This is a genomic window from Staphylococcus intermedius NCTC 11048 (assembly GCF_002902385.1).
GTDB lineage: Bacteria > Bacillota > Bacilli > Staphylococcales > Staphylococcaceae > Staphylococcus > Staphylococcus intermedius.
Genome location: NZ_PPQH01000001.1, coordinates 1 through 57,671, shown reverse-complemented (window position 1 = coordinate 57,671; position 57,671 = coordinate 1). Strand labels below are relative to the sequence as shown.

55 protein-coding genes and 2 pseudogenes (1 of these 57 running past the window's edge) are annotated in these 57,671 nt (G+C 38.0%); 40 read left to right on the top strand and 17 right to left on the bottom strand.

The window, feature by feature from the left end:
- On the bottom strand, positions 1-759 hold the 5' portion of the coding sequence (gene gltS, locus CD138_RS00295) for a sodium/glutamate symporter (protein ID WP_019169590.1). It extends 453 nt beyond the left edge of the window; the window shows 759 of its 1,212 coding nt (coding positions 1-759); its start codon is at positions 757-759; its stop codon lies off the left edge, out of view.
- Between the two features lie 217 nt (positions 760-976).
- Positions 977-1,801: an AraC family transcriptional regulator gene (locus tag CD138_RS00290; protein WP_019169591.1), complete on the bottom strand. Its 825-nt coding sequence runs from the start codon at positions 1,799-1,801 to the stop codon at positions 977-979.
- A 134-nt stretch (positions 1,802-1,935) separates the two neighbouring features.
- On the opposite strand from CD138_RS00290, the gene CD138_RS00285 reads away from it, so the two are divergent.
- From CD138_RS00285 to CD138_RS00265, 5 genes are all read left to right on the top strand, one after another.
- Positions 1,936-2,733: a glycoside hydrolase family 2 protein gene (locus tag CD138_RS00285; protein WP_019169592.1), complete on the top strand. Its 798-nt coding sequence runs from the start codon at positions 1,936-1,938 to the stop codon at positions 2,731-2,733.
- A 189-nt stretch (positions 2,734-2,922) separates the two neighbouring features.
- Entirely contained in the window at positions 2,923-3,243 is a 321-nt protein-coding gene (locus CD138_RS00280; RefSeq protein WP_019169593.1) for a PadR family transcriptional regulator, read from the top strand.
- Positions 3,240-3,797: an HAAS signaling domain-containing protein gene (locus CD138_RS00275; RefSeq protein WP_019169594.1), complete on the top strand. Its 558-nt coding sequence runs from the start codon at positions 3,240-3,242 to the stop codon at positions 3,795-3,797. The genes CD138_RS00280 and CD138_RS00275 overlap by 4 nt, the downstream gene beginning before the upstream one ends.
- Entirely contained in the window at positions 3,794-4,606 is an 813-nt protein-coding gene (locus CD138_RS00270) for a DUF4097 family beta strand repeat-containing protein (RefSeq protein WP_019169595.1), read from the top strand. The genes CD138_RS00275 and CD138_RS00270 overlap by 4 nt, the downstream gene beginning before the upstream one ends.
- A 174-nt stretch (positions 4,607-4,780) precedes the next feature.
- Positions 4,781-6,115 carry a Na+/H+ antiporter NhaC family protein gene (locus CD138_RS00265; protein WP_019169596.1) on the top strand — a complete coding sequence of 445 codons (1,335 nt, stop codon included), beginning with the start codon at positions 4,781-4,783 and terminating at the stop codon, positions 6,113-6,115.
- A 585-nt stretch (positions 6,116-6,700) separates the two neighbouring features.
- Here CD138_RS00265 and CD138_RS00255 read toward each other — a convergent pair.
- A complete protein-coding gene (locus tag CD138_RS00255) occupies positions 6,701-7,309 on the bottom strand; it encodes a DNA-3-methyladenine glycosylase (protein WP_019169598.1) in 609 nt (202 codons plus the stop codon).
- Positions 7,310-7,493: 184 nt separating this feature from the next.
- On the opposite strand from CD138_RS00255, the gene CD138_RS00250 reads away from it, so the two are divergent.
- The 6 genes and pseudogenes from CD138_RS00250 to CD138_RS00225 all read left to right on the top strand — a co-directional run bounded on the left by CD138_RS00250 (position 7,494) and on the right by CD138_RS00225 (position 13,505).
- Complete coding sequence (locus tag CD138_RS00250; RefSeq protein WP_019169599.1) at positions 7,494-8,165, top strand: DUF805 domain-containing protein; 672 nt, start codon at positions 7,494-7,496, stop codon at positions 8,163-8,165.
- Positions 8,166-8,313: 148 nt separating this feature from the next.
- Positions 8,314-9,699 (top strand): YfcC family protein, encoded by a 1,386-nt coding sequence (locus CD138_RS00245; RefSeq protein ID WP_019169600.1) that lies wholly within the window; start codon positions 8,314-8,316, stop codon positions 9,697-9,699.
- A gap of 128 nt (positions 9,700-9,827) precedes the next feature.
- Positions 9,828-10,727, top strand: a complete 900-nt coding sequence (locus tag CD138_RS00240; protein ID WP_019169601.1) for an ABC transporter ATP-binding protein — start codon at positions 9,828-9,830, stop codon at positions 10,725-10,727.
- The gene (locus CD138_RS00235) at positions 10,720-11,964 is read left to right on the top strand and encodes an ABC transporter permease (protein ID WP_019169602.1); all 1,245 of its coding nucleotides are present in this window, start codon (positions 10,720-10,722) and stop codon (positions 11,962-11,964) included. Before CD138_RS00240 ends, CD138_RS00235 begins: the two co-directional genes overlap by 8 nt.
- Positions 11,965-12,113: 149 nt before the next feature.
- Positions 12,114-12,445 (top strand): annotated as a pseudogene (locus CD138_RS00230) (YnfA family protein).
- Positions 12,446-12,479: 34 nt separating this feature from the next.
- Positions 12,480-13,505, top strand: a complete 1,026-nt coding sequence (locus CD138_RS00225) for an aldose epimerase family protein (RefSeq protein ID WP_019169603.1) — start codon at positions 12,480-12,482, stop codon at positions 13,503-13,505.
- 65 nt (positions 13,506-13,570) lie between these two features.
- On the opposite strand, the gene CD138_RS00220 is transcribed toward CD138_RS00225, so the two are convergent.
- Positions 13,571-14,242, bottom strand: a complete 672-nt coding sequence (locus CD138_RS00220) for an MOSC domain-containing protein (protein ID WP_019169604.1) — start codon at positions 14,240-14,242, stop codon at positions 13,571-13,573.
- Between the two features lie 116 nt (positions 14,243-14,358).
- Here CD138_RS00220 and CD138_RS00215 point away from each other — a divergent pair, with 116 nt between their 5' ends.
- Positions 14,359-15,054: a ribose 5-phosphate isomerase A gene (locus CD138_RS00215; RefSeq protein WP_019169605.1), complete on the top strand. Its 696-nt coding sequence runs from the start codon at positions 14,359-14,361 to the stop codon at positions 15,052-15,054.
- Between the two features lie 105 nt (positions 15,055-15,159).
- Here CD138_RS00215 and hutG read toward each other — a convergent pair whose 3' ends face one another.
- Entirely contained in the window at positions 15,160-16,092 is a 933-nt protein-coding gene (gene hutG / locus CD138_RS00210) for a formimidoylglutamase (protein WP_019169606.1), read from the bottom strand.
- A gap of 407 nt (positions 16,093-16,499) precedes the next feature.
- Here hutG and sdpC point away from each other — a divergent pair, with 407 nt between their 5' ends.
- Positions 16,500-17,462 (top strand): peptidoglycan release complex CPBP-like subunit SdpC, encoded by a 963-nt coding sequence (gene sdpC / locus CD138_RS00200; RefSeq protein ID WP_019169608.1) that lies wholly within the window; start codon positions 16,500-16,502, stop codon positions 17,460-17,462.
- Positions 17,463-17,726: 264 nt separating this feature from the next.
- On the opposite strand, the gene CD138_RS14100 is transcribed toward sdpC, so the two are convergent.
- Together CD138_RS14100 and CD138_RS00195 are read right to left on the bottom strand one after the other, a co-directional pair.
- Positions 17,727-17,900 (bottom strand): hypothetical protein, encoded by a 174-nt coding sequence (locus CD138_RS14100; RefSeq protein WP_019169609.1) that lies wholly within the window; start codon positions 17,898-17,900, stop codon positions 17,727-17,729.
- The gene (locus tag CD138_RS00195; protein ID WP_019169610.1) at positions 17,888-18,769 is read right to left on the bottom strand and encodes a LysR family transcriptional regulator; all 882 of its coding nucleotides are present in this window, start codon (positions 18,767-18,769) and stop codon (positions 17,888-17,890) included. Before CD138_RS00195 ends, CD138_RS14100 begins: the two co-directional genes overlap by 13 nt.
- A gap of 198 nt (positions 18,770-18,967) precedes the next feature.
- On the opposite strand from CD138_RS00195, the gene CD138_RS00190 reads away from it, so the two are divergent.
- The 7 genes from CD138_RS00190 (at position 18,968) to CD138_RS00160 (ending at position 28,628) form a co-directional block, all read left to right on the top strand.
- Positions 18,968-20,272 carry a YjiH family protein gene (locus tag CD138_RS00190; protein WP_019169611.1) on the top strand — a complete coding sequence of 435 codons (1,305 nt, stop codon included), beginning with the start codon at positions 18,968-18,970 and terminating at the stop codon, positions 20,270-20,272.
- Positions 20,273-20,290: 18 nt separating this feature from the next.
- Positions 20,291-21,958, top strand: coding sequence for a urocanate hydratase (gene hutU / locus CD138_RS00185; RefSeq protein WP_019169612.1), 1,668 nt, complete (start codon positions 20,291-20,293; stop codon positions 21,956-21,958).
- Positions 21,955-23,202 carry an imidazolonepropionase gene (gene hutI / locus CD138_RS00180; RefSeq protein ID WP_019169613.1) on the top strand — a complete coding sequence of 416 codons (1,248 nt, stop codon included), beginning with the start codon at positions 21,955-21,957 and terminating at the stop codon, positions 23,200-23,202. Before hutU ends, hutI begins: the two co-directional genes overlap by 4 nt.
- A 1,051-nt stretch (positions 23,203-24,253) precedes the next feature.
- Entirely contained in the window at positions 24,254-25,444 is a 1,191-nt protein-coding gene (locus CD138_RS00175; RefSeq protein WP_019169614.1) for a SulP family inorganic anion transporter, read from the top strand.
- Positions 25,434-26,570, top strand: a complete 1,137-nt coding sequence (locus tag CD138_RS00170) for a M20 peptidase aminoacylase family protein (RefSeq protein WP_019169615.1) — start codon at positions 25,434-25,436, stop codon at positions 26,568-26,570. Before CD138_RS00175 ends, CD138_RS00170 begins: the two co-directional genes overlap by 11 nt.
- Positions 26,571-26,716: 146 nt before the next feature.
- Entirely contained in the window at positions 26,717-28,018 is a 1,302-nt protein-coding gene (locus tag CD138_RS00165) for a Na+/H+ antiporter NhaC family protein (RefSeq protein ID WP_019169616.1), read from the top strand.
- A gap of 103 nt (positions 28,019-28,121) precedes the next feature.
- Positions 28,122-28,628, top strand: coding sequence for an SRPBCC family protein (locus CD138_RS00160; protein WP_174700861.1), 507 nt, complete (start codon positions 28,122-28,124; stop codon positions 28,626-28,628).
- A 116-nt stretch (positions 28,629-28,744) separates the two neighbouring features.
- On the opposite strand, the gene CD138_RS00155 is transcribed toward CD138_RS00160, so the two are convergent.
- Positions 28,745-29,272, bottom strand: coding sequence for a hypothetical protein (locus tag CD138_RS00155; protein ID WP_019169619.1), 528 nt, complete (start codon positions 29,270-29,272; stop codon positions 28,745-28,747).
- A 189-nt stretch (positions 29,273-29,461) separates the two neighbouring features.
- Here CD138_RS00155 and CD138_RS00150 point away from each other — a divergent pair, with 189 nt between their 5' ends.
- The 5 genes from CD138_RS00150 (at position 29,462) to CD138_RS00130 (ending at position 32,623) form a co-directional block, all read left to right on the top strand.
- The gene (locus tag CD138_RS00150; RefSeq protein WP_019169620.1) at positions 29,462-30,382 is read left to right on the top strand and encodes a bile acid:sodium symporter family protein; all 921 of its coding nucleotides are present in this window, start codon (positions 29,462-29,464) and stop codon (positions 30,380-30,382) included.
- Positions 30,383-30,639: 257 nt separating this feature from the next.
- A complete protein-coding gene (locus CD138_RS00145) occupies positions 30,640-30,837 on the top strand; it encodes a hypothetical protein (RefSeq protein ID WP_238310460.1) in 198 nt (65 codons plus the stop codon).
- A 77-nt stretch (positions 30,838-30,914) separates the two neighbouring features.
- Positions 30,915-31,745, top strand: a complete 831-nt coding sequence (locus CD138_RS00140) for a VOC family protein (RefSeq protein ID WP_019169622.1) — start codon at positions 30,915-30,917, stop codon at positions 31,743-31,745.
- Positions 31,746-31,790: 45 nt separating this feature from the next.
- On the top strand, positions 31,791-32,435 hold the full coding sequence (locus CD138_RS00135; protein WP_019169623.1) for an HAD family hydrolase: 645 nt from the start codon (positions 31,791-31,793) through the stop codon (positions 32,433-32,435).
- A complete protein-coding gene (locus tag CD138_RS00130) occupies positions 32,432-32,623 on the top strand; it encodes a hypothetical protein (RefSeq protein WP_019169624.1) in 192 nt (63 codons plus the stop codon). The genes CD138_RS00135 and CD138_RS00130 overlap by 4 nt, the downstream gene beginning before the upstream one ends.
- A gap of 203 nt (positions 32,624-32,826) precedes the next feature.
- Here the strand turns inward: CD138_RS00130 and CD138_RS00125 are convergent, their stop codons facing one another.
- The 3 genes from CD138_RS00125 to CD138_RS00115 form a co-directional block, all read right to left on the bottom strand.
- The gene (locus CD138_RS00125) at positions 32,827-33,009 is read right to left on the bottom strand and encodes a hypothetical protein (RefSeq protein WP_019169625.1); all 183 of its coding nucleotides are present in this window, start codon (positions 33,007-33,009) and stop codon (positions 32,827-32,829) included.
- 6 nt (positions 33,010-33,015) lie between these two features.
- Complete coding sequence (locus CD138_RS00120; protein WP_019169626.1) at positions 33,016-33,351, bottom strand: hypothetical protein; 336 nt, start codon at positions 33,349-33,351, stop codon at positions 33,016-33,018.
- 66 nt (positions 33,352-33,417) lie between these two features.
- Entirely contained in the window at positions 33,418-34,272 is an 855-nt protein-coding gene (locus tag CD138_RS00115; protein WP_019169627.1) for a formate/nitrite transporter family protein, read from the bottom strand.
- A 353-nt stretch (positions 34,273-34,625) separates the two neighbouring features.
- Between CD138_RS00115 and CD138_RS00110 the strand changes: the two genes are divergently transcribed.
- Both CD138_RS00110 and CD138_RS00100 read left to right on the top strand, forming a co-directional pair.
- A complete protein-coding gene (locus CD138_RS00110; RefSeq protein WP_019169628.1) occupies positions 34,626-36,014 on the top strand; it encodes an amino acid permease in 1,389 nt (462 codons plus the stop codon).
- Between the two features lie 689 nt (positions 36,015-36,703).
- Positions 36,704-37,435 carry a CPBP family intramembrane glutamic endopeptidase gene (locus CD138_RS00100; RefSeq protein ID WP_019169630.1) on the top strand — a complete coding sequence of 244 codons (732 nt, stop codon included), beginning with the start codon at positions 36,704-36,706 and terminating at the stop codon, positions 37,433-37,435.
- A 54-nt stretch (positions 37,436-37,489) separates the two neighbouring features.
- Here the strand turns inward: CD138_RS00100 and CD138_RS00095 are convergent, their stop codons facing one another.
- Positions 37,490-38,191, bottom strand: a complete 702-nt coding sequence (locus CD138_RS00095; protein WP_019169631.1) for a helix-turn-helix transcriptional regulator — start codon at positions 38,189-38,191, stop codon at positions 37,490-37,492.
- Positions 38,192-38,643: 452 nt separating this feature from the next.
- Here CD138_RS00095 and CD138_RS00090 point away from each other — a divergent pair, with 452 nt between their 5' ends.
- From CD138_RS00090 to CD138_RS00045, 10 genes and pseudogenes are all read left to right on the top strand, one after another.
- The gene (locus CD138_RS00090; RefSeq protein WP_019169632.1) at positions 38,644-39,438 is read left to right on the top strand and encodes an inositol monophosphatase family protein; all 795 of its coding nucleotides are present in this window, start codon (positions 38,644-38,646) and stop codon (positions 39,436-39,438) included.
- A 127-nt stretch (positions 39,439-39,565) separates the two neighbouring features.
- Complete coding sequence (locus tag CD138_RS00085) at positions 39,566-40,519, top strand: LCP family glycopolymer transferase (protein WP_019169633.1); 954 nt, start codon at positions 39,566-39,568, stop codon at positions 40,517-40,519.
- A gap of 231 nt (positions 40,520-40,750) precedes the next feature.
- Positions 40,751-41,458 (top strand): annotated as a pseudogene (locus CD138_RS00080) (DUF969 domain-containing protein).
- The gene (locus CD138_RS00075) at positions 41,439-42,365 is read left to right on the top strand and encodes a DUF979 domain-containing protein (protein ID WP_019169634.1); all 927 of its coding nucleotides are present in this window, start codon (positions 41,439-41,441) and stop codon (positions 42,363-42,365) included. Before CD138_RS00080 ends, CD138_RS00075 begins: the two are co-directional and overlap by 20 nt.
- Before the next feature lie 24 nt (positions 42,366-42,389).
- Positions 42,390-43,031: a pyroglutamyl-peptidase I gene (pcp, locus tag CD138_RS00070; protein ID WP_019169635.1), complete on the top strand. Its 642-nt coding sequence runs from the start codon at positions 42,390-42,392 to the stop codon at positions 43,029-43,031.
- A gap of 194 nt (positions 43,032-43,225) precedes the next feature.
- Complete coding sequence (gene fdhF, locus CD138_RS00065; RefSeq protein ID WP_019169636.1) at positions 43,226-46,162, top strand: formate dehydrogenase subunit alpha; 2,937 nt, start codon at positions 43,226-43,228, stop codon at positions 46,160-46,162.
- The gene (locus tag CD138_RS00060) at positions 46,162-46,629 is read left to right on the top strand and encodes a helical membrane plugin domain-containing protein (RefSeq protein WP_019169637.1); all 468 of its coding nucleotides are present in this window, start codon (positions 46,162-46,164) and stop codon (positions 46,627-46,629) included. Before fdhF ends, CD138_RS00060 begins: the two co-directional genes overlap by 1 nt.
- A gap of 936 nt (positions 46,630-47,565) precedes the next feature.
- A complete protein-coding gene (locus CD138_RS00055) occupies positions 47,566-47,808 on the top strand; it encodes a hypothetical protein (protein ID WP_019169638.1) in 243 nt (80 codons plus the stop codon).
- Between the two features lie 27 nt (positions 47,809-47,835).
- On the top strand, positions 47,836-48,615 hold the full coding sequence (locus CD138_RS00050; protein ID WP_019169639.1) for an N-acetylglucosaminidase: 780 nt from the start codon (positions 47,836-47,838) through the stop codon (positions 48,613-48,615).
- 19 nt (positions 48,616-48,634) lie between these two features.
- Positions 48,635-49,762 carry an FAD-dependent monooxygenase gene (locus CD138_RS00045; protein WP_019169640.1) on the top strand — a complete coding sequence of 376 codons (1,128 nt, stop codon included), beginning with the start codon at positions 48,635-48,637 and terminating at the stop codon, positions 49,760-49,762.
- A gap of 73 nt (positions 49,763-49,835) precedes the next feature.
- Here the strand turns inward: CD138_RS00045 and CD138_RS00040 are convergent, their stop codons facing one another.
- The 4 genes from CD138_RS00040 to CD138_RS00025 form a co-directional block, all read right to left on the bottom strand.
- Positions 49,836-50,798: a 2-hydroxyacid dehydrogenase family protein gene (locus CD138_RS00040; RefSeq protein WP_019169641.1), complete on the bottom strand. Its 963-nt coding sequence runs from the start codon at positions 50,796-50,798 to the stop codon at positions 49,836-49,838.
- Positions 50,799-50,861: 63 nt separating this feature from the next.
- A complete protein-coding gene (locus CD138_RS00035) occupies positions 50,862-51,176 on the bottom strand; it encodes a DMT family transporter (protein ID WP_019169642.1) in 315 nt (104 codons plus the stop codon).
- Positions 51,173-51,499, bottom strand: coding sequence for a DMT family transporter (locus CD138_RS00030; protein ID WP_019169643.1), 327 nt, complete (start codon positions 51,497-51,499; stop codon positions 51,173-51,175). The genes CD138_RS00035 and CD138_RS00030 overlap by 4 nt, the downstream gene beginning before the upstream one ends.
- A gap of 157 nt (positions 51,500-51,656) precedes the next feature.
- Positions 51,657-52,235, bottom strand: coding sequence for a CHAP domain-containing protein (locus CD138_RS00025; protein WP_019169644.1), 579 nt, complete (start codon positions 52,233-52,235; stop codon positions 51,657-51,659).
- Positions 52,236-52,905: 670 nt separating this feature from the next.
- Here CD138_RS00025 and CD138_RS00020 point away from each other — a divergent pair.
- The 3 genes from CD138_RS00020 (at position 52,906) to CD138_RS00010 (ending at position 56,150) form a co-directional block, all read left to right on the top strand.
- Entirely contained in the window at positions 52,906-53,982 is a 1,077-nt protein-coding gene (locus CD138_RS00020; RefSeq protein WP_019169645.1) for an NAD/NADP-dependent octopine/nopaline dehydrogenase family protein, read from the top strand.
- 24 nt (positions 53,983-54,006) lie between these two features.
- Complete coding sequence (gene nhaC / locus CD138_RS00015; protein WP_019169646.1) at positions 54,007-55,404, top strand: Na+/H+ antiporter NhaC; 1,398 nt, start codon at positions 54,007-54,009, stop codon at positions 55,402-55,404.
- A gap of 269 nt (positions 55,405-55,673) precedes the next feature.
- The gene (locus tag CD138_RS00010; protein WP_019169647.1) at positions 55,674-56,150 is read left to right on the top strand and encodes a hypothetical protein; all 477 of its coding nucleotides are present in this window, start codon (positions 55,674-55,676) and stop codon (positions 56,148-56,150) included.
- Positions 56,151-56,309: 159 nt separating this feature from the next.
- On the opposite strand, the gene CD138_RS00005 is transcribed toward CD138_RS00010, so the two are convergent.
- Positions 56,310-57,059, bottom strand: a complete 750-nt coding sequence (locus CD138_RS00005) for a CHAP domain-containing protein (protein ID WP_019169648.1) — start codon at positions 57,057-57,059, stop codon at positions 56,310-56,312.
- Positions 57,060-57,671 lie beyond the last annotated feature (612 nt).

Genomic DNA, 57,671 nt, shown 5'->3' with positions numbered 1-57,671 from the left:
CACATATAATGGAATATTGATGCCTGACCAATCACTGAATAATTGGCCTAAATATGTGCCAAGTCCCATACAGAACAAAATGACTGTCGCTTGAATAAAGAATACTTCATTGACAGTAAAGTGCTTATGTAGACGACGGTTGATTTCCACATTGGAGTAATCTTTTTGAATTGATTCTGCATTGCTTGGTGCTAAGTCATGCTTTTTAATTAAGTAACGTACGACTGGACCGCCTAAGAGACCACCCGCGACAAGACCTAACGTTGCGGCTGCAAGTGCGGCTGTGACAGCTGAATCAATGCCGTAATTTTGAATCGTTTGACCATATGCAGCTGCATTCCCGTGTCCACCTTCCATTGACATCGCACCGGCTGTTAAACCTAATAACGGATCAATGTTCAATACTTTTGCCATAGAAACACCAATCACGTTTTGGAATGTCGCTAACACACCACAAAGAATCCAATAGACGATTAACACTTTACCACCGAGTTTTAGTAATTTAAATGATGCCCCCAAACCAATTGTGGTGAAAAAGGCTAACATAAAAAAGTCTTGGAAAAATTTACCATCAATTTTGATGTGTAATACCCCTGTAGAAGTTAACATCGCAGAGATAATCGCAAATATGAGACCACCTATGACAGGTGATGGAATACTAAGACGATTAAAAATGTCTACTTTATTTACAATAGCTTGCCCCAGAATTAATAATAGACAGGCAAGAAACAATGTTGTAATACTGTTAAGCTCTAACATTGTTACACTCCCCCCTTGAGTTAGTAAAAATAGAAAGGGCTTTCAATCCCGTACTAAGCTATTATACTTTTTTTAAACTCAAAAATCTATATAAAAAACAAATTGGATATAATGAGTCGCTAAGGATAGACACGTATCATTTAGTGGAAATGTACGGAATAACGTCATACCACATTTTGTTAATAATGGTCATATTTCTGATGTATCAATCGTTCCTTTATTGATGAGTTTCACGATATTGGGTCGCAGTGATACCAAAATGTTTTTTAAACGCTCTCGAAAATAGCAACGGGTCTTTATAGCCGACACGATCAGCAATTTCTTGACTTTGTAAATCGGTGTCTTTAAACAATTGTGACGCATGATACATCCGAATATGAATCAAATAATGTTGTGGAGATTGGTCGATATGCTTTTTAAACATTTTATAAAGGTAACTTCGACTGACATTGACGTGTTTGGCGACATCATGAATCGAAATGCCATGCATATAATTGTCATTAATATAACGTATGGCTTCTCTGACATTAGAATATTTTTCATTTTTAACAACATGAAACGGTTTAGGAAAGTGTTGATGTAGTGCATAAAGAAGGTCATATAAATCGCGCATATGTTGGATATCGTCAGAGTGCTCTGGATTATAATCAATAGAGCGGTGGCACATCTGATAAATGATTTGACGAATGGTGCTCGTTTGCTGATTTTGAATGACGCGTGTTTCATACAAAGTTGTACGATTTAAATAATCCATCGCGAGTTTTCCGCTAAAACCAACCCAATAATAGGTCCACGGTTCGTCCAAAGTCGATTCATAATGAACCTTCATACCACGACAAAGCAAGAAGAGATCACCAGGTTTTAATGTATATTTTTTTTGATTATAAGTTAGTGTGCCAGTCCCGGACATGACGACATGAAGTACAGCCGGCTTAGTAACTTCATACTGATATCCCCCTTGTGGCGTTCCAATTTCTATGCCACATTCATCAATATTCGCTTCAAATTGATTCTTTTTAAACATTTTCCAAAGTAATTGCATTTATCCTACCCCATAAACTTTAAATATGGAAACATTTTATCATATACAGTGACGATTGGTATATATTCTCTTAAGGTCTAAAGTGTTAAATTAAAAGCATAAAAAAATATATATTAAAATATTGGAGTGATGAAATGAACCTTCATTTGAAAAAGATTGAAATGCGAATGAATCAACATCAATTAACGAAAAGAACGCGTTATATTCCGTACATGAATCGTCATGTCTTTTCGATACCATATATCAAATTTTTAAGTCATGCAGTCACACCTTTAAATCAACAATGGAAGTGTCAAACTGCAAATAACATCATGAAGCCATTAATGAAAAATGGGGAAACACCTGATTTGAATTATGTACGTCCATTTGAGATTGAAGATTTTGATGACAGTAAAGATTATCATTTAAATATTGAACAAATACAGCAGCCTTTTACGATTTATATTAATCAAAGTTATATCGGAACAGTAGTAGGCAACGAAGGACATATTGAATTTGATATCACACATGTTGTCAATGGCGATACGAATAGGATTGAATTGGTGCCAACAGAAATAACGACCGAAGTGATGATGTCCCAACAGCAAAATCCGTTTCAAGACATGTATGTACTTGAAAGGGCCAATGATCGCATTGTGGACTACTCAGTCGACGTGAGTCACAATGCACGTGGTGACATCAGTGTGCGTATTCAAATTCAAGACATCGAGGGTGCGCCGCTCATCAGTTATGTCTTACAGAATGAACAACAGGCTACATTTGCTAAAGGAATCATGGACATCGATAGCAGTTACCATCTCGTGATCCCAGCACATTTAGTAGGACAACAAGGGAAACATTTTACATTGTTTTTAGAGACTGAAGATGAAACACTGGCACATGATATTGATTCAAGCGGATTCCATGAGCCTGTTAACGTCAAAACGATGTAACGTATTTTATAAAAATGTATCGCGATGATGCATACCAAGTACGCTTTCTTTATAATTTTTAAGAAGAAATATACAGACTTACAAAAAAACAGCACGCACTACCTTGTAATGTATAGTAGTGTGTGCTATTTTATAGTTAAGTATTATACATTAATTAGTACTGATTAATGTATTCATGGAGGTGCAACAATGAACATCCAATTCAAAAAAGGTGCGTTAGAGATGATTGTACTGTTGATTATTAAAAAGGAGCCCCAGTATGGCTACTCACTCGTACAAAATATTTCTAAGCACATGATGATTGCTGAAGGTACGGTTTATCCGTTGTTACGTCGGCTTGTTAAAGAAAACTGTTTGACGACATATTACGAACCGTCAACTGAAGGGCCTGCGCGTAAGTATTATGAACTGACACGTGAAGGGAATTTACGGTTACAACAATTAAAATCAGAATGGCATGAATTTGTCAGTATCGTAAAAATATTTATTGAGGAGAGTGAACGTGAATGACGAAAACAGAATATTTGAATACCCTATATCAATATTTAAAGGGGATGTCAGAGTCAGAAAAACAAGACATAGTAGCGGAATATGAAAATCATTTTATTGAAGGGTTACGCGACGGCAAAACTGAACAAGAAATCATTGGGATGTTAGGTGCACCCAAAGAGATGGCACGTGCTATCAATGCAGAAAGTGCAGTGAACCAAGCTGAAGAGCGTCAAAAAACGTCGAACATCACGCAAGCACTAGTGACTGTCATAGGACTCAGTGTACTGAATTTTGTTTTAATTACGGGTCCATTGATGGTTGTTCTTGGTATCCTTTTGAGTATTGTGCTGACGGGCATTGCCTTTCTGATAACGCCATTTGCCTTACTTTTTAAATATTACGCTTTATCAGAAGCCATCCTTATTGAAGATGTGTTTGCAGTCATCGGTTGGTTTGGATTAGGACTCATACTCATCGTGTTATTCATTGTCATCATTAAATGGAGTTATGTTTTATCTGTAAAATATTTAAAATGGAATATTAAACTTGTGAAAAGAGGTGTGAATAAATGAAACGTGCGTTAGGTATTGTCTTTTTAATCGGATGTATTATGTTTATAGTTGGACTTGCAGGCACGGTATATTACACATTTTTTCATGACCAACAAAAGCATACGTCCACACAAAAAACATATGAGACGGATGGAATTAAAAAATTAGCATTAGACATCAAAGGCAGAGACGTGACTTTTGTTAAAGGTGATACATTGAAAATTGAAGGGGACATGTCAGATGATCACCTTAAAACGACGAAAAACGGGACGCAAATGAACGTAGCGATTTCTAGTGACAGACGTCAAGCCAGCTCAATTCATCTCAATCCATTTCGTCCATTAGATAATAAGAAACTCATCATTACTTTACCGACTTCAAAAATCAATCAGGTGACGTTGAATGGAACGGATACGACGATGTCTGCAGACGCACTTGAATTTGTGAATTTCACATTGAATTTAACAAGAGCGGATTTATATATGGATGATAGTGCTGTTCAACAACTCAATATGATAATGGAGAATGGTGGACTTTATACTGAACATACGGATTTTAAAAATGTGATAGCACAGTCGGCAAATAGTGATATTTCTCTAGAAGACGTGCCACAAGATATTCCGATGTCATGGAATGTTACTGGTGGTACGGTAGATGTCACGTACAAAGGACCACTTTCGAACACGGCATTTCAAGTAGAAGCGGGAGAAGGAGATGTCGACTTAGATGCTGTGAATGAACTGAAAAACAACAAAGTAGGCCGTGGTGAGCATCAAGTGAAGATTAAAGTTTCAAATGATGGCGAAGCGACATTTAGCGCACTAGATTAAAGCGTCAACATATACTGAAATGATGAAGCGGTACGATTTCTTTATAAAAATGAATAGCAGATGACTAAAAATAAAAAATGTATCAATTTATAAAAAATGAATACGTGAGACTTGTCAAAGCAATATAAAAGTGTATAATCCTTATCATGATTATAAGATATAGAGGAGAAGGTCATGTCTAAAGAATTGAGAAGTCAAAAGCAATATGGTGCACTTGCGCTATTACCGTTAGTCATCTTTTTAGTCTTGTACATTGGTGTGGGGCTTGTCTTTACAATACTCGGTACAAAAGATGCATTTCAATTATTGCCGCGTCATGTAGCGATATTTATTGCGATTGTGATTGCATGGACGTGTTATGATCGTCAAACACCCATTACGCAAAAAGTAAAAATCTTTACGGAAAATGCAGGTTCTTCGGGGATTGCAGAACTTGGACTGATTTTACTATTAGCAGGTGGTTTTGCGAGCGCGGCATCTGCAATGGGTGGTCAAGATGCAATGGTCAACTTGGGCTTATCTATTATTCCACCAAGTTTATTGATTCCTGGTATTTTTGTGATGAGCGCTTTCGTCGCAACATCAATAGGGACTTCAACAGGAACACAAGCGGCGTTTATTCCTATTGGAGTTGCTGTGGCTCAAGCGGCAGACTTAAATGTAGCGGCTGCTGCAGCTGCGGTAATTGCAGGGGCTTATTTTGGTGATAATTTATCTATTATTTCTGATACGACTATCGCAGCAACGACAGGTGTAGGGGCGAAGATGAAAGACAAATTTAAAGCGAACTTTCTTATCGCACTCCCTGCCGCCATCATTACCTTTATTATTTATGCCATTGTTGGTGGAACAGGACATATTAAAGGTGATTTGAGTTTTAATTTTATTGATGTTATCCCGTATTTATTCGTACTCGTTGCGGCAATTGCTGGGATGAATGTCATGCTTGTGTTAATATCAGGGACGGTTTTAACTGGCGTTATTGGTGTGGCACGAGGAAACATCGGTGTCTTTGAATGGATTTCTAAAATTGGAGAAGGTATGGAAAGCACATTCTCTATTTTCCTTATCGCATTTTTAATTTCTGGTTTAGTCGCATTGATTCGCTATTACGGCGGTATTGACTGGATTGTAGAAACGATGAAAAAACGTGCAAAAGGACCGAAAAGTGCTGAATATGCGATGAGTTTTCTATCAGGGCTATTGTCAGCGGCATTAGTACATAATGTGGTTGCCATCATTATTTCAGCACCGATCGCTAAAGAAATCGGTCAAATGTATAAAATTGCACCGAAACGAATGGCCAGCTTGTTAGACATTTTCGCAGCCAGTGCCTTGATGGTGTTACCACATGATAGCGGCATGTTAATGGCTGAACAGTTCGGTCATGTCTCTTATTTTGAAGTATTGAAGTTTTCATATTATCCACTCATTTTAATTTTATGTACGATTATTTCAATTCATCTCGGTATGTTCAGAAAAGAGAAGAAACATGCAATAGATGAATAAAGCTCACAATTAAGTATGAAAAAGTCTCTCCTGACAACAAGAGGAGAGGCTTTTTTGTGCTTTAATCACATCATATTTCAATTTTACACAAGCCATTCTATTGAAAAAGCAAGAATAGTTCGAGACTCCCGAGGTATAAGCAGTAGCTAAAAGCGGTGATTTGATTGAAAGTATGAAACTGACTGACTTTTGAGCGCTATCATATTTTGTTAGAGCAGACGTATTAAAAAGGGCTAGAAGGGTTCTGCACGAGATTAACGCAGTAGCATTTTAAAAGATTGCCAATCCAGGCGAGACTCCTGAGGCAACAAAGCGAAACTGAACATAGTTAAGCGATTGAGGAAAAAAGACTGTCGTTACATGATGACAGTGTTTGGGTGAATAATTTATAAAAAGCGCAGAACTGCCCGAGACTCCCGAGGGATTAGACGCAGCCGAAAATCCAATTTGGCTTCCTTCAAATGTACATCTCAATAAAGCCAAATTTAGTTGAGGCAAGTCCCTGGGAAACGCGAGGGTGCGTTCAGCGCTTTTAAAATAAATTAATTTAAAAGTGACAACAAAGTTGAGCCAAACGTCAGTCATTTACCGCCACGTTTCATCAATAGGCCACATGTCCTTTTTACGCGCGTGAGATACATATGGATTTCCTTTTACACTATAACGCAAATGCGCCTCTGTCCATTGTCCTTTATTCGGAATACCGATACGCGGTCCCACTTCAATCTCTCTTGGAAACTTTCGATTTTTCGTATCAATTTTTAATCGCCCTGTGTTCAACTGGCTACCGTCAATAGAACGCGGAATTTGCATCGCGGCAGTTAACTTCCCGGGTCCATTGGTTAACGCATAACCTTGTCGACCACGATTCTTTTTCATCATTTCAATCCCATCTTCAGGTTGAATGGCGCGAATGAGAACACCTTCTGGTACACCTTTTTCTTGTGTTACAAAGTTGATGAGCAGGTGACGGTGCATCACATGTGCGTAAATCGTACCTCCAGCTTGGTAGAGTGATTCAACTTTCGGTGTGCGTCGTCCTTGAAAGCCATGTGCAGCACGATCTTGAAATCCTAAATAAGCCTCTGTTTCAACAATATAGCCGCTATAAGTGATTTCAGGTGTCTCATAAATCAATTTGACACCGAGTAAATTTTGAGCAGTTTGAATGGTCGGTGGGTGAATAAAATCCATGGTTGCCTCCGTGTAACTAAGTATATGATTCTATTTTATCGGAAATCGACGCAGTATTCCAAATACGTCATCGTGTATCATTTGATTTTAAAAATATATATAAATGATTAATATATTATAGCAATAAAGTTGGAGTATGGTAGACTAGAAGAGAATTACAACTGATTTAAGGAGGTCATTGAATTTGGAGGCACCTAAAGTAGGATTTGTTGAAGCATTTAAATTATATTGGACAAACTATGTGAATTTTAAAGGTAGAAGCCGTCGAAGTGAGTATTGGTGGGTTATGTTATGGCATGCGATTATTATTGTACCATCGCTTTTTCTAGCCGTGCTTTTAATGTTTATTCCGATTGCAGGTTGGATCGTTGCTGTCATTTTGTTTCTCGCTGTGGGCTTATATGGCCTCGCAACCATTATTCCTAATTTGTCATTAACAGTGAGACGCTTTCATGATGTTGGTTTCTCAATGTTGATTCCAATTTTATCGTTTATTGTAGGTATTCTTTATAATGTCGCGAGTATGTTCACACAAAAAGATACGCTATACCAAGATCAATCAACAGGAGCAGAAGTGAGTTTTATCAGTGAATTTGCATTTCTTCCAAACTGGGTTGCGTACACATTGATGGCTGTCAGTATCATTTTGAGTTTAATTTCGTTTATCGTTTGTTTATTAGACAGTAAGGAACAAGATAATCAATATGGTCCATCACCGAAATATGGTCGTCAATATGTAGGGCGTTTTCAAAATGAAGATCATCGTATGGCATACGAAAATCCTTCGACAACAACACAAGATGCGTGGCGTGACGTTGAAGAACATCCAAAGAAAGACGATCCTTATCGTTATTAATTGAAATGATCTAAAGGCTTTTGCAGTTATTGTGCTGTGAAAGTCTTATTTTTTATGAATCATAGTAACGATGATTAAATTACCGTTAACAAGTGTATATAAATAAAAATCAGATTTTTTAGAAAATAATAGATAAGGACTGTTGAAGATGAAAAAGAAATGGAAAAACCTTAAAATGCCACATACATATGCTTTGTTAATGATGGTGATTGTTGTTGCGGTGATTTTAACTTATATCATACCTGCGGGCACGTTTGAGCGTCAAAAAATACATGGCCAAACGGTTGTCGTGCCAGATTCGTTTCAAATGATGACGTCCCAACCAGCACATTTTTTAGATATTTTTCGGGCAATTCCTGAAGGGCTTATCAGTGGTGCTGAAATTATCTTTTATATCTTTTTAGTTGGTGGTGCTTTTGGCGTCATTCATCAGACAGGTGCATTTGAAGCAAGTATTCAACGCCTGATGTTTCAACTTGGACGATTCAATATGTTGATGATTCCTTTAACGATGTTGATATTTTCAATTTTAGGTTTTTCTATCGGGCTTGCTGAAGAAACAATTATTTTTGTGCCTATTGGTATTATTATTGCAAGAACGTTAGGTTATGATGCCATGACGGGTGCCGCAATGGTGATTTTAGGGAGTGCGAGTGGCTTTATCGGAGGGATGCTAAATCCTTTTACTGTCGGAGTAGCCCAAACTGTAGCCGAACTGCCACTGTTTTCAGGTTGGGGGTTACGGACGATCATTTATATTTTTATTCTCTGTGCTGCAATCACTGTCGTCATGATTTATGCACGTCGTGTAAAACAGCAACCAGAACGTAGCATTGTTTATTCGTTAGAACAAGAAGTAGAAAAAGAGACCCATATGACCGAACAAAAAGCATTAACTAAGCGTCAACTTTTGAGTATTGTCATTATTGTTGGTGCGATTGCACTCAATGTTTACGGCATTTTCCGCTATGATTGGTCATTTAACGAGATGAGTGCGAACTTTTTATTAGCGGGTATCGTTGGTGGCATTGTTGGGGGTCTTGGCTTTAATGGAACATTTGATGCATTAGTCGAGGGAATGAAAAATATTTTGTTTGGTGCAATGATTGTTGGTTTTGCGAAAGGGATTATCGTCATTTTAGAACAAGGCCAAATTATCGACACGATTGTGTACGCAATGACAGGTTTATTAGAAGGGCTTCCACCCGTTATTACGATTATAGGTATGTTTATCTTTCAATTTTTCTTGAACTTTTTTATTCCATCTGGCTCAGGTCAAGCATTGACAACGATGCCATTACTTGTTCCTATTTCAGACTTGTTAGAAGTGAATCGACAAATTACCGTCTTAGCATTTCAATATGGTGACGCAATTAGTAATAGTCTATTTCCTACATCAGCGGTATTGATGGGCGCACTCGCTGTCGCACAAATCAGTTATGGCCAGTGGTTGAAATTTGTGTGGAAGCTTATTCTAATTTGGGTTGTAATCTGCATGATGGCGATGTCTATCGCATATTTAGTGGGGTACTGAAATCTATCATGAGGCAAAATACAATCAATATTTGTAATTTAAATGAGTCATTTTGACAAATATACTTGTCATTTTAATGAGGATAAGCTATATTCAATGTAAGGTTAATAAAGAAGGAGTGTGCATCAATGTCATTGAAAATTGAACAAGTCACGAAGAAGTTCAATCAATTTACTGCAGTGAATCAGATTTCTTTTGAGCTTGAAAAAGGTAAAATGTTAGGGTTTTTAGGACGCAATGGTGCGGGTAAAACAACGACTTTCCGTATGATTTTAGGATTGTCTGAGCCAACTGAAGGACGTATTACATATAACGATCGTGTGATTGACCACACAATGTACGATCATATCGGCTATTTACCAGAAGAACGTGGTTTACATCCGAAGTTAACAGTGACAGAGGAGTTGACGTATTTAGCGACATTAAAAGGAATGGACAAAGTTGCGATTCGTAAGGCGATTGATTATTGGTTAGAACGCTTCAAAATTACTGAAAACCGAGATAAAAAAATTGAAGCACTTTCAAAGGGAAATCAACAAAAAGTACAACTGTTAGCGAGTATGTTACATGAGCCTGAACTGTTAATTTTAGACGAACCTTTTAGTGGACTCGATCCAGTAAATATTGAGTTATTGAAGCAAGCGGTGAAAGATTTGAACGCAAAAGGGACAACGATTATTTTTAGTTCGCATCGTATGGAGCATATTGAAGAACTGTGTGATGCGGTGTGTATTTTAAATCGTGGTGAGATGGTCGTTCAAGGTGACATTCAATCCGTCAAAGAAAGTGTCGGCTATAAACGTGTCGTAGTAGATGCACCGTACGATTTATCGGAAGTCGCGTCACTTCCAGGGGTGTTACATCACAAAGTTGTTAAAACTGAAAATTTCTTCACTGTGTCAGATGAAACGGTCGCTGAAGCAATCTTTGAAGTTGTTCAACAAAAAGGTTATGCGAAAAGATTTCAATTGATGGAACCAACAATGAACGAAATATTCATCGAGAAAGTAGGTGATTTAGATGCGTAAATTTGCTGCGACGTTTAAATTGACGTATTTTAAAAAGTTAAAAGCAAGGTCGTTTATTATCTCAACGTTGATTATGATGTTAATCATTACAGGAGGTGCGAATCTCGATAAAATTGTAAAGTTGTTTAATGGTGGCAGCGAAAATGTTGCGATTGTGACACAAGACAAGGCATTGTATCAGCAATTAAAAGGGCAATTGTCAGCGATTAATAAAGATGTTTCTTATCAAAAATTGTCGGAAGATGACGCGAAAAAGCAAATCAAACAAGAAAAGATTGACCAAGCGTATGTACTTCATGAAAATGAGCAACATACTTTAGCGGCAACGATTTTAAGTACGTCGTCCCCTTCAGACAAGGATAAAGCGTCACTACAAGCTGTATTAACACAGCTCCAAACACAAAAAATCGCACAAGATCTCGGCTTACAAGGCAATGACTTACAAAGATTACAAAGTCAAAGTCAAATCGACAATACAATCATTCAAAAATCAGGGCAAGAAAATAGTAGCGCATCTGAGGATGAAGAAGCATTTGCCCAAGTTATAACGATGGCAGGCACATTTTTAATGTTCTTTATCGTCTTTAATTATGCACAACAAATTGCTACAGAAGTGGCTACAGAAAAAACGTCACGTGTGTCAGAAATGATTATTACGAGTGTCAAACCGACGACGCATATTATGGCGAAAATTGCAGGGATATTAGCGCTTGCATTCACACAAATCGTCATCTTAGCCCTTACTTTTGTCGCAAATTACTTTATTTTTGATTTAAAATCGATGATGGGTTCAGTCGACTTATCACTGACACCACACCTCATCAGATTGATTATTTTTGGCGTCATTTTCTTAATTTTGGGTATTTTAAGCTATGTCATTTTAGCATCGATACTTGGTAATTTAACTGCGCGTATTGAAGATTTAGCACAATCTTTAATGCCGATGACGTTCTTAATCATGGCAGCATTCTATGCAGGGTATTTTGGTGCATTCAATCCTGACAACATCTTTATTCATGTGATGAGTTATGTACCATTTTTCTCCCCATTCGTCACTTTTTCAAGATTAGCGTTAACGACGACGCCGACGATTGAAGGGATTATTGCAGTGGTCATTCATGTTGTCCTTATTGCGGTATTACTCTTCCTTGCAGCGAAATCCTATAAAAATGCGGTATTATCGTTTGAAAAAGGATGGAAGAATGTTTTAAAACGTGCGTTTCAACGTGAACAATAAAAATTGAAATCATGAAAGACTATCGATGCAACTTGTGTCGATAGTCTTTATTAGTATAGAGACGCAATTGTAAAGCATCATAAGAAAATATTACCCACTTGTTTGTCGGAAACTGATACAATAGAGTAAAAGTAATATGAGGTGAAGATGTGAATTTTTTATATTCCACAGCAATTTTTATCATAGCGGGTTGTGTGAAATTGGTGGTGGGTATCTCATATGGCTATGGCTACGTGCGGATCGTCCATTTTGGCTTGGATGGATAGGGGGCATCGCTTTGATTTTATATGGCATCATTGCGACTTTCCAAACATTTCCGACTTTTGGGCGTGTGTATGCAGCTTATGGCGGCGTTTTTATTGTCATGAGTCTATTATGGGCGTATTGGATTGATAAGGAGCCACCAGATAAATTTGATGTCATCGGCGGCGTGGTTTGTATCATAGGGGTGTTAATCATGGTGCTGCCGACGAGAGGGTAAACCTTGGGAGAGCGTAAAGGAGTAAAGAATCGCAATGAATATTAACATTGAACAACAATCTAACGGAATTGAACTGATTAAGATTGAAAATAGGGAAAGTAAAATTGTATTCATGAATTATGGCGCGCGCATTGTGAGTTGGAGAATTGGGGATAATAATATTGTACTCGGTAATGAAGTGGAAGCAGATGAATTTTATCCACACAATCCATTTTATTTCGGTGCAACTGTCGGACGTTTTGGGGGACGTATTGCGAGAGGTCAATTTGAATTAAATGGTCAATCGTATCAGTTGGTACAAAATGACGGTGACCATCACTTACATGGTGGATTGCAAGGGCTATCTGACCGTTTGTTTGATTATGAAGTGATTGAAAACGAAGCAGAGGACAATGTACAAGTGCATTTTTCGACAATCGTCAAGCAAGATGAAGATCATTACCCAGGAAATATTAAGGTTAAAGTCGTGTTCACATATGATGCTTCAAAAACATGGACAGTGGAATATTTCGCAGAGTCTGATGCAGATACATTGTTCAACCCGATGAATCATGTATACTTTAACTTGAATCGTGACAATAAAGTCGTGGATAATCACGTCATTGCTAGTGAAAAGTTACAGATGTTTCCTTTAGACGCGTCAGGAATGCCTGTGTTGGAACCAATTGATCTCGCCGCGACAATGGGCAGACATGACATTGATTTGGCGACATTATTCAAAACTGAAGATGCACGTATTCATCAGCAAGTGACTATGCGCGGCGGACTCGATCATCCATTTGAAGTAAAGGATGGCGAGATGACAATTTCAAACCGTGATTTAATATTACACGTCAAGACGGATGCACCACAAATTGTGATGTACACATTAAATGATTCTGAAGCTTGGAAAAGTCGTATGAATATTTTTAAACCACATTCAGGCATTACTGTAGAAACACAAAGCATGCCGAATGATATTAATCTTTTTGGCGCATCTGCACATTCAGTGTTAAAAGCGGATACACCTTTTTACTCTAAAACAAGTTATCAAGTTGAATTAAAGTCAAAAGACGTATAAATTTTCGAATATGAATGATAGGAGGCTGGGACATCATCATGTCCCAGCCTCTTTTAGTGCAATTTTCAATTATTCGTGGTTGCTTTTGAGAGCATTTTTTCTAATACACTTTTTCGTTTTACCGTGAGATATGGGTTGTTGAGTGCATTGGCAATCCGTTCTTTGTTTTTGCGATCGTTGTAATAAATATCGTTCAATTCTTGCACAGATAAACGAGTGGATTCTGGAGCATGTTTGATGAGCGATAGCTGACTATTTGGAGAAACGAATCCCTCTTTAATGACACGGAAATAACAGCCTGTTTTTCCAGATTTCGACATTTCTTTAACGAGGCGAGGATAGCCATATTTACTTTGAAGTTTCCAACACGGTTCGCGAATTTCTGATACTTCAATAATGGCGTCACCTAAACGATATTGATCACCGAAAAAGAGTTTTGTTTCATCTATTGCATAAACGGTAATATTTTCCCCGAATAACGCAGAATCAGGTAACGGATCAATGACGTCTTGCCACATTGCATAGTGCGCTTTACTGTATAAACAAACCGCTTTTTCTGGTCCACCATGATCTTTGTACTCTTGCTCGTCTTCAACAAAACCGGTACGAGACAGCCACATTTTTTCTTGTATCGGCTTTTTATTCAAAGCACTTTCCATCGGTCGCCTATCTTCATATTGTAATGATTCGATTTTGCCAGTTGAAATAGCATAAATTGCATAATTCATCGTCATCATCCTCCATGCGTATATTACTGTCATTTTAGCGTAAATTGTTGCGTTCGTCATGGTTTTTGTGTGTAAATGTTGTACAATAAAGGTAATAGGATAAGTCACAATAAAGGAGTGGGCTCATGAGTAATAAACAACTTAAACTAATGACGTTAGATGAAGCTGTAAGTCGTATTGAAGATGGTATGACGATTGGGATCGGTACAGGCAGTACAGTAGAGTTACTTGTGCCTAAAATTGCGGAGTTGATACATGACAAGGGGTACCAATTGATGGGGGTATGCACATCAGAGCGTACTGAAAATCAAGCGAAATCATTGAACATTCCGATTGCACATATTAACGACGTACAACATATCGATATCGCCATTGATGGTGCGGATGAAATTGATCCAAAATTGAATTTGATTAAAGGTGGAGGTGGCGCACTGTTCCGTGAAAAAGTAGTGGACACGTTTGCTGACCGCTTTATCGTTATTGCCGACCAATCGAAACTGGTTGATTATTTAGGTCAAACGTTTAAATTACCAGTTGAAGTGGATCGCTTTAATTGGAAACGGGTTGCGCAACTTATTGAAAAAGAATTTGATATTGAAGTGACACGTCGAATGCTTGAAGATACACCGTTTATTACAGATAACGGCAACTATATTTTAGATTGTGCTTTGAATCGAGAAATGAATCCATATCATGTGCATGAATATTTAATTCATCTTGTGGGTGTGTTGGAGACGGGCTACTTTTTAGATACCGTAGAAGAAGCCATTGTAGGGACTGAACAAGGTGTGAAACTGATAAAACTGTCAGAAATAAAATAAAGCATAAAATAGGCTGGGATAACGTCATTGTCATCCCAGCTTTTACTCTAAGTATTATCAAAGTTATACACTGACATCGAAATGAACACCTGCAGCTTTAGTATTTCAGGAACAATGGATAAAATGTCCTAAAAAGTGTGCAGCCAGCTTTGCCGTACGTTGATCGACATCATACGTTGGATTGGTTTCTGCAATACTGATTGATGTGACTTTGTCAGATTGTAAAATGCGACGTCCGAGTTCTAAAACAGTGTAAGGGGTGAGCCCTAGGACCGCATTTGCACTGACGCCAGGGGCATACGCACTATCAATAACATCCATACATATTGTAAATAAAATAACATCATGTTCATTGATAAAACGATCGAGTTTATCTTTGACTGGTGGACATATTTGCCCCGTTAACTCTTCTGCAAGGACGTATTGCGTATTCGTTTTGTCAGCGTAATCAAACAGTGCTTGGGTATTACTTGTACGTTGAATACCTAATACGAAATAATCTAAATTGTCATCTTCAGTTAACATTTGATGAAAACTTGTCCCTGACGTAGAGAAATCTTCTTGTCGATTGTCAAAATGTGCATCAATATTAATCACACCAATCGATTGCCCAGGATAGGCTTCACGCACACCGAGATATTGTGCGTAGGCAATATCATGTCCACCTCCTAACAAAAATGTACGTTGATGATGACGTAATAACTGTGCAACAGAGTGACCAAAAGCTTGTTGAGATGTCATTAAGTCATTGGCAGAGTGTGTCCAATTGCCATATTCTAAAATGCTTAAGTCTGTCGAAGCGGGCAATCCAGCAAAGGCACGTTTAATCGCGTCTGGGCCTTCTTTTGCGCCAACACGACCTTTATTCAACCTTACACCTTCATCAATTGCATATCCCAATAACGCGATGTCTCCATGTTGAGGTGCTTCGTTTTCAAGATCGATAAATTGGACAGTTTGAAAATGACGAAATGCTTGGTGGTCTGTCTCACTGTCTAGACGACCTGTCCACAATGTTTGGTTCGGTTTTTGATACATAAATTGGACCCCTTTCATATGCACTTACATATAGTGATAACCCATGTGTCACTTCCATGCTACTATTTTTAGAACATAAATTCCAAGAAAAAAGTAAGCGCTTTTATTTACAAGAGGAACAAACGCTCTGTTTTTTCGCTTACGCTATGCATCTGGGTGTTTCAGCGATTGATATGCTTGATTTTATCACTTTTATTTTTGAAAACGTTCTACAAATTATCTCGCTTATATTACAATTCAATGATATTTAACAGCTACTAATTTATTTCTATTCCATAAATGGTTATAATGTACCATAGATTCTATGACTTGATATTCGTCCAACAGACATTAACAGTACGAACCTTAACTGGACCACCTCATGCATACGAACATTAATAGTGATTGTTTAATATGGAGGATTTATTATGAATCGAACGCGTATCTCTGGCTTTCAGTGGGCATTGACGATTTTTGTGTTTTTTATCTTATCCTATGCAACGCCTATCATTTTACAGGATTTTCAAAAAGCGTCGGGATTCAAATCATTTGTATTTTCTTTAAATGCATTGGGCCCATTTATCGCAGCAGTATTTTGTATATTAATATTTAAAAATAAAAAAGAACAACTCGCTGGTTTAAAACTTACGATTAATTTAAAAGTGATTGAGCGACTGTTGATTGCTTTTACGTTGCCACTCATCATTTTTATGATTGGCATGTACAGCTTTAATACGTACGCCGACAGCTTTATTTTATTGCAGTCTAAAGATTTATCCGAAACAATTTGGACCATTTTAATAGGTCATTTATTGATGGCATTTTTCATTGAATTCGGATTTCGTTCTTATCTTTTAAACATGGTTGAGACGAAATTACCACACTTCTTCTCAAATATTGTCGTCAGTATGTTGTATTTAGTTTGGGACGTCAATACAGCTTTTGGTATGCCATACACGATGTACAGTGCGATTTACGTCTTTGCTTTTTCGATGATTGCAGGTGAATTAGTCCGTGGAACAGGTGGACGTTCAATTTACGTGGCTACACTATTTCATGCAAGTATGACGTTTGCAAAAGTGTTCTTTTTCAGTGAAGAAATTGGAGATGTCTTTTCCATGAAGGTATTGGCTTATTCAACAGCTGGTGTCGCTATTGTAGTAGTTGTATTAGGTTTAATCATGCGTTTATTTTCACCTCGTAAAAAAGGGGAAGATGATGATACACCAATGATGATGGATGCAACGACTGAAGAAGTTGAATCAGAAGAAAACCATGTAGCAGTATCTCAGAAAGAAAATGAGACTGTGGCTGAAGAGAAAAATAAGATCGTAACTGACAAAGAAAATGAAACCGTATCTGATGAAACAGTAGAAAAGGAAGATAAATAGTTTGGTTGAAGAACACCTCTTGAGATAGGGGTGTTTTTTGTTTTGATACATCCTGATTCATTTTATAAGAAAAAGATGGACAATTTATCGATTGCTTGAACTGGGCTGTGCTGATTCTTCAACAGGAGTCTTGCCCAGTTCTTGCAATCGTATTGCGCTTGGTTAACATTTTTACGTTTGACCTCTCACCCCAAAACAAAACCGCTATATCAAGGTAGGGGGGGGATGGGAAAAGGTGATGGATTGATTATGCTTTAACGTTCATTAATTTGTTATATTATTCAAAGCTCTACCTAAAAGCACGATATCAATATATAGGCAAAAAGGCCAATCTTTATATGGCTTTTCTCCGTATTGCCCGAAAATTTCTCTCACATTTGAACTTCCTCGTGTTACGCCTTTCTTTTCATCTCCACCACAATTTGTTAGCCTTTCCATTTGACGTTCCAATATTGGCAACATGCATCGACTAAATCAAAGACGTGTTGATTATATTCACGTTTTTTTGAGTAATTCAGATAGATTGTTCTTTTTATATTTGGTCGAATCTTAATGGCACTCAGTTGGAATGTAGAGTAAGACTGATAATACATTTGTGGAATGACCGCAAAGCCCATCCCCTGGTGTACGAAGTTAGTCGCTGCTTCAAATCGGTCAACTTCCATAATAATATGGGGGCGTTCATCCAAACGCGTAAAATAGTCATCGAGATGTTTACGAACTTGATAGCCACGGTTTGGGACGATGAGTGGCAAATTTTTGATCGACACTGATTTTTGATTTCCAAAGGCATTCTGTGGTGCGAGAACGACATAATCTTCTTGATATAAAGGAAGCGAGATAATACCATCGTGTCGAATTTGGTCGTTCGACAAGCCTAAATGAATATCAAAGTTGATCAATTTTTGAGCTAATTGGTGAGGATCCAATATTTCAGTGATTTGATAATGTTGTTCTGGATGTGAATTCTGATGGGTTTGTATGACAGTCGAAACCCAACGCGCAGTGGATTCAATAATTGCCATTTTAATTTTAGGTGTTTGACTCATTTTCAAATCATACATTTTTTCGATGGACTGATGATAATGTTTTACTAGCTCAATGGCTTCGTTATAAAACTGAATCCCTTTTTCTGTGATTGAAATTTCTTTTGTCGTTCTTTTTAACAGTTGATAGCCTAAATCGTTTTCCATTTTTTTAATTGTTGCAGTCAAAGAAGGTTGGCTAATGTGTAAGGCTTGCGCAGCTTTAGTGAAACTATTTTGATGTACGATTTCGATAAAGTATTCCAGCTGTATAACTTTCATGATGGCCTCCTTATTATAAGTTGAAACTATAAGTGATTAGTTTATTTATATTAGTTATTAATAGCTTAGCATATTACAATGAAGTTAGTTAGTAACAGCATATGGTTAAATGACAGAATAATGAGAATTAATGCAAAGCTAAGGGGAACAATCATTATTTTGTGTAGGATTCACAGTTCAAAGGGGGAGAAATGTGGGATGAAGCATCAAACTGTTAAAGGTAACCAGATGTGGCGCTTTTGGGTTTTAAGTTTGATAGGTGTGATATGTTTCTTTGTACCTTTTCAAATTAACGGGGTGCAAACGATTATTGTCGATCATGTTCATTTAGCAATACGTGCAGGTCTCAAAAATGTGATGCCTTATATTGCTTTAGTCATGATTTTAATAGGCGCTATCTTACCCATCTATCGCAAAGACTATCGAAAAACAAAGACAGATTTTGTGATCGTTGTGGCAAAAGTATTGGGGGCCGTAATCGGCGTCATGTACGTATTTCATATCGGACCAAAAATATTATTTGAAGCCCAATATGGACCGTTTTTGTTTGATAAGTTGATGTTGCCACTGAGTATTTTAATTCCGGTCGGTGCCATCGCCTTATCATTGTTAGTGGGTTATGGTCTGTTGGAGTTTATCGGGGTATTGATGCAGCCTGTGATGCGTAAAGTGTTTAATACGCCAGGTGAATCCGCGATTGATGCGGTCGCTTCTTTTGTAGGCAGTTATTCACTCGGTCTGTTAATTACGAATCGCGTGTACAAACAAGGTGTATATAACTACAGAGAAGCATTAATCATTGCGACAGGATTTTCAACAGTATCGGCAACATTTATGGTCATCGTGGCACGGACACTTGATTTAATGGCGCATTGGAATTTGTATTTCTGGAGTTGTTTAGTGATCACATTTGTTGTCACTGCAATTTCAACTTATTTGCCACCGATTTCAAAAGCGTCGAAAGCGTACTATAACAATCAACAACCACCAGCAAAACCTAAAGAAGAAGGCACACGCATTCAACAAGCATGGCTCGCAGTGAAAAGACAATCACATCAAGCAACACCATTGTTTAAAAATATGTGGACACATTTTGCTGAAGGCCTCGAAATGACAGTGGCTATCTTACCGTCTATTTTGTCTATTGGTTTTATCGGTTTGTTGTTAGCGAACTTTACACCCGTGATTGACATACTGAGTTACATTTTCTATCCATTTATTTATATTTTCCCGATTGCAGAAAAAGCGTTATTAGCAAATGCATCTGCTATATCGGTCATTGAAATGTTTTTACCGTCATTACTTGTCGTTAAAGCAACGATCGAAGTCAAGTTTGTCGTTGCAATCACGAGTGTATCAGCCATTATTTTCTTTTCAGCACTTGTACCATGTATTTTAGCAACAGAAATTAAAGTGCCGATTTGGCAATTGTTATTGATTTGGTTTGTGCGTGTGACATTAACATTATTAATTACAATTCCGTTAAGTCTAATTATTTTTTAAATGAAGGGGAGAAGTCTTATGGTAAGAAATATCCAAGCAAAAAAAGGTTTAGAAATCGAATGTAAAGGTTGGGAACAAGAAGCGGTTTTACGAATGTTATACAACAACTTAGATCCTGAAGTAGCTGAACATCCTGAACGTCTTGTCGTGTACGGAGGTATCGGTAAAGCAGCACGTAACTGGGAAGCATTTGATGCGATTGTGAATACATTACGCCGCTTAGAAAATGATGAGACAATGTTAGTGCAATCAGGTAAACCGGTCGCTGTATTTAAAACGCATGAAGAAGCGCCACGTGTGCTTTTGTCGAACTCAGTGCTTGTACCGAAATGGGCAACATGGGAGCATTTCCATGAGTTAGATAAAAAAGGATTAATGATGTACGGACAAATGACAGCGGGAAGTTGGATTTATATTGGTTCACAAGGGATTGTCCAAGGTACATACGAGACATTTGCAGAGTTAGCGAACCAACATTTTGATGGGTCATTAAAAGGCACAATTACTTTAACGGCTGGATTAGGCGGTATGGGTGGTGCGCAACCACTTGCTGTGACGATGAATGGCGGCGTTGTTATCGGTGTAGATGTGGACCCTACACGTATTCAAAAACGTATTGATACACGCTATTGTGACACGATTACACATTCATTAGATGAAGCGTTAGAAAAAGCGGAACAAGCGAAAAAAGAAGGGCGTGCACTCGCTATTGGATTAGTTGGTAATGCTGCAGAAGTGCATCATGAAATTTTAAAACGTGGCTTCAAAATTGATATCGTGACAGACCAAACCTCTGCACACGACCCGCTTAATGGTTACGTGCCTGAAGGATATAGTTTAGAAGAAGCAGCTGCATTACGAGAAAGTGATCCTGCAAAATATGTCACATTATCAAAACAATCAATGAAAAAACATGTTGAAGCGATGTTACAATTCCAAAAAAATGGTGCAGTGGCATTCGACTATGGGAATAACATCAGACAAGTTGCATTTGATGAAGGGTTAGAAAATGCGTTTGATTTCCCTGGCTTCGTACCAGCATACATTCGTCCATTATTCTGTGAAGGTAAAGGTCCATTCCGTTTTGCTGCATTGTCTGGGGATCCAAAAGACATCGAACGTGCGGACCAATTAATGCGTGAATTATTCCCTGAAGATGAAAAATTAATGCGCTGGTTAGACATGGCAAGTGAAAAAATCGCATTCCAAGGCTTACCGTCAAGAATCGCGTGGCTCGGTTATGGCGAACGTGCAAAAATGGGCTTAGCGCTTAATGAACTCGTCCGTAATGGCGAAATTTCTGCACCTATTGTTATCGGTCGTGACCATCTAGATTCAGGTTCAGTAGCATCACCAAACCGTGAAACAGAGTCGATGTTGGATGGTTCAGATGCTGTAGGGGACTGGGCGATTTTAAATGCATTAATTAACACAGCAGCGGGCGGTTCATGGATTTCAGTACACCATGGTGGCGGTGTAGGTATGGGCTATTCTTTACACGCTGGTATGGTCGTTGTTGCTGATGGTTCAGAACGTGCTGACAGAAGATTAGGACGTGTATTAACAACGGATCCGGGTATGGGTGTAGTGAGACATGCAGATGCGGGCTACGAAAAAGCGATTGAAACTGCGAAAACACGTGGCGTTGATATTCCTATGTTAACTAAGGAGGTAGAAACAGAATGACTTATGATTTACTGATTCAAAATATTAAAGAATTGATTTTACCTGTATCAACTGAACGCCCTTTAAAAGGGAAAGACTTAGATGAATTAAATGTCGTGAAAAATGGTACAGTCGTAGTACACGAAGGAAAAATTGTTTATGCAGGGCCATATACAGAAGACTATGAAGCACGTGAAACGATCGACGCATCTGACCGTGTTGTCTCACCCGCACTTGTAGATGCACATACCCATTTAGTGCACGGGGGCTCACGCGAACATGAAATGGCTTTAAAACGACAAGGCAAATCATATTTAGAAATACTTGAATCAGGTGGCGGCATTTTATCTACGGTAGAAGCGACACGCCAAGCAACTGAAGATGAACTCTTCAACAAGGCTGAGTATGATTTATTAACGATGATACATCATGGTGTCTTAGCGGTTGAAAGTAAAAGTGGTTATGGCTTAAACAAAGAAAATGAATTAAAGCAGTTACGTGTATCTAAACGATTAGAAGAAAAATACGGCTTAAAAATGCGTCACACATTTTTAGGGCCGCACGCCATTCCAAAAGAGGCTTCATCACAAGCTGACTTCTTACAAGAGATGATTGATTTATTACCAGAAGCTCAAAAATACGCAGACTTTGCAGATATTTTCTGTGAGACAGGCGTGTTTACATTAGAAGAGTCCAAACGTTATATGGAAGCAGCCAAAGCACTCGGCTTAAGGGTGAAAATTCATGCTGATGAAATCGATCCATTAGGTGGCTTAGGCTTAGCGATTGAGGAAGAGGCAATTTCTGCGGACCACCTCGTTGCTTCAAGTGACAAAGACAAAGCCAACTTAAAAGATTCAGATACGGTGGCGGTATTATTACCAGGTACAACATTCTACTTGGACAAAGAAAGTTATGCAGACGCAAGAGGTATGTTAGACAACAATGGTGCCATTGCAATTGCGACGGACTATAACCCAGGGAGCTGTGTGACAAACAATTTACAAATGGTCATGGCGATTGCAGCATTAAAATTAAAATTATCACCAGCTGAAATTTGGAACGCAGTCACAGTCAATGCAGCGAAAGCTATCGACGTGGACGCGGGTACAATCAACGAAGGCGATGATGCCAATATCGTCATTTGGCGCGCACCAAATCATGAATACATTCCTTATCATTACGGTGTGAATCACGTTGAAAAAGTCATTCAAAACGGACGTGTCATCGTTGACCGTCAACCGGGATTATTAACAAATGCATAAATAAATGAACAGAAGCGGCGTAGGGCCTTGAAAAAGAGGTGCACGCCGCTTCATCTTTTTTCTACAGTGCATAAATAAGATGAATAGGTTGGAGTCATATCGTCTCCCTAAAAAGCATGATAGTTTTTAATGAGCCACTGATGTCATTGAACGAGGACAAAAATAAGATTGCAAGAACTGGACAAGCCACCCTCCGTATATCACCACCCCAAAAAGCGAGATGAAATGTATTAAGCCATGGATATCAATAAACGAGGACAAAATAAGATTGCAAGAACTATGCAAGCCACTCTCCGTATACCACCACCCCAAAAGCGAGATGAAATGTATTGAGCCACTGATGTCATTGAGCGAGGACAAAAATAAGATTTTAAGAACTGTGCAAGCTTCCCCCTGTATATCACCGCCCCCAAAAGCGAGATGAAATGTATTAAGCCATTGTTATCAATAAACGAGGATACAATTAATATTGCAAGAACTGTGAAAGCCACCCTCCGTATACCACCACCCCAAAAAGCGAGATGGAATGTATTAAGCCATTGTCATCAATAAACGAGGATACAATTAAGATTGTAAGAACTGTGAAAGCCACCCTCCGTATACCACCACCCCAAAAAGCGAGATGGAATGTATTAAGCCACTGATATCAATGAACGAGGACAAAAATAAGATTTCAAGAACTGTGCAAGCTTCCCCCTGTATATCACCGCCCCCAAAAGCGAGATGAAATGTATTAAGCCATTGTTATCAATAAACGAGGACAAAATAAGATTGCAAAAACCATTCGACACTCCCGAGGGAACAAGACGCAGCCGAAAATCCAATTTGGCTTCCAACAAATGTATCCTTTAATCAAGCCAAATTTAGTTGAGGCAAGTCCCCTGGGAAAGGGAGAATGGTAGAAGCAATCGTTAGATGCTCTGTTTTATTATTGTCAATGTCATAGTATGCTCCAAAAACAAAACCATCACGCAAAACCTAAAATAATCAACAAAACCCGATTGCTTTGATATAATATAATGAAATAAAAGGGGATTCGGGGGAGAGGCGGATGGGTCACACAATCCAAAATTACCTCACAAGTTGGAAAGGACACACTTTCCAAAACATCACAGCTGGCTTGCTTGTCGCTTTAGCCATGATGCCAGGTGCCATCGCATTCGCATTCATCGCAGGCGTCAGCCCGACAGTCGGCATATTCAGTACCGCGCTCATGCTCATAGGTATCAGCTTTTTAGGATCACGCACATTAATGGTTTCGGCACCGAGTAGTGGCGTTTCCATTGTTGCTGTAATTATCACTTCGATGTACGGTCAGCAGATGCTCATTGCAGCAATGCTTGTCATGGGCGTCTTTCAAATCATATTCGCATTTTGTCGTGTAGATAAAGCCATACATCAAATTCCAGTACCCGTTGTCGTTGGATTTATGAATGCGTTAGCTTATTTATTATTCACTTCGCAATTGAAACATATTTTTGGACATAATCTCTGGACGTATCTTTTTGCAATACTCAGCTTAATCATGATATTTTTAATCCCATACATAACCGAGCGTATCCCAGCTGCACTCATTTTGATTGTAGTGTTATCGATAGCAGCTAAAATATTTCATGCGGATTTAATAGAGGTCCAAGATTTAGCACGTATTCATCTCGAAATACCGATGATGGGGCTGCCTCACGTTGATTTAACAGGATGGATGGCTGTAGAACTCATCTTTTTTGGTTTAATGTTAGCAATTGTTGCAACGATTCAAACGAGTTTGACAGCACGAATGGTTGATCAATTGACAGCCACTTCTAGCAGTCTCAATCGTGAATCATTCGGACAAGGGCTCACAAATTGCATCATTAGTTTGTTTGGAGGACTTGCGGGAAGCGCGCTAGTCGGACAGTCTAAATATAATATTAAATTAGGTGCAACATCACGACTTTCAACTTTGGTAGCAGGGATCGTAATGTTGTTATTTTTATTCGTATTAAGTCCTCTTGTAGGCAGCATTCCGATGGTCGTTTTAGCCATCGTATTGACACGTATTGCGATGAACGCTTTTGATCGTCAAACGTTGAGATATATTGTCGAGCGACGTTGGTCAGAATTCATGATGATGCTCATTACTTTTCTATTAATTGTCATCGCACATAATTTAGCACTCGGGGTATTTGTAGGCACAGCGGTTTATTATAGTTATCAACGAATTCAAAAATATCGAAAAGGAAGGGATCAACATGGCAGCTGATTTAAATCAACTGATTGCGTGGAGAAGATGGTTTCATCAAAATCCAGAACTTTCAAATGAAGAATTTCAAACAACAGCACGAATACGTGAAATTTTAGAAAATCACGATATTCGAATACTCGATCTACCATTAAAGGTGGGGCTCATTGCAGAAGTCGGTGCAGGAGAAGACTTGCTTGCCATTCGTGCAGATATCGATGCGCTTCCGATTCATGAAAAAACAAATGTAGCATATCAATCGCAAAATGATAATGTGATGCACGCCTGTGGTCATGATATTCATATGACATCGATGCTCGGTACAGCAGTGAAATTAAAAGAGATGGAATCAGAACTACCAGGGCGCGTCCGTATCATCTTTCAGTCTGCCGAAGAAACCGGAGATGGGGCACCTACAATAGTCCAAACAGGCGCATTAGATGGTGCGTTAGCGATACTTGGTTTTCATAATGATCCAACGTTAAAAGTTGGTGAATGGCGAGCAAAGGCAGGGCATTTAACGTCGAATGTAGATCGTTTCAATATTCGCATTCAAGGTCGTGGGGCACATGCGGCTATGCCACATAATTCGATAGACCCACAAATCGTTTTAGCTCAACTCATTTCAAGTTTACAAACCATCGTAAGTCGTAATCTTGCGCCTTATGATAAAGCTGTCGTTACAATCGGTCAAATTCATAGCGGTCACACGTGGAATGTTATCCCACAAGAAGCCATGGTAGAAGGGACAGTCCGCAGTTTTAAAGCAGAAATTCGAGATCAAGTTGAAGAAAGAATGACACAGATTTGTGAAGGCTTAGAAAAGCAATTTAATGTGAAAATAGATTTGGATTATCACCGTTTAACTGCCTCTGTCGTCAATGATGAATCGTTACAACATATGGCGTTAGAAGTGGCTCAAGCTGTTGGTTATCAAGCAAAAGTGTTACCACGAGCATTGACGATTGGTGAGGACTTTTCGGGCTACCAAGCTGTGGCACCTGTTCATTTTGCGATGATTGGCTCGGACAGTGAATATCCGCTTCACCACGAACAATTCCAACCGAACGAACAAATTTTAGACAAGGTACCTGAATATTTTATAGCTTTCATCCAACGTTTATGGGATAACTATTTAAGTCGTTGACGGTCACACGGTTTTCATGTATTGTTTAACAGTAAAATTCAATAATTCACATGTAATGACTTTTTGTTTTTATAAAAGATATAAAAATTAAGTGAAGGAAAGCACATCATATTGAAAGGATAGGCTTTTCGTTAAGGAGATTATATATGTTAAAACAAGAGCATGAGCACAGTAGTCCATGGGCGCTCATTCCGCTAGTCGTATTTATCAGTATCTTTTTAGGTGCCGGCATCATCACGAAAGACTTTACTTTTATGCCATTAAATGTTGCGGCAATCATTGGTGTTGTTGTGGCATTAATGATGAATCGACAGGAGACATTTGCGTCAAAAGTAGAAGTTTTTGCACGTCAGGCAGGCCATGCCAACATTGTGCTAATGATGTTTATCTTTTTATTGGCAGGAGCCTTTTCAAAAACAACTGAAGCAATGGGGGGTGTGACCTCTATTGTCAATTTAGGGTTATCATTTATCCCGCAAAACTTCCTCATCGTCGGACTTTTTATCATTTGTATGTTCATTTCTATTTCAATGGGAACTTCTGTTGGAACCGTTGCAGCGATTGCCCCAGTCGGTTTCGGTATTAGTGAAGCAATTGAAATACCAGCTGCACTTGCGATGGCCACAGTCGTTGGAGGTGCCATGTTTGGTGATAACTTATCCATGATTTCGGACACAACGATTGCCGCAGTTCGAACGCAAAAGACGCAAATGAGCGATAAATTTAAAGTCAACTTTCGTATCGTTGTGCCGGGAGCAATCATCACGATCATCATTTTATGGTGGCTGACGCATGGTTATGATGTGACGCAAACGAAAACATATGACTTTGAGTGGGTGAAAGTGATTCCGTACTTACTCGTGTTGATTTTGGCGGTCATTGGTATCAATGTCGTGTTAGTCTTGTTAGGTGGGATTCTGTTGTCGTCTCTGATTGGTTTAATCGATGGCTCATTTAACTTAGGCGGTCTATTAAAAGCGGCGTCAGAAGGTATACTCAGCATGCAAGATATCGCGATGATTGCTTTGCTCATTGGTGGTATGATAGGGCTTGTGGAACATCATGGTGGGATCACTTGGCTACTGAATTTCGTCAAACGTCGTGTCAAAACAAGACGTGGTGCAGAACTTGGCATAGCAAGTCTTGTCAGTGTTGCTGATATCTCAACAGCAAATAATACGATTTCAATTATTATGGCTGGCCCACTTGCGAAAGACATTGCAGAAGAATATGATATTGACCCAAGAAAATCGGCGAGTTTGTTAGATATATTTGGCAGTGCATTTCAAGGTTTTATCCCCTATAGTCCGCAGCTGATTGCAGCAGCAGGCGTGGCGAGCATTTCACCTGTGGCGTTGTTGCCTTATTCCATTTACCCTGTGATGCTTGCGATTTGTGGAATAATCGCCATTTTATTTAATCTGCCGCGCTTACGTTCTCATCGCTAAAGAGGTTTTAGATAAACGCAATGATGAAAACACAACTTCATTTAGTTCTTGATGGATTTAAGTTACAATGGAAGTTAACCGAAATGAACGAAAAGCATGGAGAATGGAAGTGAAGCATATGCAAAATGAATGGGTAGAAATAAAACTTGTTCGTCTGATGAAAACGTCGCCATCCAATGCGTATGATGCGTGGCTTGATCCTGATCAATTAATACACTGGTTTATGACTTCACGCCGAACGAATCAAATCATCGACAATCATCCTGTTGAAGGTGGCCATTATCAAATTGTCGACCTACGTAAAGGCAAACGAATTGAAGTTATCGGCACGTACCAAACATTAAAGGAAGGCGAACAAATTGTAAAAACGATTCAGATGCCGGAACTTAGTGAACACGTAGATGAGATTGAAGTCTATTTTGAGGAACGCGCACCAGGTATGACAGAGATGACGTTTCATTATCGAGGCATGGTGCCTAAAGAGCGCCGATTGACCAATCTTGAATATAAACAGAAAAAGAAAGCTTATCACGACCATACTGCACATGGTTTTGAACTGATGTTTGATGTGTTACAACGTGAATTAGAAGCAGAATTTGAAATGGAATAAATATCATAGATGAAGATGAAACGGTACAGGCAAATGCGCTGTGCCGTTTTTTATGCATTCAATCAAGCAGTGGGATGACATCAACGCCATGCCACTGAAGAAGGGTGCTGGAAATACTACGAAATACGCATTTTGTGGAAACTTCGTGCAGCTGTGTTCGCATGATAAATATCAATATTGCGCGTTGCTAAAGTGCTAATTAACGCACTCATGATTTCTGCGGTTGTCGTCACTTTCAAAATGTCTTTTGCAAAACTATAAATCACGCGTTCGCTCTGAAAGCCGTTTAAAATATCAATCACTTTATCTTTAATGAACAGATCGTCCAAACCATCAATCATTAACTCAAAGCGATGTTCTTCGTGAGGGCGTTGTTGCAATGGTTTAACAGCATCAAGTAATTGGAAAGGGACGATTTGGTATATACGGTAATGATGGAAGCTCAAAAAACTAATCAAATAAGGCAAAGCTTGTTTAGGTAAATGAATTTTGAGTAAGTAATTGTGCTGATGTTTTAGCCATTCCATTTGAATTGTAGCGTGGAGGTTCATTTCATGTAATAGCTTTAATAATTTTCGTCTGGCAAAGCGGCTTGTCATATGATCTATATTTAAAATAAATGTCTCTATTTTATCGATTATCATTCTAATTCCCCATTATCAATATTGTTGCATTTATTGTATCACGAGTCATTTGTATTTTCAGTAAGACTAAAGATGTAAAGTGATAATGATTGATGTGAATTTAAACTATATATTTATGGAAAAAGCGTTGTGCACGACTTCTAATTATGGTAATATTCTGATTATTAATTGCATTGGGGAGTGAATGCCATGTTACAACGATTAGGTCGATTTGCATCTAAAACATTTTTATTATGGATGCTTTTGGCAAGTATTTCCGGATTTTTGATTCCGGATATTTTTAAAAGTTTCGGAACGTTTGTACCGTATTTGTTAGGTATTGTGATGTTAGGGATGGGTTTAACGGTGTCAGTTAATGACTTTAAATTAATCCTAAAAGAACCGAAAGCAGTTTTAATTGGGGTCATTTTACAATATACGATTATGCCTCTTTCAGCATATGCAGTCGTAAAGCTATTTCATTTACCAGCCGATATTGCGATTGGCGTACTGTTAGTAGGATGTTGTCCAGGAGGTACGTCGAGCAACGTCATTAGTTATTTGGCAAAAGGTAACGTGCCATTGTCTGTGACGATTACAACGATTTCAACAGTACTTGCGTCGTTCATGACACCATTTTTAATGTTTGTTTTAGCACAGGAATGGATGGATGTTTCTTTTATGGCGATGCTTATTTCAGTCGTTAAAGTTGTACTTGTTCCATTAGTATTAGGTATTTTGATTCAAAGATTTCTTAAACCTGTGGCGCATGTGGGGGAAGATATTTTACCACTCATTTCAGTTATTGCGATTTCAGTCATCCTAGGTGCTGTCGTTGCGGGGAGTCGTGAACTCATTATTCAAACGGGTCTACTCATCTTCTTAGTCGTAGTGATACATAATGCGATTGGTTATTTATTAGGTTTTTGGTTCTCGCATTTATTCAAATTAAACTATACTGATCAAAAAACGGTATCGATTGAGGTCGGTATGCAAAACTCTGGCTTAGCCGCATCATTAGCAACCGTTCATTTTAATCCTTTAGCTGCAGTACCAGGCGCAATATTTAGTATAGTCCATTTAGTAACAGGACCAATATTAGCAAAATACTGGGCAGCAAAATCAAAATAGTTGATAGAAAGAATAGACATATCTTGTCGTTAAAAGCGATAGATAGTGTCTATTCTTTTTCATTTCAAGATGATGTACTCAAAGATTGCTAGCTGTTTTACTTTTTTATTAGGTTATGCGAAAATAATGTTTAAATATATATAACAACGAAGCCTAAAAAAGGGTGTGATGTAAAAATGATGATTAAAATGCTACAAAATTACTTTATCACGGTCTCAATATTTTTTATGATGTTAGTGCTTTCAGTAGGTTTTTTGATGAATTTTCCGAATGGATTTACCCTGTTACTTTCGTTGACAGTGATTTTGACAATGATTAACTTTAGTATTGAAACGTGGCTCTTGCGCGCAACATTACCAGAACGAAAAGTACGTTTTATTCAAACACTCGTCTTTCCATTATCGATCATCATTATTGGTGTTGTCTGCTTCATACTCCTACCAACTATGTCCTAATCATATCTATTGCAATCTCTAGATATAAAAAATATACTTTATGTAAATCATAGTTAGTTAATACTGGAGGGATTATCGTGAACATTACAGGACATCATCATATCTCAATGTACACAAAAGATTTAGATCAAAACAAAGCATTTTATATTGAAACATTAGGCTTACACTTAACTAAAGAAACAGTCAACCAAGATGATGACGGTATGGTGCACATCTTTTATGGTGACCAACAAAACACGCCGGGTACATTACTGACATTTTTTGAAATTCCAAATGCTGGTGCGATGCGTAAAGGGACGAATATGATTGCAAGAATAGGGCTACTTGTTCCGAATGAAGCGGCATTGGATTTCTTTGAATCACGTTTACAAGGAAAAGCGACAAACATTTCAAGAGGCAGTTATATGGAACAACCGGCACTCTATTTTGACGATCCAGATACATTGTCGTATGTCATGATGGTGAATGGTGATGCTGTAATTCCAGAAGGATGGCAAAATCCAGTCGATAATGACATCCCAGCAGAGTATCAGATTTTAGGATTAGGACCGATTGAAATTCACGTTGCAGATGCACAGAAAACGTTAGACTATTTACGGGACACTTTAGATTTTAAAGATAAAGCGCAATTTGGTGAGCAAACTGTTGTAGCAATTGATGATAAAGGATATTACTCTGACCTTGTCGTCATCGAAAAAGATGGACCGAACGTAAGACCAGGGCGTGGTTATGTGCATCATCATGCGCTCGCAACAGAAAATGATGACACATTAAACCAACTCGTCACATTACATGATGATTTAGCAGGCAAACATTCAGGTGTCATTGATCGAATTTGGTTTAAATCACTTTACTATCGTCAGAATAAAATCATGTATGAATTTGCAACGTTAGCACCAGGGTTTTAACAATCATTGAAGAAAGCGTAACCAAGGATTTAGGAGGAAGTAAGCATGTATCGCGCAGTCATTTTTGATTTTGATGGTACGATTATCGATACCGAGCAACACTTATATGAAACAGTGAATCGTTATTTGAATGAGGCAGGGCATGATAATATGAGTGCAGATTTTTATCGCTCTAACATTGGTGGTCGTGCTTTAGGGATTCACCAGCATTTACTCACTCATTTAGGAGAAACGTTAACAGATCAAGTTTATCAAGAACATTATGGAACAGCAGGACAACTGCCTTTAAGACCTGGTGTACTTGAACTCATGCAACAATTGCATCAACGTCACATTCCGATGGGGATTGCTTCAAGTAGTACAAGACAGCACATTGAATCATTAGTTCAGAAGTTAGGTATCGAAAAATATATTTCAGTGATTAAAGGTCGAGAAGATGTTGAAACAGTGAAGCCAGCACCAGATTTATATTTAGCTGCGGTACAAGCATTGAATTATAGTCCAGCACATTGTTTAGCGATTGAGGATTCAGTGAATGGTGCGACAGGTGCGATTCGTGCAGGACTTGATGTGATCGTAAACCCAAATCCATTTACGGCTCAGAGTGATTTTTCAGAATTGGACTTGCTTGCCAAAGACGTGGATTTGAGTCAAGTCGTCGCTCAATATTTTGATGGAGTACAGCCATGAGTTTAGAAATGATTTTATTTTTCATCGTGGCGCCTTTAATCATCATAGTTGGTAATTTAGTATTAGCGCCCCGTTTTCAAAAACATATTCCGATGCGCATTCATGTGTTATCAACTGTAACGGGATTGATTGTTTATGCAGTGCTTGCTTCAATCATGTATTACTTTTTCTTACAAGGGAAAATTTAATGTTTAAGCGTAGGTTTCATGCTCATTTGAGAGGATGTGATCTGCGCTTTTATTTTGGAAGTCGAACTGTGGCATTTCTTACAAAGCGGTTGCTTCAATGTGGGGAAAAGTGATTACGTTGCCTATGGTGTATAGAAAAGAGAAAGTTCATGACACCGCAAGTTCGATCAAAGACACATCAGTTGCGATGTCATGAGGTTTGATTATGTTAATAATAAGATGGCGGCAATAATTAACACTAATAGCATGGCATCTACACCAACCATTAATTTATAGCGTGTGTTTTCAGTGCCATCTTTAGAAGTTTTATACAACATATAGGCATTAGGAAGAAAACTAATTAACAGAATTATTATGACAATGATACCAATCATCTGTGTTGACATCTCTCATCACTCCTTTGTATAACGTTGTCGTATAACACCGATTATAAAGCCAAGCATGACGCCGATAACAAGTCCTAGCAATGCATACCCGAACCACTGCCCAACTAAAATGCCTAGGATGATACCAATGAGCAAGGGTGGGCCATAGATACGTTTTCTTGTGTCATGACTTAAAATCGTGAAGATGCCGAAATACAATACCGCAAAGACAATAGCAACAAGCATTGAACGTAGCCATAACGTACTTGTCGTATATGTGGACTGTGATTGATTTAAGAAGAAAAAGATTAAGCCTAACATGATTGAGATGAAGACACCTCTAATGATACGTGCGCGATCCATAATATGCTCCTTAAGCTTTGAATTGTCCCTATTATAACACAAACCGCTATCAATGAAGTCGTGTATTTAGTCGATCAATGATTGCTTTTTGTTTTCTTTTTTAATCACTTTAAATTGACCATGATCGTTAAGATACGCATAGAATAGGCCGATGATAAGGCCACCTCCGATATAGTTTCCCAGTAAGGCACCTATCACATTTTTTGTCATCAGGAGCAAGTTCACAGCATCTGTTTGATAAATGGCACCTGCGATAAACAGACACGCATTATAAACTACATGTTCAAAACCCATAAATGCGAAAATCGTCACGCCGAACATCATGACAAATATTTTAGCCAGTACATCGTCAATTTGCATAGCAATGACTAACGCAATGTTAATAAAGAAATTTGCGAAAATTGCACGAACTAATATGTTTTGAAAACTATAGTCATAAATTTTTACTTGTATTGTATGTGCTAACATTTGTAGCATGTCGGGTGTCATCACATTAGAGAAGCGTAGTAAACTAAATAATATGACAGCCCCAATCATATTCCCAACAAAACATAATGTGAATATTTTCAGTACACGTGTAGGGTGGATTAAGTGATAGTATAAACCAACAGTAAAATACATGAAATTACTCGTCAGCAGTTCAGAATTTGTGAACAATATTAACACGAGCGCAAAACTAAAAGTAAACGCACCAGCCATATTCACTATACCAGGTGCGACATCAGGTGCAAATGTTGTTTTAACGGTTAATACAAAAACGGTAATAATGCTAATAATAAATCCTGCCATCATTGCTCTTAATAAATAACGCCTCAGGTAAAAGCTTTGTAGTACATCTTTCTTTTGAATCGTCTCAATAATATTTGAAACCCACTTGCGACCATAAAAAATTGTATCCCATTTAATATTAGTATCTTTCATGAATAAGATTCCTTTCTTAAATAATAAACTTAGTATAAGCAATCTAAATATAAATGTGAATATAATCACAAACAAGCAATGTGACAATATTTTGACGATTATAGATGTAAACGCTATCATATCAAAATACGTTTTCGTATAAAACACTTAAGTGATATATGCGTTAGTTTTTAAGGTAAGCGTTGAATGAGTATCCAATAAAGTGTATCGAGGTTAATTTTAACTTGAAAATGAATGGGTTAACATTTGTAATTTTTTCTTCAAATTCTGATAGTTTATAGTATAATAGCGACATGCACGGTTCAACATCAATTTGATATGAGTAGGGGTACAAAAGGAGATGGAACGTTGTCATGGAAGATAATCAATTACACAGAGGACTAAGTTCTCGACAGATTCAAATGATCGCACTCGGAGGTACTATCGGTGTTGGTTTATTTATGGGGGCATCAAGTACGATTGCATGGACAGGCCCCTCTGTAATTTTCGCATATTTAATTGCAGGTTTGTTTTTATTTTTAATCATGCGTGCAATGGGAGAAATGGTCTATCTTGATCCGTCAACTGGTTCATTTGCAAACTATGCAACAGATTACCTTCATCCTGTTGCGGGTTACGTTACAGCATGGGCCAATATCTTTCAATGGATTGTTGTAGGTATGTCGGAAGTTATCGCAGTCGGTGCATATATGAAGTTTTGGTTTCCAGAGTTACCTACATGGATTCCAGGCGTGATTGTAATTGTTATGTTAACAGTTGCCAATGCAGTGTCTGTAAAAGCATTTGGAGAGTTTGAATTCTGGTTTGCGATGATTAAAATCGTGACTATTATTTTAATGATTATTGCAGGTTTCGGTTTGATTTTCTTCGGCTTAGGGAACGGAGGCAATCCGATCGGTCTGAGTAATCTTACAGCACATGGTGGTTTTATGCCGAACGGTTGGCTAGGATTTTTCTTTGCTTTATCTATTGTTATCGGTTCATATCAAGGGGTTGAGTTGATCGGTATTACAGCAGGTGAAACAAAAGATCCTCAAAAAAATATTAAAAAAGCAGTCAACGGCGTTATTTGGCGTATTTTAATCTTTTATATCGGTGCCATCTTTGTCATTGTAACAGTATATCCTTGGAATGAATTACATGACATTGGTAGTCCATTTGTTGCTACATTCGCAAAAGTCGGGATTACGGTTGCTGCAGGTTTAATTAACTTTGTTGTGATTACAGCAGCGATGTCTGGTTGTAACTCAGGTATTTTCAGTGCAAGTCGAATGATTTTCACTTTAGCACAACATCGTCAATTACCAGCAGTATTTACAAAAGTCATGAAAAATGGTGTACCGTTTTACACAGTATTAGCAGTATCGATTGGTATTTTTATCGGTGTGATTTTAAATGTTGTATTACCACAATTTATTGATGGTTCTGAAAATATTTTCGTTTATGTGTATAGTGCATCTATTTTACCAGGGATGATTCCATGGTTTATGATTTTGTTTAGCCATATTCAATTTCGAAAGAAATTTCCAGAAAAATTAGAAAACCATCCTTTCAAAATGCCATTTGCACCAGTAACGAACTATCTGTCTATCGCATTTTTACTATTGGTGTTAGTCGCAATGTTTATCAATAACGAAACTCGAGTATCTGTTATTATCGGTTTCTTATTCTTAGGTTTTATGGCTGTATTTTTCTTCTTACGCGGTTATCATAAACGTGACAAAGAAGATTTTAAATTATAGAAGTAACAAGTATCGTGCTGTATTTTGGGAAAGAGATACATAACGATATCATAATAGTCGAGCTTATATTTGCATTATTGAGATGAATCCGTGCTTCAATATGCGTGTCCGTTTTTAATAGTAAAGCGTGTTAAGTGGGATGGCTGATGTCATTCCGCTTTTTTATTTTAATGTAAGGGGATATGCGGTGTTTCAAATGTCATCTCACATATTTGAAAGTATGCGCGTGCTTGTATTATTTGCTGAATAAAACATTGATTCAATTTGCTTTGACTTCCAAATTCAATAGGGACCAATGGATTGTGGTACAAGTTGTAAAGGCAAATATAATAGAGGTCGAAAGGACAGAGATGATAGGCATGCAGTTGAAGCGGTTGAGATGATTGCTGATAATACGAGTGGACTCTGGATTTTAAAATTGTTAATATGCCTTGAGATTGTTCGTTATTTCGAGCGTAGTTTAAATCATATGCAATGATTAAGTCTAACAATTCATTGAGTGCTTTGAGTGCATGTAAATAATTAGAGGGTTCAAAACCGTTCATCAGTAGCGTCCTTTCATGAAATAATATATATTATAACAAGAATCATAAAAGTGCGTAAGTGTTGTATAAAACTGTAAAAAAAGTCACAGGTCTGTGATATGTAGACAGCCTTTCGTTCATTTTTAAAGGAAAGAGAGTATTCAAATGTCAAAATATAAATGGAAAGATATTGCTTGGCGGGACTTATTATTAGTTCCTATTGTTCTCATTGCAACATTCGTATTTGGAATATTAGCAGCTGTCATAAGTATTGTATTTTTCAATGTCAGTGAGACATCGCTATTAACTGATTCTCATGCACTTGTCGTACAAGTCATTGCGACCGCAGTTGCCTATTTGATTGTGATCCTCAGTTTTTACTTGTTACATTATAAAACGATGGGACAACGCTTTATGAAAGGTCTTCAAGGGATACGTCAATATCTATTCTGGATTATAGGCGCTTATTTCGTTGCACAAGTTGCATCCATGCTTTATGGATATTTACAACAGTTTTTGCCCGAACAATTTCAATATGACACGACGCAAAACGGGATGCTTATCGACCAACTTTTTGCTATTCCATGGTTTACTCCAATCAATTTTATGATGATTGTTATTTTAGCCCCAGTCGTTGAGGAAATTTTCTTTCGTCATATTTTAATTGGAGAGTTAGGTAAGAAGTTAAACTTTAAAGTTATGGCCGTCATTTCAGTCTTATTATTTGCGGGGGTACATGTCCTTCAAGCGACCTCCCCGTTCGAAATTGTTGATTACTTAATTTTAGCCATTCCACTTGTGTTCCTCTATATGAAAAGCGGGCGCAATTTAGGTGTGTCGATTGCTTTTCACATGTTAAATAACTTTATTTCATTCATCATCACACTCTTGTTGTAATGAAATTTATGCATAGAAAAACCAATGTTACGCTTTGTAGGCATGACATTGGTTTTATTGTTGTTCTATATTTTTTAAATACGTTTCGTAATTATCCAGTGTTATATCGTTTGTCTGTATTGATTTTTGGAAAGAATATGAAATGTCTTCAATGGTAGCAATATCGACATACTGTGTATAATCACCACCAATATGATAAACAATCGCTTGCCAACCGTCATGACGTGCAATCAAGCCGATAAAAATGACGTTTTCAAAGCGCAGTTCGCCATTAGCATCGATCTTATAATCAATGCCCATCACTTTGCGTTCTTGACAATAAATCAAAATATCACTAAATTGAACGGGCAAACGTGGGTGTTGACGTGTTTCGTATAAAACGTATTGGTCCAGTTGGCGTAATGTACGTCGAATATGTGTATAAGGTTGTTTTAATATTTTTTGAATAAGGTGATTCGTCGCTTCTTCATACGGTAATGTCGACTGTGTTTGGCTCTCTTTCAATATTAAATAGAGCGCTTGTAATTCTGTTTGTGTCAAATTCAGTTGATAGTAATGTTGACTTTCTTGAAGTTGGTAGCCCCCATACATCCCTGCATGTGCGACAATTTGAACCCCTTTATTTTCTAATTCTTGCATGTCACGTAAAATAGTGCGTTTAGAAACATGGAGAGCTTGTGCTAATTCAAGGGCAGTCATTGGTTTGTCTTGTTGAATCAAGGCCAACAGTTTCTTTTGCCGTGCTTCTTTATTCATACGAACACCTCCCAAACATGTTTAACAATATTATAGCATATCGATAAAATAATTATAGTGAAAGACTTTTTGAACGTACTTGCAAGACGGAGTGAAAAATGTAAATAAAAAATACGAAAAATTTCTAGAAAACGCTTACATTTATGGAAAGTATATGTTATAGTGTAGTTAGCTACTAGGGGGGATGGTACAAGAAATGTTCAAATAAAGGGGTAGCTATCAAAGTTGATAGTAATGTTTGAATCATGGTTGTACTAATTCTAGTTTAACATCTTCAATATTTATTACTTACTTTCCTTTCTATGCCGGTTGGTTTACGCCAACCGGTTTTTTTCATTCACATGATAGATGTTGTCTTCAATCATCATTTTAATTTTTAACTTCGTATGTTTTCCCAAAAAGCAATCTTTCTTCTGTATAATAGAACTAATATAGATAAAGAGGTGATACATATGTTATCTGAATCACAACGTCATACGATAGATCAACATGTTCAACAATGGATTCATCAAATGTCTCAAGAAATACCTGAACTGATTCAACAAATTCAAACCGATACGAAGTCAAGTCGTTTTGATCTTGTGACGAATGTTGATCGAACGATTGAATCGAGATTTGAACAATTTTTAAAAACGCATTATCCAGATCACCACTTATATGGAGAAGAAGCACATCATGAAACGCATCATTTAAGAGAGGGCCATACGTGGTTGATTGATCCTATTGATGGGACAGCAAATCTAGTTAAACAGCAAGATGATTTTTGCATGATCATTGGCTATTTTTTCGATGGGGAGCCACAACTTTCGTATATTTATGATTATCCAAGACAAAAATTGTATCGTGCTGTAAAAGGGAGCGGGGCATTTTTAAATGACATCCGGATGCAACCTGTAACACCGCAGTCACTGAAAGACAAAATTATTTCATTTAATAATCGTGTACTGAATGATGAGACAATGCATGCACTATTAGATGCTTCATTTGGTTATCGTCTCATCGGTGCGTGTGGGCTTGATTCAGCGCGTGTCATGACAGGACAGTTCGGGGCGCATATTCATACGAATGCAAAACCTTGGGATATTGCGGCTCAATTTTTATTTGCGCAAGAACTTGGTTTGAAGATGACGGATTTCGAACAACAGCCGATTGATTTTGTTCATGGTGGTCCGTTTATTATCAGTAATCCAGGTTGCTATGAAACGATCTTAGACATATTATTATCCAATGGTGGTTATCAAAAGTAGTGTTGCGTCTAAAGACCGATTTCAATAGGTGAACTTTTCTGTAAAATAACACTTAATATGTGACGGGATCATATTTTCATGTATCTCCATAAAGCTAGACCAATACATTCGGAAAGAAGTGACTTTGTTGGAGTATAAAAGAACGCAAAAACGTAAAAACCCAATTCTAAGATTTTTATTATGGTTCATAGGTATATTATTTATTTTAGCGCTCATCGCAGTGGCCTATCTCGCATTTAAAATTTTTGCAGTAGGAGGCGCTATTCATAATCCTTTAGATAGAAATCATTCGGAATTAAGATCAGGTAAGGTAGATTTGAGCAAGGGTGAACCTTTCTCTATTGCATTATTTGGTATAGATTCAGATGCACAACGTGAAAGTGCTGGTGGTGGTGAACGAAGCGATACCATCATGATTTTGTCAGTAAATCCAGAAAAGAAAACGACAGAAATGATCAGTATTCCTCGTGATACACAAGCAGAAATCGTTGGACGTGATACGACAGAAAAAATCAATCATGCCTATGCCTATGGTGGTCCAGATATGGCGGTAAAATCTATTGAAAAATTAATGGGTGTGCCTATCGATCATTACGCCACAGTCAATATGGATGGCTTGAAAGATACGATTGATACAGTTGGTGGCATAGACGTGACAAGTAATGCGACGTTTAATGCTGGTGGTCATCAGTTCACACAAGGTCAAAAGACACATCTTGATGGTGACACAGCGATGGCATTCATTCGTAGCCGTAAAGAAGAAGGCGCAGGTGGAGACTTCGGTAGACAAGAAAGACAACAACTTGTACTGCAAGGTTTAGCTGACAAGTTAACAGGCATTTCATCGATCACGAACTTTAACGCCTTAATGAATCAATTGAGTGATAATGTGAAAACAGACTTAACCATTGGTGAAATGAATCAAATTCGTAGCAACTATAGTGATGCTAATGATCATGTTCAACGCCATCAATTAGACGGTTCGGGTGGTATACAAAGTGATGGTATTTACTACTTCATTCCAGACGAATCGCAAAAACAATCATTAGTACAACAATATAAGCAGAACTTAAACTTATAACTGCACGCCTAGTCATGAGACAAGTATATCAACCATGACAAATCAACGAAATTGTCTGTCTTAGTGCAATAGACCCATAGTTTAATATGCCTTGCAATGTATAACGTCAACCGCGTTCGCATTGCAGGGCATTTTTTTGATTCTCTAACTAAATCGCTTTCTCATGCTTATTTGAAACAATATTCAGATAACGATAAAATGAAGTGACGATCTACATAAGGGAGGGATTTGATGGAATGGCTTAAACTTATAGGCATCCTCATCATTGTTTTAGGTTTTTACTTCAAATGAGATACGATTGGAACTGTGCTTATTGCGGCAATTGTAACGGGTCTCGTTTCCCATATGGATGTGATGACGATACTAGAAACACTCGGTAAAGCATTTGTCGATAATCGCATGGTGTCATTATTTATTTTAACATTGCCTATGGTGGGATTGATTGAACGCTATGGTCTGAAAACACAATCGACACGTTTAATCAATCGTATTCAAGGCATTACTTCTGGACGTATTATGTCTGTCTATTTATTGATTCGCGAAGTGGCCGGTCTTGCTTCAATTCGAATTGGCGGACACCCACAATTTGTTCGTCCACTCATGAATCCAATGGTCCAAGCAGCGGCTAAAGCGAAATATCAACAAAAATTAGAGACGACAGACGAGGAAAAATTGAAAGCACATATTGCTGCAATGGAAAATTATGGTAACTTTTTCGGACAAAATTTATTTGTCGGCGCATCAGGTGTCCTGTTAATCGTTGCAACATTTCAATCATTACATATGGAAGTCAAAGCAGTTGAAATCGCATTATATTCTGCACCAATTGCAATTGTTGTCCTGATTATAGGTGTCATTCAAAATATTTTATTTGATCGAAAAATGAATCGTAAGTACGGTGAAAAAGGGGGAAAACAAGATGAGTCCTCAAACGATTAGTCATATTTTAGAAATTTTTTATGTGCTTATCGGTTTACAGTTTATTTATACTGCTTTTCGTGTATATCGTGAGCCGAGCAATATGAAAAGAATAGGAACAGCACTGTTTTGGTGTGTCTTAGGCTTATTGTTTATTGTTGGGCCTTATATTCCGGATTGGATGAATGGTCTCCTCGTATTGTTGATGGGCTTTTTGACGATAACCAAAAATGTAAAAATTGGAAAAGTGGTTGACGTTGAACATCAAGAAGAAGAAATGGGGGCGACACGCTTTGGCAATTTGTTATTTATCCCAGCTGTTGTGTTAGCGATTGTTGCTGTCATTGTCTCAACTTGGACATCATTAGGTGGCGCAATAGGGATTGGTATTTCTTCTGTTGTTGGACTTATCGTTGCGTATCTCATTATTCGCCCGAAAGCAAAAGTCGGTTTGTACGATAGTGATCGTTTAGTCCAACAAATTGGCACAGTCGGTATCTTGCCACAATTCCTCGCTGCACTTGGTATTTTGTTTACAGTGAGTGGAGTAGGTACAACCATTTCAAAAGGAATTTCGAGTTTCTTACCTCAAGATAACGCGTTACTCGGTGTTATTGCATACATTTTAGGCATGGTCCTCTTTACAATGCTAATGGGGAATGCATTTGCAGCGTTTACAGTCATTACCGCAAGTATTGGTTTACCTTTTGTGATTCAAAATGGGGGTGACCCAACGATTGTCGGTGCATTGGCGATGACAGGCGGCTTTTGTGGTACATTGTTGACACCTATGGCTGCAAACTTTAACACCTTACCTGTTGCCTTGTTAGAAATGAAAGACGAACTGGCTGTCATTAAAGCACAAGCTCCGATGGCCATCATACTCATCGGCGTGCATATTATTTTAATGTACGTACTCGCTTTTTAAATGAATTAAGGAGGTTTTAAAGCAATGAAAGTTTTAGTGACTGCATTTGATCCATTCGGTGGAGAAAAGGTGAATCCAGCATTGCAAGCTGTACAACAACTCCCTGACACCATTGACGGACATGTCATTGATAAGTTAGAGATTCCGACAGTGTTTAATCAAAGTATTGAAGTCGTTCGAGAAAAACTTGTGCAAACTGATTACGATATCGTACTTGCTATAGGACAAGCAGGGGGACGATTTGAAATTACACCAGAACGCGTGGCGATTAACGTAGATGATGCGCGTATCCCTGATAATGAAGGACAACAACCAATCGATCAGTATATTCAACAAGATGGACCACCTGCATATTTCACGCAATTACCTGTCAAACGTATGGTAGAAGCAATGCAAGCTGAAGGTGTGCCTGCAAGTCTGTCTAATACTGCTGGAACATTTGTATGTAATCACATCATGTACCAACTCGCTTATGAAGCGGAACGTCATTATCCAAAGATGAAAACAGGCTTTATCCACGTTCCATTTGCACCTTCACAAGTAATAGATAAACCGGGGAAACCCTCAATGTCCATTGAAATGATGGTGAAAGGATTAACGGCTGCCATTCGCGTCTGTCTCACCTATGATACAGATGTTGCGACCGTTCATGGTGCGACACATTAAAGTTGTCAATATGAAACGTTTCTGTGATTCAAAATAATATGGAGCGTGTTTGAACCATTTTTTAATTCATTTAAGATATATAAAATTGAAAATGTGTTAACTTTTGGTTACTAAAGGTATAAAATGGAAATAACTAAGTATGTGGGGGCATCTTAGGCATATAAAATAATAAGCAATTTATAGGGGGGATATTTATGCAAGAACATCTTATCGTAACTTTAGATGGTAAAGATTATCTTGTGGAACCAGGCAAAAATCTGCTTGAATTCATTAAAGAGCAACAAACGTTTGTACCTTCCATTTGTTATAACGAATCATTAGGGCCAATCCAAACATGTGATACGTGTGCGGTTGAAATTGATGGCAAAATCGAACGTGCATGTGGAACGACAGTAGAGCGCTCAATGGTTGTTAATACGACTACGCAGCCGGTACAAGACAGTCAAAAAGAAGCGCTAGATCGCATATTAGAAAAACACCAACTGTATTGTACAGTGTGTGATTATAACAACGGTAACTGTGAAATTCACAATACGATGGACCAATGGGGATTGGAACATCAAACGTATGAATACAAACCGAAGCCGTATGAAGTGGATTTTGGTCCATTTTATCGTTATGACCCGAATCAATGTATTTTATGTGGACGTTGTGTCGAAGTGTGCCAAGACGTTCAAGTGAATGAAACATTGTCTATTGACTGGGACCGTGAACATCCACGTGTCATTTGGGATAATGACGTTTCAATTAATGACTCATCATGTGTAGGCTGTGGTCAATGTGCGACAGTTTGCCCATGTAACGCGATGATGGAGAACAATATGGTCGGTAATGCAGGCTATATGACGGATATCGAGCCAGGTTCACTTGCGTCGATGATTGATTTGACGAAGAAAGCAGAAACAGGCTATGGTCCATTATTTGCGGTGTCTGATTCAGAAGCGGCAATGCGTGAAGAACGTATTAAAAAGACGAAAACCGTTTGTACATATTGTGGTGTCGGTTGTAGTTTCGAAGTTTGGACGAAAGACCGTGAAATCTTAAAAGTACAACCTTCTCACGATTCACCAGCAAACAAAATTTCTTCTTGTGTGAAAGGTAAATTCGGTTGGGATTATGTTAATTCAGAAGAACGCTTAACGAAGCCACTCATTCGCCGTGGTGATCAATTTGAAGAAGTGGAATGGGATGAAGCAATCAAACATGTGGCGACACGTATGCAAGAAATCAAAAACCAATACGGCCCAGATGCATTGTCATTTATTTCATCTTCAAAAGCAACCAACGAAGAATCTTACTTAATGCAAAAGCTCGCACGTCAAGTCATCGGTACGAACAATATCGATAACCGTTCAAGGTATTGTCAAGCACCAGCGACAAAAGGCTTATTCCGTACGGTGGGGCATGGTGGAGACTCCGGTTCAATTGATGATATCGGCAAAGCAGAAATGGTGATTACGATTGGTACGAATACAGCTGAAGCACATCCTGTTATCGCATCTCGTATTAAACGTTCTCACAAATTGTTCGGCACAAAACTGCATGTATTCGATATTCGTAAACATGAAATGGCACAGCGCGCAGATGAATTTTACCAACCTTATCCAGGTACAGATTTAGTATGGTTATCTGCTGTGACAAAATACATCATTGACCAAGGATGGCATGCACAATCCTTTATCGATGAGTGGGTTGACCATTTTGATGAATATTATCAATCACTTGAGCCATATACTATGGAGTTTGCTGAAGAACATACAGGAATTTCAAAAGAACGTCTCATTCATTTAGCTAAAGAAATTGTAAGTGTCAACTCAGTTTCAATTTGTTGGGCAATGGGTGTGACGCAACAAGAGACAGGTTCAGATACAAGTACAGCGATTTCTAACTTGTTATTAGCAACTGGTAACTACATGAAACCAGGTGCAGGTTCTTATCCATTACGTGGTCATAATAATGTTCAAGGCTGTTCTGACTTTGGTAGTATGCCAGATAAATTACCGGGTTATCAAGGTGTTGAAGATGATGAAGCACGTGGTCGCTATGAAGCGAATTGGGGTGTGAAATTACCAAGTCATCCGGGTTACGACAACCACCAAATGATGGATCATATTCATGCCGGTGACGTACACAGTCTATTCATTTTAGGTGAAGACACAGGGATTGTGGACTCAAACATTAACTATGTCCAAGCCGCACTTGAAAAAGTAGACTTCCTTGTCGTTCAAGATGAATTTTTAACATTTACTGCTGAATATGCAGATGTCATTTTACCAGCAAGCCCATCATTAGAAAAAGATGGCACATTCACCAACACTGAGCGTCGATTCCAACGTTTATATCAAGTGTTAGAGCCGCTGGGTGATTCAAAACCAGACTGGCAAATTACACAAATGATTGCGAAAGAACTTGGCTTTGATTGGGGTTACAAACATCCAGCTGAAATTATGGATGAAGCATCAGACTTAACGCCAATGTTTGCAGGTGTGAAATACCATCGTTTAGAAGGCTATAACAGCTTACAATGGCCAGTAGCTGCAGACGGTACAGATTCACCATTATTGTTTACAGAACGTTTTAACTTTGAGAATGGTAAAGCGAAATTCTTTGCATTGGATTTCAATAACTTCTATAAAACGAATGAAACGTATGACTTACATGTTAACAATGGACGTGTATTGGAACATTTCCATGAAGGTAACATGACGTATAAAGTACCAGGTTTAAAATACAAAATGCCGACTGCGTTTGTAGAAGTATCGCCGGAACTAGCCAAGGAACGCGGTATTCATGAAGGGGCAGCAGTGAAATTGATTTCTGAATATGGTGAAGCAACGATGCATGTGCATATTACAGAGCGTGTATCTGGCAAACAAATTTATTTACCATTGAACGATAACAGTGCAGCAGCGATTAACTATTTAACAAGCAGCGTGACAGACCCAGCAACACATACACCTGCTTATAAATCTACAAGTTGTCGTATGGAAATCTTGAGTAAACGCGGAAAATCACCGCTGAATCCAACTAACTTCCGCAATCAAACGAGAAATCCACAATACAGTGTGCGTGTTGATAAAAAATGGGCAAGACCTGATTACGTCTTCCCAGGGAATCAGGTGATGAAATAATGGCTGAACGTATTAGAAAAATTAAACGTCTTGAAAAAAGTGAAGCAGAAATCAAAGCAGAAAGCTTAACGCAAGTGACGGATGCGATTGCCGAAAATAAAGACAGTATATTAAAGGCGATTGACCTGATTCGTACTTTAGATGATGCTAAAATTTTAGACGCATTGACTGGTGCAGTGAAACAACGTGGTGTCATTACTGAAAAAATCACTTCTGAACTGAATAAAGATCAGTATGCAGGTGTCATTCATAATATGGGACAGATGTTGTTTTTACTGGGTGATTTGCAGACTGATGAACTGCGCGTATTATTGAATAAAGTGAATCGTGGTTTACGTGTGGCGAATCAGGCAAGTCCTCATGCGCGGACGTCTATGACGGGATTAATGCGTGTATTGAAAGATGATGAGATGAATCAAAGCTTGACTTACTTTTTGAATTTGTTGAAAGGGATGTCTCGCGATTAATTTTTGGAACATTTCGGAGTGGAGTGGCAGTTGATGTCATTCCACTTTTTTTGCGGTTTTTAAATCCACTTCAAAAACACTGGATAAGTACGCATCTTTCAGATTGCTGTGAACGATTCTGTGTCATTAAGGCATTGGACTGATTGAATGGACGCTATGGGCTCGCGTTCTTAGGGGCCTTGCCTCAACTAAATTCGGCTTGATTGAAGTGTACATTTGAAGGAGGCCGAATTGGATTTTCGGGAGCAGTACAGAAATCTCATGTGCAACAAAGATTTCGTCGTACTGCCCCCGCAAGGCTGACTAAACTTCTCAAAAGCATGCGCATTGAGAAGTCAGACAGCTACTGCGTTAAACATTAGCCACTGTTAAGCTTCAGAAATCATATTTAAACCTTTAAATATGCCCCTCAGGAGTCTCGTCTAGAGTGACAAACCAACCTGTCTTTTTATATTGGGTATGCAGAATCGTTCATGCAATCTTAGAAAGTGAACAGTGTTGTAAAAGTGTGACATCCATCACAAAAAAGTGGAAGTGTATCAAGTTTGCAGGTACACTCCGAAGTTTGTGTTCCCCTAAAAAATAATCTGAGACACCCGTTTAAAAAGTAAGTGTGCTGATGTGTAAGATGAATATTTTCTGATTGATTTCACGCTATAGGCTCGCGTTCCTAGGGGACTTGTCTCAACTCAATTTGGCTTGATGAAGGTGACATCGTGTTTGAAAACATCACTTAGAAAGGTGCAATCACCCGAAATGAATCGGAAGCATCCGTTTGAATGGAAGTTACGTTTGATTTGTGGCTATCGTTTTTGAATATAGAAGCGTATTGGTACATCTATCAAAGCAGATACTTCATGACTTAAAGAATAAGTGCTGTGTCGCGATGATGTGCGTTTCATGATAAAATAATACAGGTATGAAAGAGGTGGGAAAATGGATACAAAAAAGATTAAAATATTAGGAATAATTTCCAACGTCTTTTTAGTTTTAGGATTAATCTTGCTTGTTTTTGTGAGTGCATGGATTGCACTTGTATGTTTTTTAATATCGTTAGGTTTAAGTCTCGTGTTGTTCAATATGCTTTATCACGGTAAACGATGGGTGAAGATATTGGTGAATCTTGCATACTTTGTCGTGTTATGTGCTGTGTGTGTGATGATTTTTATGTCGAGGTAACGTCAATAACGTAAAGGAGTTTATGAGATGAAACGATCGCGTAAAGTCAAACCTTTGAAAGTCATTATTGTTTTTTTATTCGCGTTATTTGTGATTTTATTTTTAATGAATGAAACAGCGCTTTTCAAAAATGATAAAACACATACATTTGATGAGGCTTTTGCCAAACAAATACAGGGGGATACGTTACATACAAAATCTGAAGGTAACCAGTTCGTCAATGCTTCTCAACAAGATGTCAAAGCTGCAATGACAGTGGACCGTAAAGATTCAGAGTTCATGTATATGGATTTATCTGAACCGGTTGAAATGTCCGAAGATGAAGTGAATGAAATGCTGAAAGGCAAAGGTATTTTAGAAGGACATGGGAAAGCATTTTTAGAAGCACAAAAAGAAAATGATGTGAACGTCATTTATTTAGTAAGTCATGCACAGTTAGAAACAGGAGAAGGGCGTTCTGCTTTGGCGAAAGGTTTACGTAAAGGCGATCATCGTTACTACAATTTTTTTGGCATCGGTGCGTTTGACCGTGAAGCTGTTAAAACAGGGGCAAGTTATGCTCAAAAAGCGGGATGGACTTCACCAGATAAAGCGATTAAAGGTGGCGCAGCGTTTGTAAGAAATCAATATTTTGAAAATGGCCAGCTCAATTTATATCAAATGCGATGGAATCCACAAAATCCAGCGACGAATCAATATGCGAGTGACATCGATTGGCCAGCTAAAATTGCTGAACGTATGGAAGCGTATTATCAAAAATATGGCATTAAAAAAGATGCTATTCGAAAAGAATTTTACAAGAAGTAATTAATGACGGGGTGATGATATGAAAATCGGTATTGTGGGTGCAGGCATTGGCGGTCTTACTGCTGCCATTATGCTTCGAGCACAAGGTCACGATATCTCAATTTATGAAAAACAAGATTCTATTCGTGAGGTAGGCGCGGGCATTGGCATTGGAGACAATGTGATTCAATTGCTCGGTGAACATGATTTGGCTAAAGGTATCAAAAATGCAGGGCAAGTACTAACGGCAATGCGTATTTTTGATGAGAAGGGTAACACCTTAAATACATTACCTTTAAGTGAAAAAAAGACCAATGTAACGTTAGAACGTCAAAAATTAGTAGATCTCTTAAAATCATATTTGACCGATGAATTATTTCGTTTTAACCATGAAGTGACAAAGGTCGAAAGTGATGGTACAACTGCGACCATTCATTTTAAAGAACAAAATCCTGAACAAGTCGATTTGATTATTGGCGCAGATGGGATGCGTTCAAAAGTAAGACAATCCGTTCATCCTAAAAGTAAATTACAGTATCAAGGTTACACGTGTTTTAGAGGTATTGTAGACGATATGGACTTGTTAAAACCAATAGCAGATGAATTTTGGGGACAAAAAGGACGTTTCGGTATTGTGCCGTTACTAGATGGCCGTGCATATTGGTTTGCGACGATGAATGCGAAAGAAAATGATGTTCACTTTAAAAAGTTTAATAAACCTTATTTACAAGCGTATTTCAATCATTTTCCAGAACCAGTGCGTAAAGTGTTGGATTTGCAACCTGAAACAGCGATTTTGCATCATGATATTTTTGATTTAAAATCACTATCGACATTCGTGTACGAAAAGAATATCGTCTTGTTGGGTGATGCAGCACATGCGACAACACCGAATATGGGGCAAGGTGCAGGACAAGCAATGGAAGATGCGATTGTTTTAGCGAATGTCTTAAAGAGAAATGACACGCTTGAAAGTGCACTCAAACGATATGACCGATTACGCGTGAAGCATACGCAAAAAATCACGAAGCGGTCACGTAAAATTGGTAAAATGGCACAAAAATCCAATGGGTTAAGTATTAAATTGAGAAATCGATTCATGCGAATATTGCCAACATGGGTGATGAAACAACAAACGCGTATTTTGTATCGTACTAAAAGTGAATAACAAAAAACGGGATAGCTACCACAGTCGACACTGTGTTATCTATCCCGTTTAGTTTCATGTTAATTGACTGCGTTTATTTTGCTTCGTTGACAATATAATCAGGTGTTTCACCATTAGCTTTTTTAACCAAATTATTCGCAACGATTTCTGCCATCATATCACGTGCTTCAAAAGTGGCATTACCGATATGTGGTGTAATAACAACATTATCTAATGATTTGAGACCTTCTGTAATTTCTGGTTCAAATTCATAAACGTCAAGTGCAGCCCCTTCGATGGTTTTGTTTTGAAGTGCTTCTAATAATGCTGCTTCATGTACGATAGGGCCGCGAGAAGCGTTGATAAGATAGCTCGTCGGTTTCATCATTTCAAGCTGAGGGGTATCAATCATATGACGCATTGACGGCTGATATGCGGCATTTATAGCAACGAAATCAGCTGTTTGCAGTAATGTGTCTAAATCTAAATATTGAGCACCCAATTCACGTTCTTTGTCAGGTTTTTGATGCGGACCTGTGTACAGGATATCCATATCAAAACCTTTCGCACGACGCGCAACAGCCGTACCAATTTCACCTAAACCGATAATCCCTAATTTTTTACCAGACACTTCACGTCCGCGGAAAAATAACGGTGCCCAACCATTGAAACCTTCATGACGCATTAATCGATCACCTTCAGCAACGCGACGGGCTGCAGCAAGTAAAATAGCCATTGTTAACTCAGCCGTAGAGTTAGTAGAAGCTTTAGGTGTATTCGAAACATCGATATTTTTTGAACGTGCATAATCGACATCGACATTATTAAAACCTGCACCATAGTTCGCGATAAACTGTAATTCTGAACCGCTATCAATGACTTCTTGATCGACTTCTGTAGATAATAAACTTACAAGTCCGAAAGCATTTTTAACGCCATTTTTAAGCGTTTCTTTATCAATAATGCCTTCACCTTCGTACATCTCTACCTCAAAATTTGCTTTTAATATTTCAAGTCCTTTTTCTGGGATAGGACCTGCGATAAATACTTTTTTCATATGCGATTCCCACCTTTCTTCTCTAGTATATGAAACCCCTTTCTAGATTACAAGGAATGCAAGTTAGACGACTAATTTCAGACCAACTGCAGAAATAATGATTAATAAAATGAAAAAGATTCTAATAAACTGTTTCGATTCATGATAAACGACCATACCTAAAATCGTGCCGCCTGCTGTACCAATTCCTGTCCAAATTGCATACGCGGTCCCCATTGGAATGTCTTGCATTGCCCAAGATAGACAGAGTAAGCTCAATGCAAAAGTGATCGCGAGCAATACAATATACCGTTTTTGATGCAGACGTGCATATTCGTTTAACCAGAGTACGCCTAATATTTCGAATAAGCCTGCGAATAAGAGAGCGAACCAACTCATTGCTGTTCACCTACCTGATCTGTTGTTAATTTCAGACCAATCACACCAGTTAGTAATGTGAGAATGAAGAGTATTTTGATGAAGCTGACTGACTCATTGAAGAACAGCATGCCGACAATGACAGTACCTAAAGTGCCAATGCCGACGAATACAGCATATACAGTGCCGACAGGTAAGACACGTGAAGCGGATATCATCATCCAAAAACTTAAACAGATTAGTGCAATGGTCAATATCCATTGGTAAAGCTGATGCGCATGTGTTAAACCAATGACCCAAAACACTTCCATTAAGCCAGCAAAAATCACTTTTGTCCATTGCATGAGAAATGCCTCCTTAAAAATAGATAGTGCCATCATATAACGATTCGTCGGGAGAGGGCAAGGGCACCAATTTAAAAATTTTTCCTGAGTGACATCAAAAAACCATTGCTGTATGTTGTTACAACAATGGTTTTTTACTTTGAATATTGATTTTATCTTATACGTGAATGTAATTGTATGAAGCAGCCTCAGAAGCTGAAATTGTACGTGTACTTACACTGAATGGTCCGCCGTTATAGTTCATTTCTGATACTGTGATTGAACCGTCTTCATTTACTGATTCAACATAGGCTACGTGACCCATTGGCCCTGCATTTGATTGTAAGATTGAACCTTCTTCAGGATTGTTGTCTACTGTGAAACCTGCAGCTGATGCTGAGCTCGCCCAGTTATTTGCATTACCCCAAGTTGAACCAATTTTACCGCCAAATTTGTCATATACATACCAAGTACATTGACCTGGTGTATATAAGTTACCAGCACTAGTTACACCTGTTGATTGTGTTGAAGTAGAAGTGCTTGTTGTATTTTCACCGTATGAGTAAGTTTGATTGCTGTTTGCATTGTAGTTATAGTTTGTATTTCCTTGTGCATTTGTGTTGTAGTCATAGTTGTAGCTGTATGAATAGCTGTAGTTACCTTCAGCAGCATCTGCGTTATCGTGTTGTAAGCCTACCGCAGCGGCAGCTCCTAATCCAGCAGTTAATGTAGTTGTAGTAGCGAATTTTTTTAACATAAATAAAAGTCCTCCTAAAGTTTTTGTTGTTTATTTTAATTTGAGAATTGTAAAAGTTATTTTGTTTTATTGAATCGTTCTTTTAACGACAATATGAACTGTACCAAAAAATGAGCCGTCTGTGTGGAATGTTACAGTTTTGTAATTGAATTAAAACTCGAATGGGATACGACGTAATCTTATGACAGTCATGTGTATCCTCAGTAAATGTAGATTTTTCGGGCTATTTAGTTTCGTTTTTAAACTTTTTGACATTCAAAATGTTACAGTGCATGTAATATTTAAAAAGTTGACTTGAAGTGATTTACTTTGAAAAGTACAACGCTATGAATGGGACAATGTGCTCCAAGTTGTAGCTGTTCAAAAGTAGGACATGTTCAACTGATAATATTGAAAGGGTTCACCAAAGTAAACACATAATAGAAATGTTTGTATCAGATGAAGCCTGTGAGGAAGCAAGGTGCATGCTATTAGGTTAAGTAGGGCTAAAATATAAAGGAACGCAACATAATTGTGTGTATATAGGGTATAAGTTAACAACATGACGATATGAATATATTGGTATTCAAAAAATTGTTTTCTTTTTATAATCGTTCTGTTACGATTCATGTTGAGTCACAATTCGATGACACGACATCAAATAGAAAAAAACAGAAAGAAGGGTCAATCAATGAAAATAGCAATTGTAGGATCAGGTAACGGAGCTGTGACAGCAGCGGTTGATATGATGAACCAAGGGCATCAAGTTAAACTGTATTGTCGTAACCAGTCTATCAGTAAATTCGATTATGCCATTGAACAAGGTGGTTTTAATTTTAATAACGAGGGCGCAGAAAGTTTTGTCCCATTCACAAATATTAGTGACGACATGGGCTATGTCTTAGAGGATGCTGAAATTGTTATGTTATGTATCCCTTCGTCATTTATCGAATATTATGCTGAATTAATGTCATCACATATTAATGAAGACCAAATTATCTTCTTTAATATGGCAGCAGCAATGGGATCTGCACGTTTTATTAAAGTTTTAGAAGAATATAAAATTGAGACGCGTCCGATATTAGCAGAGGCGAATACTTTAACATACGGCACACGTGTCAACTTTGAAACAGCTTCAGTGGATCTCTCATTAAATGTACGAAAAGTTTATTTCTCAACATTTAATGAAAAGGACTTAGCAGAAACATTTAAAAAAGTAGAATTGATTTACCCATATATTGTTAAAGAAGAAAGTTTATGGCGAACTAACTTAGAGAACGGAAATCCAGAAGTACACCCTGGACCAACGCTTTTAAATGTAGGACGTATTGATTACAGTGGCGATTTTGCATTATACAAAGAAGGGATTACAAATCATACCGTGCGTCTTTTACATGCAGTTGAAGTGGAGCGCTTAACGTTAGGGCGTAAGTTAGGTTTTGAGTTAGAAACAGCGAAAGAAGCTCGTATTGAACGTGGCTATTTAGAGCGTGAGATGGAAGATGAACCGCTCAACAAGTTGTTCAATCACAGTCCAGTTTTTTCAAGAATTCCAGGACCGAACAAAGTCAATAACCGTTATTTAACTGAGGATATTGCTTATGGTTTGGTACTATGGTCAAGTTTGGGTAGAGAAATAGGGGTACCTACACCGAATATTGATGCGATTATCGTGATTGCTTCAACGATTTTAGAACGCGATTTCTTCAATGAAGGTTTAACCATTGAATATTTAGGAAGAGAAAACGTAGGGTTAACTTCTTACTAATAAACAAAGGGGAGTGTGTTGTGTATGAAAAGAAAACCTACTTTAATCGAGTCGCTTTCAACCATTTTCGTGATGATGATTGTAGTCTGCGTAGGTTTTATCTTTTTTGAAATACCTGTACAACCTTTATTAATTATCTCAGCCGCTTATGCCTCATGGATTGCATGGCGTGTCGGCTTACGTTGGAAGGATCTAGAGGAAGGCATTACAGATCGTTTAGCGACTGCAATGCCCGCAATATTCATTATTTTGACGGTCGGTATTATCGTTGGTTCTTGGATGTATTCAGGCACTGTACCAGCCCTGATTTATTACGGATTGCAATTTTTAAGTCCGAGTTACTTTCTCGTTTCGGCCTTTTTGATTTCAGCAATGACATCCGTTGCAACAGGGACGGCATGGGGGTCAGCTTCTACAGCAGGTATCGCATTAATGGCAATCGGTTTACATATGAATATTCCAGCAGGCATGGCAGCCGGTGCAATTATTTCAGGCGCGGTATTTGGAGATAAAATGTCACCGTTATCGGATACAACCAATTTGGCATCGTTAGTGACACGCGTGAATATTTTCAGTCATATTCAACATATGATTTGGACAACTGTTCCAGCCTCTATCATTGGGCTCATCGTTTGGCATATTGCTTCAAGAAAGTTTTCCGTTCATGGAAATACGACACAAATTGACGCGCTATTAAAAGACATTGATGCCATGTACCATATTAACTTTTTCGTTTGGCTTCCGTTAATTGTCATTGTACTATGTCTATTAGCTAAAATTTCAACCGTGCCATCCATGTTGATTTCAAGCGTCGTTGCCATATTAGTGGGATGGTTAAATAATGGTTTTGAACTTAAAGATGGTTTCATTGCAACATTCAGTGGCTTTACATCTCAAATGCTACTCGGTCAAGAGGGCTTATCTCAAAAAGCACTGTCATTGATTGAACAAGGTGGCATGATGAGTATGACACAAATATTAGTGACGATTTTTTGTGGCTATGCTTTCGCGGGAATTGTTGAAAAGGCAGGATGTTTAGACGTAATTTTACAGAGTATCTCCAAAAATATTCAGTCACGAGGTCAACTGATACTCGTGACTGTTATCGGAAGTTTAATGATGGTACTTGCTGCTGGTGTAGCTTCAGTCGTCATTATTATGGTCGGCGTCCTACTCATGCAAATGTATGACAAAATGGATTTAGATCGGGTGAATTTATCTCGAACACTTGAAGATTCTGGTACGATGATTATCCCACTTATTCCGTGGGGGACTTCAGGGATTTATTATACGCAACAACTCGGCGTCGGTGTCGGTCAATTTTTCATTTGGGCAGTGCCATGTTACCTCTGTGTAATCATCGCATTGTTCTATGGCTTTACTGGCATCGGTATTAAAAAGAAAACGCATGTGTCATCATAAAAAATAGCGATGCATTGTGAAAAGTATATATTCTAAAATCAACAGCGACAGATTTTAGGTATATACTTTTTTTTAATCATTTAGATCGAGATTAATGATAGATTTAAAGAGCAAGAAAACGCAAGTAATCGTTGTGAAGGTGGGAACGAGCATCCAAATAAAAGAAAATAGTAAAATATTGAATCGTATATGTTTTAGTAAGATAGAAAAGGGTTATAGTATACATATGAAGAGGTGATTCCATCTTATACTTAATAGTTCTAGTAGCGATGATTCTATTATGGTTTGGGATTCACCGATACATCAATCACGATCAACAACAACTCAAAAGTCCTTCTGTAATATCTTGGGTTATCAGCCTTTTACTGTATTTTGTAGCGATTGTACTGTATCAGACTGATGCCCTTCATTTATATGAGCGAATCCATGAAATTGCACTTGTCACAGTATTTGGTTTCATTGTGGCTTGGACTTATTCGCATCTTTATCGCTCTATAGATACGGTTGTGTATACAGTGATGATTGTATTGTTCACACTTGTCATTTTTGCGACAAGTAGCCCAAACTTACTCGTTTTTGGTGACATAACGATGATGCTCCTCGTACGTCTGATTTTAACAACGGCATTTGTAGGAATAGGTGTGCACGTCGTCATTATACAACTTAAAGCTAAAAACATGGAAAATTTCCCATTACTCTACTTTTTTGCATTTGGTTATTGGATAACGATTGCTTATTGGATTTAAAGTGTGAGGAAGTTCGGCCGTTGAGATACCATGTATATGAGGTAAGTAGCGAATTTGAAGCGTTAAAATTGTAAAAGAGAAACTGGTCATTTAACTAGAAATTATAAAAAAGCCCTCTGCACATGAATGCAGAGGGCTTTTTGGTATGAATCATTTTTATTAGTGAATGTAGTTGTAAGATGCAGCTTGTCCAGCTGAAATTGTACGGCTTGTTACAACACCAGGACCGTAACCGTAGTTCATTTCTGAAACGCGAATAGAACCGTCAGAGTTAACACTTTCAACGTATGCTACGTGACCGAAAGCACCTTGAGTTGTTTGTAAAATCGCACCTGCTGAAGGGCGGTTGTTTACAGTGTAACCTGCTGATGCTGCTGCACTTGCCCAGTTATTTGCGTTACCCCAAGTTGAACCGATTTTACCACCTACACGATCAAAAACGTAATAAGTACATTGACCTGCAGTGTATAAGTTCGCGCTTGATCCACCTCTTGATACTGAACGTGTAGACGTTGAAGTCGTAGTGTAAGATGATGAGTAATCACGTGAACTGTATGAGCTAGATGTAGTTGTTGTTTGTGTTGAGTATGATGGTGCACTATAGCGTTGTGTTGGTGCGCTGTAAGTACTTGTTGGTTGTGTATATGAAGCACCTGTTGTTGCATTGTATCCAGTGTAGTAAGAAGCTGATGCATTACCACCGTTGAAGCGTTCTGGTGACCAGTTACCTTCCCATGTGAAGTGGTAGTTACCTTGTTGATCAATTGTATAAGAGTAGCTGTAAGATGTTGGATCTTGTGGGTTATATCCACCATTGTTTTCTGCCGCTTGTGCGTCATGGCCGTGAGCTAATGTAAAAGCAGCAACTCCTGCTGTAGCGATTGATGTTGTAGCGATTAATTTTTTCATTTTTAAAAATCCTCCTAGATAATTTGTTTAAGATTATAATGTAAAGTCACTAAAGTGTGATTTGATTTAAGAATAACTGTAAACCAACTTGCTGTGGTTTAATAACGATATATACTGTATCAGAAAAAAAATCACTTGTGTAGTGATTCTTTATTTTGTAATGTTTAACTATTTTGGTAGGAATGGATGTAATATTAAGGTGGGCTAAAAACCGCTTTGTTAAGGGGTTTTTAGGAGGAAATAAAAAAGTTTGAAAGTAGTTTAAAATATTTTGTTACATAATTGTAATATAGTTACAGAAACATTTCGGCAGGCTCATTTTAAGTGTTTTTGTGTTATGGAAACAAAAGGGAAAAGATACACAATTCAGTGAGAGTGGCATGTTTGTGTATATTTAAATGGATAAGTGGGTATATCGTATAGGTGCATGTCACTATTATTTTGCATCAATGTTTAAAGCCAAAGAAATGCATGGTTATTTTGAATAAATTTATTTAATTGAAAGTTTATGTCCTTCTTTTTTCCTATTATAATAGAAGAAAATAGAATAATGTGTGATTCATTGTCTATGAGAATAAATAGAAGAAACATGTTATTTTGGTGTTTATACAT

Coding starts and splice junctions, on each gene's coding strand:
- CD138_RS00290 (WP_019169591.1), bottom strand. CDS start 1,801: ATGCAATTACTTTGGAAAATGTTTAAAAAGAATCAATTTGAAGCGAAT.
- CD138_RS00285 (WP_019169592.1), top strand. CDS start 1,936: ATGAACCTTCATTTGAAAAAGATTGAAATGCGAATGAATCAACATCAA.
- CD138_RS00280 (WP_019169593.1), top strand. CDS start 2,923: ATGAACATCCAATTCAAAAAAGGTGCGTTAGAGATGATTGTACTGTTG.
- CD138_RS00275 (WP_019169594.1), top strand. CDS start 3,240: ATGACGAAAACAGAATATTTGAATACCCTATATCAATATTTAAAGGGG.
- CD138_RS00270 (WP_019169595.1), top strand. CDS start 3,794: ATGAAACGTGCGTTAGGTATTGTCTTTTTAATCGGATGTATTATGTTT.
- CD138_RS00265 (WP_019169596.1), top strand. CDS start 4,781: ATGTCTAAAGAATTGAGAAGTCAAAAGCAATATGGTGCACTTGCGCTA.
- CD138_RS00255 (WP_019169598.1), bottom strand. CDS start 7,309: ATGGATTTTATTCACCCACCGACCATTCAAACTGCTCAAAATTTACTC.
- CD138_RS00245 (WP_019169600.1), top strand. CDS start 8,314: ATGAAAAAGAAATGGAAAAACCTTAAAATGCCACATACATATGCTTTG.
- CD138_RS00240 (WP_019169601.1), top strand. CDS start 9,828: ATGTCATTGAAAATTGAACAAGTCACGAAGAAGTTCAATCAATTTACT.
- CD138_RS00235 (WP_019169602.1), top strand. CDS start 10,720: ATGCGTAAATTTGCTGCGACGTTTAAATTGACGTATTTTAAAAAGTTA.
- CD138_RS00225 (WP_019169603.1), top strand. CDS start 12,480: ATGAATATTAACATTGAACAACAATCTAACGGAATTGAACTGATTAAG.
- CD138_RS00220 (WP_019169604.1), bottom strand. CDS start 14,242: ATGATGACGATGAATTATGCAATTTATGCTATTTCAACTGGCAAAATC.
- CD138_RS00215 (WP_019169605.1), top strand. CDS start 14,359: ATGAGTAATAAACAACTTAAACTAATGACGTTAGATGAAGCTGTAAGT.
- hutG (WP_019169606.1), bottom strand. CDS start 16,092: ATGTATCAAAAACCGAACCAAACATTGTGGACAGGTCGTCTAGACAGT.
- sdpC (WP_019169608.1), top strand. CDS start 16,500: ATGAATCGAACGCGTATCTCTGGCTTTCAGTGGGCATTGACGATTTTT.
- CD138_RS14100 (WP_019169609.1), bottom strand. CDS start 17,900: ATGGAAAGGCTAACAAATTGTGGTGGAGATGAAAAGAAAGGCGTAACA.
- CD138_RS00195 (WP_019169610.1), bottom strand. CDS start 18,769: ATGAAAGTTATACAGCTGGAATACTTTATCGAAATCGTACATCAAAAT.
- CD138_RS00190 (WP_019169611.1), top strand. CDS start 18,968: ATGAAGCATCAAACTGTTAAAGGTAACCAGATGTGGCGCTTTTGGGTT.
- hutU (WP_019169612.1), top strand. CDS start 20,291: ATGGTAAGAAATATCCAAGCAAAAAAAGGTTTAGAAATCGAATGTAAA.
- hutI (WP_019169613.1), top strand. CDS start 21,955: ATGACTTATGATTTACTGATTCAAAATATTAAAGAATTGATTTTACCT.
- CD138_RS00175 (WP_019169614.1), top strand. CDS start 24,254: ATGGGTCACACAATCCAAAATTACCTCACAAGTTGGAAAGGACACACT.
- CD138_RS00170 (WP_019169615.1), top strand. CDS start 25,434: ATGGCAGCTGATTTAAATCAACTGATTGCGTGGAGAAGATGGTTTCAT.
- CD138_RS00165 (WP_019169616.1), top strand. CDS start 26,717: ATGTTAAAACAAGAGCATGAGCACAGTAGTCCATGGGCGCTCATTCCG.
- CD138_RS00160 (WP_174700861.1), top strand. CDS start 28,122: ATGGAAGTGAAGCATATGCAAAATGAATGGGTAGAAATAAAACTTGTT.
- CD138_RS00155 (WP_019169619.1), bottom strand. CDS start 29,272: ATGATAATCGATAAAATAGAGACATTTATTTTAAATATAGATCATATG.
- CD138_RS00150 (WP_019169620.1), top strand. CDS start 29,462: ATGTTACAACGATTAGGTCGATTTGCATCTAAAACATTTTTATTATGG.
- CD138_RS00145 (WP_238310460.1), top strand. CDS start 30,640: ATGAATTTTCCGAATGGATTTACCCTGTTACTTTCGTTGACAGTGATT.
- CD138_RS00135 (WP_019169623.1), top strand. CDS start 31,791: ATGTATCGCGCAGTCATTTTTGATTTTGATGGTACGATTATCGATACC.
- CD138_RS00130 (WP_019169624.1), top strand. CDS start 32,432: ATGAGTTTAGAAATGATTTTATTTTTCATCGTGGCGCCTTTAATCATC.
- CD138_RS00125 (WP_019169625.1), bottom strand. CDS start 33,009: ATGTCAACACAGATGATTGGTATCATTGTCATAATAATTCTGTTAATT.
- CD138_RS00120 (WP_019169626.1), bottom strand. CDS start 33,351: ATGGATCGCGCACGTATCATTAGAGGTGTCTTCATCTCAATCATGTTA.
- CD138_RS00115 (WP_019169627.1), bottom strand. CDS start 34,272: ATGAAAGATACTAATATTAAATGGGATACAATTTTTTATGGTCGCAAG.
- CD138_RS00110 (WP_019169628.1), top strand. CDS start 34,626: ATGGAAGATAATCAATTACACAGAGGACTAAGTTCTCGACAGATTCAA.
- CD138_RS00100 (WP_019169630.1), top strand. CDS start 36,704: ATGTCAAAATATAAATGGAAAGATATTGCTTGGCGGGACTTATTATTA.
- CD138_RS00095 (WP_019169631.1), bottom strand. CDS start 38,191: ATGAATAAAGAAGCACGGCAAAAGAAACTGTTGGCCTTGATTCAACAA.
- CD138_RS00090 (WP_019169632.1), top strand. CDS start 38,644: ATGTTATCTGAATCACAACGTCATACGATAGATCAACATGTTCAACAA.
- CD138_RS00075 (WP_019169634.1), top strand. CDS start 41,439: ATGAGTCCTCAAACGATTAGTCATATTTTAGAAATTTTTTATGTGCTT.
- pcp (WP_019169635.1), top strand. CDS start 42,390: ATGAAAGTTTTAGTGACTGCATTTGATCCATTCGGTGGAGAAAAGGTG.
- fdhF (WP_019169636.1), top strand. CDS start 43,226: ATGCAAGAACATCTTATCGTAACTTTAGATGGTAAAGATTATCTTGTG.
- CD138_RS00060 (WP_019169637.1), top strand. CDS start 46,162: ATGGCTGAACGTATTAGAAAAATTAAACGTCTTGAAAAAAGTGAAGCA.
- CD138_RS00055 (WP_019169638.1), top strand. CDS start 47,566: ATGGATACAAAAAAGATTAAAATATTAGGAATAATTTCCAACGTCTTT.
- CD138_RS00050 (WP_019169639.1), top strand. CDS start 47,836: ATGAAACGATCGCGTAAAGTCAAACCTTTGAAAGTCATTATTGTTTTT.
- CD138_RS00045 (WP_019169640.1), top strand. CDS start 48,635: ATGAAAATCGGTATTGTGGGTGCAGGCATTGGCGGTCTTACTGCTGCC.
- CD138_RS00040 (WP_019169641.1), bottom strand. CDS start 50,798: ATGAAAAAAGTATTTATCGCAGGTCCTATCCCAGAAAAAGGACTTGAA.
- CD138_RS00035 (WP_019169642.1), bottom strand. CDS start 51,176: ATGAGTTGGTTCGCTCTCTTATTCGCAGGCTTATTCGAAATATTAGGC.
- CD138_RS00030 (WP_019169643.1), bottom strand. CDS start 51,499: ATGCAATGGACAAAAGTGATTTTTGCTGGCTTAATGGAAGTGTTTTGG.
- CD138_RS00025 (WP_019169644.1), bottom strand. CDS start 52,235: ATGTTAAAAAAATTCGCTACTACAACTACATTAACTGCTGGATTAGGA.
- CD138_RS00020 (WP_019169645.1), top strand. CDS start 52,906: ATGAAAATAGCAATTGTAGGATCAGGTAACGGAGCTGTGACAGCAGCG.
- nhaC (WP_019169646.1), top strand. CDS start 54,007: ATGAAAAGAAAACCTACTTTAATCGAGTCGCTTTCAACCATTTTCGTG.
- CD138_RS00010 (WP_019169647.1), top strand. CDS start 55,674: ATGATTCTATTATGGTTTGGGATTCACCGATACATCAATCACGATCAA.
- CD138_RS00005 (WP_019169648.1), bottom strand. CDS start 57,059: ATGAAAAAATTAATCGCTACAACATCAATCGCTACAGCAGGAGTTGCT.